Here is a 48,936-nt window from a genome sequence, read left to right on the forward strand (position 1 = left end):
CGTAGTATCAGGTATATTGATTACTGTTGCTCCACTTTTTATTACATTTTCACATACTTTTGCTAGAAATTCATTTTCTGTACGACCTGCATCTTCAGCATAAAATTCTACATCCTCTACAAATCTTTTTGCAAATTTTACAGAAAGATTAGCTATTTCTATTATTTTTTCCGGAGTACTATTAAATTTATAACGAATATGACAATTTGATGTCCCTATCCCTGTGTGAATTCTTGGTCTTTTAGCATTTTTTAATGCATTACCAGCTAATTCTATATCTTTTTCAACAGCTCTAGATAATGCACATACTATTGAATTTGATACTGATTTACTAATCTGTTCAACAGATTGATAATCTCCAGGACTTGAAGTTGGAAATCCAGCTTCTATAATATCAACACCTAAATCTTCTAATTTTTTAGCTATTTTTACTTTTTCTTTTGTATTTAATTTACAACCTGGAACTTGTTCACCATCTCTTAAGGTTGTATCGAAAATTTGTATTTTTTTATTTTCCATATACTATAACTGGATTATTTTATAATTCCAAAACAAAACTATTTTTTCCCAAAAAAAAATAGAAATACATTCTATCAACATTTACAATATCCAATAATTTAAATTATTGTATATTTTTCTATCTATCAATTCAAATACTATTATATTATTACAATGTCAAATTATTATAATAAATCGGATCATTTGTTTCTTCTCATTCAAACTTTATCTAAATCAGAAAAAATAAATTTTAATATTTATGTTAACCGTATCAAAAAAAATAAGAATTCAAAATTTATGAAACTATTTCATATTATGAGCAAAATGAATTTTTATAATGAAAAAAAAATATTAGAAAATACAATTATAAGTAAAGTACAATTTTCTAATATAAAAGCTCATTTATATAAACAAATATTGATAAGCTTGAAATTGCAAGAAACTAACAAAAAAAACCATGAAATTCAAATACGTGAATATTTAGATTTTGCTCAAATATTATATAATAAAGGTTTATATATACAAAGTTTAAAATTTTTAGAAAAAGCAAAAATTATTGCTAGATCTTTCGAATTCAATACTATTTTATTAGAATTGATTGAATTTGAAAAAATGATAGAATCTCAACATATTACTAGAAGTTTATGTTCAAGATCTGTAGAATTATCTGCAGAGTCTAAAGAATTAGTAGAAAGAGTTCAATGTAATAATGCATTATCAAATCTTTCTCTAGAATTGTATGGTTTATACCTAAAAGTAGGTTATGTAAGAAATGATAAAGATAAAATCTTTATAGAAACTTATTTTAGAACTAATCTTCCAAAATTTAATATCGAAAATATTAGTTTTTATGAAAAGTTATTTTTATACCAAGCACAAGTTTGGTATCATTTTATCAGACAAGATTTTATAATGTGTTATAGATCATCTTATAAATGGGTAGAATTATTTAAAAATAATAGAAAAGCGAAAAAAATAGCTCCTGTTAGTTATTTAAAAGGTTATCATTATTTACTAAATACCTTATTTTATTTGAATCATTATTATAAATTCACTGATATTTTTCAACAATTTGAAAATGAAGTAAAAAATGGAGAAATAATGATTAATGGAAATACGAGAATATTAATCTTTATGTATACATATTCCAATCGTATTAATAAACATTATATGGAGGGTAATTTTTCAGAAGGAGTAAAAAATATTATACCATCATTATTTTCAAATTTTAATAAGATTTATAATTATTTGGATTATCATTATATTATGGTTCTCTATTATAAAATAGCTTGTTTGTATTTTGGTAGCGGAGACAATGATAATGCTATTCGATACTTATTGAAAATAATGGCAAATAAAAAGAAAAATATCAGAAAAGATTTACAATGTTCTGCTCGTTTACTACATTTAATCGCCTGTTATGAAAGTGGATTAGACGAAAATATGGATCAAAAAATTAAATCTGCGTATAAATTTTTTATCCAAATGGATGATTGGTATATAGTACAAAAAAAAATAATTTTTTTCTTTAAAAATTTAGGTAATGTTTATCCTCACCAAATAAAAAATCAATTTAAAAAGTTAAAAGAAAAATTGATAAAATATTATGATCATCCTTATGAAAAAAGAACCTTTTTATATTTAGATATTATATCATGGATAAATTCTAAAATAGAAAATAAATCTATAGAATTAATCATCAAGGAAAAATTTATAAAAAATAAAATGAATGAAAATTGTAAATAATAATGTTCCATCATTTTGTAATGATAAACAAAACATTAAAAAACAAAATAATAAAATATGAAAATATGAAATTTATAAGGTAAATTTTTGCTGTATATGATATAGTTTGAATATGATCATTATTCAATAAATAAAAAAATAATAAAACGAAAATAAATAATTTAATAAAAGAATAATATATATATTTTATTATATACGTTTTTTTTGTATATATTTTTGTCCAGAAAAAAAATAAAAAAATAAAAATACTATTTATAGAAAATAAGTACATATATATTTTCAATATAAAATATTCTTTTCTAAGAATTCCAAAAATTATATGAATTAAACCAATAATACAAGTACAAATATAATATATTATATTATTTTTCGTCATAACAATAAATATTACACAATTAACATTTTAAATGCAAAAAAACATCATTAATGATCTTTTATGGAGAGGGTTAATACAAAATAAAGTTCCTGGTATTGAAAATCAAGTGAAAAAACCTACTACCATATATACAGGTTTTGATCCCACCTCAGATTCTTTACATTTGGGAAATTTACTTCCTATTATTGTGTTAATTCACTTTCAAAAAATGGGGCATCAATCGTTAATATTAATTGGTGAAGCTACAGGATTCATAGGAGATCCATCTGAAAAAGATGAAAGTAGAATTTTTCTTAAAAGAGAAAAACTGCATGATAACGCAAAATCTATAAAAAATCAAATAATAAGACTTATTAAGGATCATTCAGAAGGAATAGAATTATTGAATAATATCAATTGGATAAAAAATCTTTATTTCTTAGAATTTATTCGTGAAATAGGAAAATTTTTTACAGTTAATTATTTAATGTCTAAAGATTCTGTAAAAAAACGAATGAAAAATAATAAAAATGGAATTTCATTTACTGAATTTTCCTATTCTCTTATACAAGGATATGATTTTTTATATTTGAACGAAGTAAAAAATTGTCAGATTCAAATAGGAGGATCTGATCAATGGGGTAATATTACTACAGGTATAGAACTTATTAAAAGAAAAACTGGTAAAAAAGTATATGGTTTTACTTTTCCATTGATAACGAAACCTAATGGAGAAAAATTTGGAAAAAGTCATAATGGAAATAACATATGGTTAGACAAAAATAAAACATCTCCATATAAATTTTATCAATTTTTCATGAACGTTTCCGATGAAAATGTTGAGAGGTATATAAAAATATATACATTTTTATCTAAAGAAGTGATAGATAATTTGATTTTAAATCATAAAAAAGATCCAAGCAAAAGAATACTACAAAAAAAGTTGGCTTTTTATCTAACTGAATGGGTTCATGGATATGAATCATCCAAAACAATAATGAAAATATCAAACATTTTATTTAATGAAATCAACTTAGAACTATTAGATGAAAAATATTTCATGATGATATATGAAAATATTCCACATATGTTTTTATCTTATATAGAATTTAAAAAAGGAATCTTCATACTAGATATACTAAAACATTCAGGATTTTTTACTTCTAAAAGTGAATCTTATCGTGCAATGAAAGCAAATTCGATACTTTTAAATAAAAAAATTATAAAAGAAAATATAATACTTACAAAAAATAATATAATATGTAAAAAATATATTATATTTCAATTTGGTAAAAAAGAATTTTTCATTCTAAAAATAGATTAAAAAATAGATTTTAATAACCAAAATTCTTTAATTTATTGTAATCATATCGCCAATTTTTACAAATTTTTACATTCAAAAATAATTGGACTTTTTTTTTAAAAAAAGATTCTATATCCATAACAGAATAATATTCTAATTTTTTTATAGATTTTCCTTTTTCTCCAATTAATATTCCTTTTTGAGAATTTCTTTCTACATATATAGTGGATCTTATATAGATAAAATTATTATATTCTTTGAATAATTCTGTTTGTATTTCTGTACAATAAGGTATTTCTTTTCTGTAAAAAATAAATATATTTTCTCTTATGATTTCACTAACAAAAAAACGCTCTGATTTATTACTAAAAATATCATTGGGATAATAAGGTGGATGCTCAGATAAAAAAGTTATAATTTTATTGATTAATAAATCTTCATTTATTTTTTTTAATGCTGATATTGGTAGTATTTCTGACTTTGGAAATATTTTATTCCAGTATTCTATTGTGTCATACAATATGTTTTCTCTACATTTTATTCCTATTTTATCTATCTTATTAATTAAAATTATAATGGGTTTTTTTTGAAAAAATAAACATTTATTAATGTTAGGAGGAATAGTTTCTTTCCTGCCTATTTCTGTAGTAAATAATATAATATCTGCATCTTCTAAAGATTTTTTCACATATTGCATCATTATTTTTTGTATTAAACCTATAGGATGCATTATTATACCAGGCGTATCAGAAAATACAATTTGAATATATGGTTGATTGAATATACCTAATATTCTATGTCTAGTTGTCTGTGGTTTGTATGTTATTATAGATATTTTTTCACCAATAATGGAATTTATTAATGTAGATTTTCCTGAATTAGGGAACCCTATAATATTAACAAAACCAGATTTATAAGAAGAACTCATTATTTATTTTTTTTCTGATTTTATAAATACAATTCCTTGTTCTTTAAAAAAATCTATTAGAATATTATGATTTTTTTGAATACTTCCTTTAATAATCTCTTTAGATAAACTATTTAGAATGTCATGTTGAATTACTCTTTTTAATGGTCTAGCACCAAAATGTGGATCGTACCCTTTTTCCGATAAATATGCTATAGCTTCGTTGGTATACTCTATACTAATATTATTTCTGGATAATAACTTTTCAAGTTTTTTCATTTGTAATTTTACAATATCCATAATTTCTTTTCTAGAAAGAGGTTTAAATAATATTATTTCATCAATACGATTAATAAATTCAGGTCTTACTATATTTTTCAGTAAATCTATTAAAGTTTTTTTTATAGCATCTATTCTATTATAAGAAACTTCTTGATCTAAATTTTCCTGTATAATCTCTGAACCTACATTAGAAGTCATAATAATAATAGTATTTGTAAAATTAACAGTTCTTCCTTTATTATCAGTTAATCTTCCATCATCTAAAACTTGTAAAAGAACGTTAAAAACATCAGAATGAGCTTTTTCTATTTCATCCAAAAGAATAACGCTATACGGTCGTCTTCGTATAGATTCTGTTAATTGACCACTTTCATCATATCCGACGTATCCAGGAGGAGCGCCTATTAGTCTACTTATAGAATGACGTTCTTGATACTCACTCATATCTATTCTAACCATATTATTTTCATCATCAAATAAATATTCCGCTAATGTTTTAGCTAATTCTGTTTTTCCCACTCCTGTACTTCCCATAAAAAGAAAAGAACCTATAGGTTTTTTCTCATCTTGTAATCCAGCTTTAGAACGTCTTATTGTATTTGCTACAGATTGTATAGCATCATTTTGTCCTACTACTCTTTTATGCAATTCTTTTTCTAGAAATAATAATTTTTCTTTTTCACTTTGAAGCATTTTAGTAATCGGTATTCCTGTCCATTTAGATACTACTTGTGCAATTTCTTCTCTAGAAACTTCTTCTTGTATCATTCTTTTTCCTTTGTCACCTTGTTTTTTTAATTCGTTTTCTAGTAATTTAACTTTATTTTGTTCCTCTTTAATTTTTCCATATCTTAGTTCTGCTACTTTTCCATAATCTCCTAACCTTTCTGCTTGTTCTGCTTCAAACTTAAAATTTTCTATCTTATCTTTAGCTCGTTGTATTCCTTCTACTAAATCTTTTTCACTTTGCCACTGAGCTTGTAACTGTATTCTTTTCTCATTTAATTTATATAATTCCTTTTTTAATGGAACCAATTGTTGTTCATCATTCTCTCTTTTTAATGCTTCTATTTGTATTTCCATATGCATAATTTTTCTGTGTAAAACATCTAGTTCTTCCGGTTTAGAATTGATTTCCATCCTTAATTTAGAAGCAGCTTCATCTATTAAATCAATAGCTTTATCAGGTAAAAATCTTTCGTTAATATAACGTTTAGATAGTTCAACCGCTGCTATAATTGATTCATCTTTAATTCTTACTTTATGATGACTTTCATATTTATCTTTAATTCCACGTAAAATAGATATAGTATCATTTATAGATGGTTCATCAATATAAACTTGTTGAAACCTTCTTTCCAAAGCTTTATCTATTCTAAAATATTTTTGATATTCATTTAAAGTCGTAGCTCCTATTGCTCTAAGTTCACCTTTTGCTAATGCTGGTTTTAAAATATTTGCAGCATCCATAGCACCTTCACCACCCCCTGCTCCAACTAACGTATGTATTTCATCTATAAATAAAATAATTTCTCCATTTGATGATGAAACTTCCTTTACAACAGATTTAAGACGTTCTTCAAACTCTCCTTTATATTTAGCTCCTGCTATTAAAGCAGCCATGTCCAATGAAAATACTTTTTTATTTTTTAGATTATCTGGAATATCTCCACTAATAATACGGTGCGCAAGTCCTTCAGCAATAGCAGTTTTACCTACACCTGGTTCCCCAATTAATATGGGATTATTTTTCGTTCTTCTAGATAATATTTGTAATACTCTACGTATTTCTTCATCACGTCCAATTACTGGATCTAATTTACCATTAGATGCCCATTCATTAAGGTTTTTTGCATACTTTTCTAAAGCATTATAATTACTTTCTGCTGTAGAAGAAATAACGTTTCCACTTTTTTTTCTAAGATCATCAATAATTTCCTTTATTAATTTTTCTTTTATTCCTTGATCTTTTAACAATTTTGAAGTAGAATCATCACACATGAATATTCCATAAAAAATATGTTCTACAGAAATAAATTCATCTTTTAACGATTTAGCATATTTTTCTGCTATATTTAAAATTTTTGTAACGTTATAACTAATATGTTGAGTAAAAGTATTACTGATCACTTTTGGATAGGTAGATATTATTCTATTTAATCCAATTATTATGGATTCTCTAGAAACTTTTAACTTATTTAATATAAATGGTATTATATTATTTTCATTATATAATATTGATTTCAGAATATGCGCCGTATCAATAGCTTGTTGTTGATTTTCTAGTGCAATACGTTGTGCTTCTTGTATTATCTCTTGAGATTTTATAGTAAACTTTTTAGAATTCATATAAAATTTGTTTATTGAGAAATATATTATTTATTTATTTTGTGAAACTAATGACTACACTAAATTAAGGCATTATGATAAAAATGGAAGAAATTGAATCTATTTCAAACAGAATTCACAAAATACACGACATTTTAAATATAAATCAAATTAAACATAATTTATATCAAGAACAAAAAAAAATATCCGATCCAAATTTTTGGAATGAAAAAAATGATTCTCAAGAATTATTGAAAAGGATAAACGAAATGAAAAAATGTATTGAGAATTTTACAGAATTAGAAAATTCTTTAGAGGAATTAAAAATAATTTTTTCTCTTTCTCAAGAAGAAAATTTAGAAAAAGAATTTAAAATTCAATTACGTAAAACAAAAAAATTAGTTTCAAAAATAGAATTAATTAATCTTTTATCAGAAAAAGAAGATCATTTAAATGCTATATTACAAATATCTGCAGGTGCTGGAGGAACTGAAAGTTGTGATTGGGTTTCTATGTTAATGAGAATGTATATCATGTGGGCAGAAAAAAATAATTTTGGAATAAAAAAAATACATCATATATCTGGAGATATAGCAGGAACCAAATCTATAACTCTGGAAATTTTAGGAAAAAATGCTTTTGGATATCTAAAAGGAGAGAATGGAATACACAGGTTAATACGAATATCTCCATTTGATAGTAATTCTAAACGTCATACTTCATTTTCTTCAGTTTATGTTTATCCGATGATAAATGATGATATAAATATTAATATCAATAATTCAGAAATAAAATGGGAAACATTTCGTTCTAGTGGTGCTGGAGGGCAAAATGTAAATAAAGTAGAGACTGGAGTAAGATTACGTCATTTGCCTACGGGAATCAAAATAGAAAATACAGAAACACGTTCTCAAATACAAAATAGACAAAAAGCTTTACAAATTTTGAAATCTAGATTATTTGAAATAGAAATGATGAAAAAAAATGAAAAAAAGGAAAAAATACAATTAGAAAAAAAAAAAATAGAATGGGGAAATCAAATACGAAATTACATAATGCATCCTTATAAATTAATAAAAGATCTAAGAACTGGTTATGAAACTACAAAAATTCAATCTATAATGGATGGTGAAATAGAAATTTTTCTAAAAAAATTTTTAGTTTATAAAAAAAAAATTACTGAATAACTTTATTTATATATATGAAAATTCGTTATGCTGATCTTATAGATCAAACTTTTGATTTTCCTACTGAGGAATTTTCTATGAAAAATAATTTATTAGAATTTCATGGTATTCCACTAATGGATCTTATTCAAAGATATGGAACTCCATTAAAATTTACTTTTTTACCAAAAATATCTAATAACATAAAAAAAGCTAGAAAATGGTTTGAAAAAGCTATTCATATTAATAAATATAATAATAAATACACATATTGTTATTGTACAAAAAGTTCTCATTTTTCCTTTATTTTAGAAGAAGTTTTAAAAAATAATATCAGTATAGAAACTTCATATGCTTATGATATAGATATCGTTAAAAATCTATATCAAAAAGGAAAAACAAATAAAAATATTGAAGTTATTTGCAATGGATATAAAACTTTAAATTACATAAAAAAAATATCAGAACTTATTAACAATGGTTTTTCTAATACTATTCCTATATTAGATAATGATGATGAGTTAGAAAAACTTAGTTTATTTATTAATTATCCTTTTAAGTTAGGAATACGTATAGCTTCGGAAGAAGAACCAAAATTTGAATTTTATACTTCTAGATTAGGAATATGTTATAAAGATATTATTGTATTCTATCTAAACAAAATAAAAAATAACCCAAAAGTAGAATTAAGGATGTTGCATTTTTTCATTAATACTGGTATTAAAGATACTGCGTATTATTGGAATGAATTATTTAAATGTTTGCATATTTATGCAAAACTAAAAAAAATCGCCCCTGAATTAGATATTTTAAATATAGGTGGTGGATTTCCCATTAAAACTTCCATGTCTTTTACATATGACTATGAGTATATAACTAATGAAATTGTTTATCAAATAAAGAAATTTTGTCAAAAAGAAAATGTATCAGAACCACATATATATACAGAATTTGGAGCCTATACTGTAGGAGAAAGTGGAGGGGTTTTGTACAAAATATTATGCCAAAAACGTCAAAACGATAGAGAAAAGTGGAATATGATAGACAGTTCTTTTATGACTACTCTTCCTGATACATGGGCTATTAGCAGAAGATTTATCATGATGGCTATTAATCGTTGGAATGATTCTTATGAAAGGGTTTTTTTAGGAGGACTAACATGTGATAGTGATGATTACTATAATTCGGAACAACATATGAATGCAATATATCTCCCTTGTTTTCGAAAAAAAACTCCATTATATATTGGATTTTTTAATACTGGAGCTTATCAAGATACTATTAGTGGATATGGAGGTGTCCACCATTGTTTGATTCCACAACCTATTCACATATTAATAAATTATGATAATAAAAATAAATTAGTATACAAAATATTTCGTCATTCTCAAAGTCCAGAAGAAGTATTGAAAATATTAGGATATTAGATTAATTATAAAATTTCTTATGAAAAAAAAAAGTTTTGCTGGTATACCTAAAAAATATTCAATTATAGAAAATTCTAAAATAGTATTAATTTTAGTTCCATATGAATCTGATGCAACGTGGAAAAAAGGCTCTATAAGAGGACCAAAAGCTTTCTTAAATGCATCAAATTATATGGAATTATACGATATAGAAACTAATTCTGAAGTGTATAAAAAAGGAATTTTTATTATCGATTTTATTGATGATAAAAATTCCTTAAGTTCCCAACAAATGATTAAAAAAGTAAAAAATATCACCAATAAATTTATATCAAAAAATAAATTTATTACTTTAATAGGTGGGGACCATTCAATCTCAATAGGAAGTATAAAAGCCTTTGGAGAAAAATATAGTGATGATTTAAGTATTCTACATATGGATGCTCATGCGGATTTACGTCCTATATACAATGGAGATTATTATAATCATGCTTGTTCTATGTATGAAGCTTCAAAAAAATATCCATTAATTCAAATAGGAATTAGAAGTATGGATATCACGGAAATAAATAATATCCAAAAAGGAAATGTTTTTTATATGCACAAAATATATAAAAATGAATTATGGATGAATAATGCAATTAATAATTTATCAACAAAATATATATATATAAGTATAGATATTGATGTATTTGATCCAAGTATTGCACCTTCTACGGGAACACCAGAACCAGGAGGTTTATACTGGTATACTGCTATAAAATTTTTAAGAAAAGTTTTTGAAAAAAAAAAGGTCGTCGGATTTGATATAGTTGAACTTCTACCAAATGATAAAGAGCATTCTACTGATTTTTTATCAGCAAAACTTTATTATAAATTATTATCATACAAATATGAAACATAACAAAAAAAAAATTATCATAGCTATAGACGGTTTTTCTTCATCTGGAAAAAGTACTTTAGCAAAAGCTATTTCCAAAAAATTAAAGTATAAATATTTAGATACTGGAGGTATGTACAGAAGCATTGCTTTGCTAGCCATACGGGAAAAAATATTTAATAGTGATTTATGGAATCACCAAAATTTTCTACACTTATTAAAAAAAAAATATTTCAAATAAAATGGAATGAAAAAATAAATGAAACAGAATTTTTTTTGTATAAAAAAAATGTAAAATCTGAAATTAGATCAGTGGAAGTTTCAAAAAAAGTAAGTATTATATCTAAAATACCGGAAATTCGTCAGTTATTAATTTCTATGCAAAGAGATTTTGGAAAAAATAGAGGAATAGTAGTGGATGGAAGAGATATTGGAACTATAGTTTTTCCCAAATCAGAATTGAAAATTTTTCTCAAAGGATCAATAGAAATCAGATCCTATAGAAGATATAAAAATATTAAAACAGAAGAGAAAAAAAATATTTCTTACGAAGAAGTAAAAAAAGATTTAGTTTATAGAGATACAATGGATATAAATAGAAAATATTCACCATTAAAAAAGTCTATAAATGCAATAGAAATAGATAATACATTTCTTAATGCAGAAGAACAATTAAATATCATCAATCAATTGATAAATAAAATCAAATAAAATTTAATGAAATTATTAAGTGGAAAAGTTGCTATAGTAACAGGAGGTTCAGGTGATATAGGAAAAACTATAGTAAAGACTTTTGTTCAACATGGAGCAAATGTAATTTTTACATTTTTATCCTCAGAAAATGAAGCAAAAAAATTATCGATAAAATTTCCTGATTTTGTAGAACCATATAAAATTGATATTTCAGATTTTAATTCTTCAGAAAAAATGATAAAAAAAATTACAAAAAAATATGGTAGTATAGATATATTGGTTAATAATGCTGGAATAATAAAAGATAATTTATTACTTAAAACTTCGAAAAAAGATTGGGATATAGTGATAAAAACTAATCTATTTTCTGTTTTCAATTTAACAAAACATGTTATTTTTCCTATGATGAAGCAAAAAAAAGGAAGCATCATCAATATGAGTTCTATCATAGGGATAACTGGAAATATCGGTCAATCAAGTTATGCCGCATCTAAAGCTGGAATCATTGGATTTACAAAATCAATAGCACGAGAATTAGGTAGAAAAAATATCCGTTGTAATGCTATCGCCCCTGGATATATAGATACAAAAATGAATTTTAATTTACAATCTAAATTAAAAGAAAATTGGATAAAAAAAATTCCTTTAAAAAGAGCTGGTACTCCTCAAGATGTTGCAAATTGTAGTTTATTTCTTGCTTCTGATTTATCTAATTATATTACTGGCTCCATTTTAAATGTAAATGGAGGATTAATTTAAATTTTAAATGTATTCAAATAAAAAAATAGTACAAAGTTTAGGTGAAATTTTAATTTCGAAATATATTTTTAATATCATTATATCTCCAGGATCTAGAAACGCTCCTATTATAGTACATTTTACACAACATAAAAAATTCAATACTTATAGTATTGTAGATGAAAGATGTGCTGGATTTTTTGCTTTAGGAATGGCACAAAAAATAAGAAAACCAGTAGTTATGAGTTGTACATCTGGTTCAGCAGTTGTTAATTATTATCCTTCAATTACAGAAGCATTTTATCAAAAAATACCATTAATTGTTATTACTGCAGATCGTCCTAAAGAAATTATAGATGTTTATGATGGTCAATCAATTCATCAGGAGAATATATTTAATAATCATGTAGAAATGTCAATACAATTAACAGAAGATGAATCGGTGTTGGGATTATGGTATAATGAAAAATTAATTAATGAATCTATAAATAAATGTTTTTTAAGTAAAAGGCCTATACATATCAATATACCTTTCTCAGAACCACTTTATCAAACTACTAATCGTTTAAAAGTTAAACCTAAAATCATCGATTATATTCCTACAACAAATTATATAATAAAATCATCGATTTATAAGAAAGAAAAATATTTATTCCATAAATATAAAAAAAAAATGATTTTAATAGGATTATGTCATATTGATTATGATGATATAAAAAAATTTCTATTAAAATTTAGAGCAGATCCATCTGTGGTTATTTTTACAGAAACAACATCTAATATTATTAATGAAAAAATTTGTTTTTCTAATATAGATGAACTCATATTTAATATGAAAAATGAAGATTGGATAAAATTAAAACCTCATATTTTAATAACCATTGGTGTTAATATTATATCTAAAAAAATAAAATCCTTTTTGAGAAAATTCCCACCATTATATCATTGGCATATAGGAGGAGAAAACATGGAAAAATATCCTGATACTTATTATAAATTAAGTACATATTGGCCTATTTCGGAAAAATATTTTTTTCAAAATTTCTGTAGTAATTATCATATAAAAAACCATTCACTTTCAGATTATAGGTATCAGTGGGAAAAAATAAAAAAAAAAAAGATAAGTAAACAAGAATTTTTTATAAAAAAAGAAAAAAGTTTTTCAGATTTAAAAGCTTTATTTTTAGTATTTAAATCAGTTCCAGACAATTCCATACTTCAATTAGGAAATAGTATGGTGATAAGATATTATCAATTATTTCATGATAAAAAAAAATCTATTACATCCTATTGTAATCGTGGAACTTCAGGGATAGATGGTTGTGTTTCAACTGCTATAGGAATGGCTGTCAGCAGTAAAAAAATTGTAACATTGATTGTAGGGGATATTAGTTTTTTTTATGATAGTAATGCTTTATGGAATAATTATACACCAAAAAACTTTCGTATTATTCTTATTAACAATAGAGGAGGAAATATATTCAGGTTTATTTCAAAAATAAAAATTTCAGAAAAAATATCCAATTTTTTTGAAACAAAACACAAATTTTCCGCGAATACAATATGTAAAATGCACAAATTTAAATATGAAGGAGTTTCTAATTATTATTATTTAAAGAAAAAACTATCATATTTTTGGAATAATTTTAACAAACCATTTCTTTTAGAAATAAAAACTCATAGATACGACAATGCAAAAATATTAAAGAAATATCTTTTATTATCTTAAAAAGTAAGGATGATAGATACTTTTTTAAGATCGAAAAAATATCCCATAAAGCCTTAATTCTAGCAAAAATTTCTCTTAGTTGTGTTTTACTATCGTGAGATATATTTTTTGCATTAAAACCTACAACTTCCAGGCCTAAACAATTACCAATAAAAATGGCTCTTTCATTATGAAATTTTTGAGATATGATTGTAAATTTTTTTTGATGAAAAATCTTATATACCCTTAATACAGAAGATAATGTATTAACTCCATATAAATCTTCATAAATAAAATTAGAAGGAATTCCTTTTTTTATAAGTTCTTTTTTCATCATTTTTGGTTCATTATAGTTCTTTTCTCTATTATCTCCACTTACAATAATATATCTTATTTTTTTATGATGGAATAGACAACTTGCTGCGTCAATTCTATATTTAAAATAAACATTCAATCCTCCTCCCTGTAAATATTTAGAAGTACCTAAAACAACACCATATGTACTATATGGAATTATATTGATACTATCATAAGTTTTTCTCATAGACCAGAAACTTATTCCAATAGGACAAAAAATGAAAAACAAAATTATCAAAAAAAATATACGTTTTATTATTTACACAAAATCATTTTTATTCATTAATAAAAATCTTTTTCTATAATAACCCATTCCCCATTTTCTAAAAAAGATTCTACCTGTTTAAATTTAATTTTTTTAGTTACTCCTGTGATCAAATGTCGAATATTAACTTTATTATTTCTTCCTATTTTCTTTTTTTTTTCTTTTGTCATTATTAAAGAATTGTTGAATTCTAAATTATTATTTAATAATATATTACTTGTTATTATATATGATCTTAGAAGGAAAGAAATTATTTTTCTATTAATTTCATAAACTTTATCTTGAAATAAATTGAAAGCATTTTGTTTATAAACTACAAGAGGGTCTTTTTGTTCAAAAACAGCATTTTGTACTGAATGACGTAAATTATCCATTTCTCTTAAATGTTCTTTCCATTTATCATCCATGAAACATAATATAGCTTTTTTTTCAAGTATTGAAAATAATGATTTACCTTTGGTATCATATAATTCTTTCAAATTAGAAGTAATAATAATATTACTATGTCCATCTGTAAATATGGATTGTATTTGGTATATTTCTCTATTATTTTCAGAAATTTCTTTATCATTTAAAATAGGATTAATATTTTGATTAATTATTTTTTCTTTTCTATTATCATAAAATTCTATAATATAATCATGAAGTTTTTTAATACAATCAAATTCTTGGTATAAAAAAAATTTATTTTCTTGAAATGGTAGTTTTATGCCAAAAATATGAAAAAATTCATATTCCATATTTCTAAAATCATTTATAGATTTATTTATATTGATCATTATATCCAATAAAACGGATATCATATTGGATATGTCTAAACTCAATTCATTTTTACATAATGCATTTCTACGTTTTTTATAGACAAATTCTCTTTGTTTATTAATAACATCATCATAATCTAATAAACGTTTACGCATACTAAAATTATTATCTTCTATTTTCTTTTGTGCTTTTTCAATAGATTTTGTTAGTAAAGGATGTTGTATAATATCTCCTTCCTTATGTCCAAATCTATCCATTAATTTTGATAATTTTTCGGAATCAATAAATAAACGAATCAAATTATCTTCTAGAGATACATAAAATTGAGAACTTCCTGGATCTCCTTGTCTTCCTGATCTTCCTCTTAATTGATTATCTACTCTTCTAGAATCATGCCTTTCTGTACCTAAAACTGCTAAACCTCCATTTTGAATTACTTCTTTTGACAATTTAATATCAGTTCCACGTCCAGCCATATTTGTTGCTATAGTAACAGCACTAGGAAAACCTGCTTTTGCTATGATATCTGCTTCTTTTTCATGTAATTTTGCATTTAAAACATTATGTATAATTTTCCTGAATTTTAGTGCTCTACCTAAAAATTCAGAAATATCAACAGAAGTAGTTCCAACGAGAACTGGTCTTTTCTCCTTTTGTGATAAACTAATTATTTTATCTATAATAGCATTATATTTTTCTCGTTTTGTTTTAAAAACAAGATCTTGTAAATCTTTTCTTATTATAGGTTTATGTGTAGGAATAACTACTACATCTAATTTATAGATATCCCAAAACTCCCCAGATTCTGTTTCTGCAGTACCTGTCATTCCGGATATTTTATTATACATTCTAAAATAATTCTGTAAAGTTATTGTAGCAAGAGTTTGACTTGATGATTCTATCTTAACATTTTCTTTTGCTTCTATAGCTTGATGTAAACCATCAGAATAACGTCTTCCTTCCATGATACGACCAGTTTGTTCATCCACTATTTTTACTTTACCTCCTAATACAACATAATCGACATCTTTTTCAAATAAAGTAAATGCTTTAAGTAATTGATTAATAGTGTGTATTCTACGTGATTTTATAGAAAAATTTTTTAGAAGTTTTTCTTTTTCTTTTATTTCTATTTCTTTTGGAAAATTTTTATTTTCTAATTCATAAAGTTCTAGGTTTATATCTGGCAGTATAAAAAAACTTACATCCTCTACATTTTCGGATAAAAATTCAATTCCTTTATCTGTTAATTCAACTGTATTATTTTTTTCATCAATAACAAAATATAAATCTTTATCCACCTGATACATTTCTCTTCCTTGATCTTGTAAATATTTACTCTCTGTTTTTTGTAAAATAAAACGAATATTTTCTTCACTTAAAAATTTGATCAGAATTTTTTTCTTTGGTAAACCTCTATATGCTTGAAATAATTTAAAACCTCCTAATTTTTTATTTCCACTATTTATCAAATTTTTAGATTTTTGTAATAAATTATTAACTACTAAATTTTGTTTTTTGACAAGGATTTGTACTTTATTTTTTAATAATTCAAATTCGTTTTTATTGTCAATTTTAGAATCAACAGGTCCTGATATAACTAAAGGAGTACGTGCTTCATCTATTAAAACAGAATCTATTTCATCTATGATAGCATAATTTAATTCTCTTTGCACCAATTCATCCTTATAAAGAGCCATATTATCGCGAAGATAATCAAATCCAAATTCATTATTTGTTCCATAAGTTATATCTGCTTCATAAGCTTTTTTGCGCATTATAATATTGGATGAAGGATAATAATCAATACAATCGACTTTTAACTGATGAAATTCCATTAAAGGAGACATCCAATTTGTATCTCTTTTAGATAAATAATTATTAACAGTAACAATGTGTACTCCTTTTCCCAAAAGAGCATTTAAATAAGCAGTTAAAGTTGCTACAAAAGTTTTACCTTCTCCTGTTGCCATTTCTGCTATTTTACCTTGATGCAAAACAATTCCTCCCATTAACTGTACATCATAATGTACCATATCCCAAATTATTTTTTTACCACAAGCATTCCATTCGTTTTTCCAAATTGCATATTTACCATCTAGTAAAACATAAGATTTTACTTTTGATAATTCTTGATCAAAAAGAGTTTTTTTAACAATAAGTTTTTTCTTTTCTTTAAATCGTTTAGATGTTTCCTTAATGACTGCAAAAGCTTTCGGTAGAAGAAATGTAAGTATATCTTTTTCTATTTTAGAAATATGATTTTTTATTTTATCTATATAAGAATAAGTTTTTTCTATAAATTTAATAGAATAAGATTTTTTATCTTCTAATGTTTTTAGTAGTTTTTTTTCTTCTTGATAAAATTTATCTGTATGATTCTGTATAGTCTTTTTAAACTCCAGAGTTTTATTTCTCAATTCATCATCAGATAAAGAAAACATATTTTTCTCTTCTTCTTTAATTTGAAATAAAATTTTCTTTATCTCCTTTATATCTTTATCATTTTTATTTTCTAAAAATTTATTTAGTATTTTTTTAATAAAACTCATGACATCACAATAATAGTTAATTATTTACATTGTTATAAAAATTTAAAGTTCATATTCATCTCTATTCCAATAAAAATCTTCATCATCTTTTGGGTAATCTGCCCATATATCCTCTATGGATTCAAAAACCTCACCATCTCCATTTTCTAATTGCTGAAGATTTTCAACTACTTCAAGAGGAGCACCAGTACGAATAGCAAAATCTATCAATTCTTCCTTAGTTGCAGGCCAAGGAGCATCTTCTAAATGAGAAGCTAATTCTAAAGTCCAATACATATTTAATCAATATTTTTATAAAAAAATCAAAAAAAAATAATATTTTTATATATTTGATTTTCAAAAATCAATGAACTTTTTCATAATAAAAACCACAAGATATAATTAGTGAGTTTAAATTACAAATAAATTGTATGAAAAAGTTTCCAAAAATTGTATTTATAGGTTCTACTTCTTTTTCTTTACAATCTTTAAAAGAATTGTATATTAAAAAATATAATATTGTAGGAATTATAACAAGACCTGATAATATTTTTTCCAGAAAAAAAGAAAAAATTTTTTCACCTATAAAAAAATATGCTATAGAACATGAAATTCCATTATTACAACCGAAAAATCTTCTTGATTCTTTTTTTTTAAAAGAATTAAAAAAATGGAATCCTGATATACAAATAGTTGTTTCTTTCCGAATATTACCAAAAAAAGTATGGAATTTTCCTAAAATGGGATCATTAAATTTACATGCTTCTTTACTACCTCAATATAAAGGAGCTGCGCCTATTAATTGGGCTATTATTAATGGAGAAACTGAAACTGGAATAACTACTTTTTTCATAGAAAAAAATATAGATTCTGGAAAAATTTTATTACAAAAAAAAATGAAAATCGGAAAAAGAGAAACTGCAGGAGAACTTGAAAATAAATTAAAAAAATACAGTGGATCTTTAATTATAAAAACTTTAGAAGGAATTATAAATAACAAAATAACACCTATTATCCAAAAAATAGATATGAATTATTCATTAAAATTAGCACCTAAAATATATAAAAAAGACTGTAGAATTCAATGGAAAATTCATTCTATAGATTATATTTATAACAAAATAAGAGGATTGAGTCCATTTCCTACTGCATGGACGTTATTATTTATCAAAAATAAATTTTTTATATTTAAAATTTTTTTTGCTGAAAAAATAATAGAACAACATGATTTTACAATTGGATCAGTTTTTATTACGTTATATAAAATGAAAATATCAGTAAAAGAAGGATTTCTATCCGTTATAGAAGGACAAATAGAAGGAAAAAATAGAATGAACGTTAAAAATTTAATTAATGGATTAAAAAATAATAAAAATATTTTTGTTAAATAACAAATAATCGAATATTTTACGTTAATTATTTCATTGTTAGAATTAAACATTTAAAATTAAACATTTATATATATAAATTCATGAATAAAACAGAACTAGTTAATTCAATAGCAGAAAAAACTGGAATAACAAAAATAAAAGCTAAAAATGTTACAGATGCATTTATTGAAACTGTTATAGAATCTCTAAAAAAAGGAGATAAAGTAACTTTAGTAGGTTTTGGTACTTTTTCTGTTGTTGAAAGGAGTCCAAGAAATGGGGTAAACCCTAGAACTGGAAAAAAAATATATATTCCAGGAAAAAAAGTAGCTAAATTCAAAATAGGTGCAGAATTAACAAAATTGTAATAATAAAAAAAATAATAAGCTTATTTATTTTATTAGTAGTATTTTTTGATATTATTTTGTGATATGACAGGAGTAGTATAACATATACAAATAATGATAATTATTTAATAATATCTAATATATACTACTAATTATTTTGTTATTAAATTAATAATATGCTTTTTATTACTAACTTACTATTATATTATTATGGATATAATCTATATATTTTCCATTCATTTTCTTCTTCTACTACCAACCTTTTTTTTTCTAATGTTTGGTGATTATTAGTAGTAACAACATCATAAGTAGTAGTATAATATACTAATCTATCATGAAGCCTATTTTCTTGTCCTTCCCAGAATTCCATTCTATATGGTTTTATAATATAACCACCCCAACTAAAAGGACGTTTTACGGAATTATTTTTGAAAAACTCATTCCATTCGTTATATTGATTTAATAAATTTTCTCTAGAAGATATAATACTACTTTGTTTAGAAATCCAACTTCCTATTTGATGACCTTTAGGTCTTTTTTTAAAATATTTATCTGATTTTTCTTTTTTTACTTTTGATGCATTTCCCTTAATAATAATTTGTCTTTCTGTATTTTTCCAATAAAAGGAAATACAAGTTTTTGGAAATCTTTTAATAGACCTACCTTTAGAACTATAGTAATTTGTATAAAAAATAAATCCATTTTTAGAATATTCTTTTAGTAAAACAATTCTTGTTTCAGGAACTCCATCCTCTCCAATAGTAGAAATTGACATAGCATTAATTTCATCATTATCATTACAAAATTTTTTCTCTTGTTCAAACCATTTATGAAATAGTTCAAATGGATCTTCCGGAACTTTATCTTCCAATAAAACATGTTTTTTTTTATAATTTTTTCTGTAATCACTTAAATCAAGATTCATATATTATTATTAAATTATATAAATTTATTTCGTTTATGAATACTATTCAATAGTAAAATTATAAAAGAAGGCGTGATAGCTCAGTTGGTTAGAGCGTTGGATTCATAACCCAGAGGTCGGGGGTTCAAATCCCCCTCACGCTATTATGATCTAAATAAATAATTTAAACAACAAGACATGAAGATATGCATTTCTTTGTTTCTAGTCTTTACTTATTTAAAAAACTATGTTTACTATTAAATAATACAAATAACAATTCAAATACGGTATACTTTGTTTTCGAGATTAAAAATAATAAAAAGAAACTTACTATTACAAGTTTTTCTAATTTGGAAAAAAGTTACTATATAAATACGGATATACATATTTATATCAAAAAACATACGGAAAAAAAAATTATTATACATAGTAAATTTATTACAGATATACTTAGTACTCTTACCAAAGAAATTATTTGTATCAAAAAAGAAAAAAATGTATTAAATATTTTATCTTTTCAAGGGTCTTTTAAAATTCCTATTATTCAAAAAAAATTCAATATATCTAAAAAAAGTTTATTAAATAAGAATAATAAAATGTATATTTTATCGAATATACTTTTAAAAGTACTAAATAACATTCTTTCTTATGTAGAAAAGATCAAATTATTTCAAAATATTATAAGCGGAATATATTTTCATTTTTCCAAAAATGAATCCAACTTTTTTTTTACTAATAATTTTATATTAGTAAAATATACTGTAAAATATATAAAGTTTGAAGATGTAAAATTTTTTATTCCCAAAAATACTGTTAATATTCTTCATAATTTTTTAAAATATGATAAAAATCATTATAATATAAAAATTAAGTATAATAGTAAAACTATAATTTTTTTTCTAAAAAATTATAGTTTTACATCAAAATTATTGGATAATAAAAAATATAAAAATTACAACTTTTTTATTCCTAAGGTAAAATTTGATGTTTTATTTATTATTAATAGAATTTTATTTTTAAATACTATTAAAAGATTATTCATTTTATCAGATAAGAAAATAATAAAATTTTTTTATTTAAAAATTATGAATGGTAAATTAAGTATTTTAAACCAAAATAATTGTTGTAGTTTACAAATTAATTGTAAATATATTTTTTTTAATTCATTAAATAAAAAAATTAAAATGGGATTTAATTATCAATTTATAATTGATATATTATCTCATTTAAAAAATGATTTCATATATTTTGAATTATATAATTCAAATAAAATGGGAATATTAAAAACAAAACCTAATCAAAAAATAAAAGAATTCATTTCTATATTAATTATGTCAATAATGTAATAAATAATAAAATAAAATACTAAATTAGTAATGATAATATCATATAATTGGATTAAAGAATATATATCTACTGATTTTAATGTAAATCAAATATCTAATACACTGAGTGATATTGGTTTACCTGTAAAAAATATCAAAAAAATATTTCATAATGAAATGAAAGATTATATTCTAGATGTGGAAATCACACCCAATCGAACTGATGCAATGAGTCATTACGGAATAGCAAGAGATTTATATGCTGTTTTAAAATTTCGTGGAAATAAAGTTTTATTATCTAAACCTCCAATAATAAGTGATGATGAAAAAATATATAATAGTAATATTGATTACTTTAATATTAAAATTTTTGAAAAAAATAAATATTTTATAAAAAGATATTCTGGAATGTCTATTTTTCAAGTAAAAATAGATAATTCTCCAGATTGGTTAATTTTTCGATTAAAATCGATAGGAATAAAAACAATAAACAATATAATAGACATTACAAACTTTGTAAGTAATGAATTAGGATTGCCTATACATGTATTTGATTTAGATAAAATAAAAGGAAATAAAATTCTTATAAAGAATTCAAATAAAGATAATATTTTTCATTTAAAAGAAAATGTCAAAAAAAAATTAAATCTAGAAAATTTTTTTGTTATATATGATGAAAAAAAACCATTATCCATAGCAGGTATTATTCCTGACAATAGGTCTATTGTAAATAAAAATACAAAAAATATATTTTTAGGAATTGCTTGTTTTGATTTTTCTGTCAATCATTCTATTAAAAAATATTTAAACATTGATAAACAATCCCAAAACATATTTGAAAAAAGAAAAATAGAACCATATCAATCTCTTTTTGCATTAAATAGAACATCTTTTCTTATAAATCAGATAATAAATACAAAAAAAATTTTTTCCAAAATTATTGATTTTTATCCTACACCAAATAAACCATTAATAATTAAATTACGTTATAAAAGAATAAAAAATATATTAGGAAATAGTATATCAAAAAATAAAATAAAAAAAATACTTTCATTATTAGAAATAACTATTAAATCAGAAGATCATAAATGTTTATCAGTCATTGTTCCTATTTATAGAACAGATGTTCATAGAGAAATAGATTTAATAGAAGAAATATTACGTATTTATGGAGTAAATAAAATAAAAATACCTAATAAAGTAAAAATATCACCACTTCCTAATTTTTTTCATAAAACAGAATGGAATATACAAAAAATTTTAATTGGAAAATTAATTTCTTATGGATTTAAAGAAATTATATCTTCAACTATGAGAAATATGGATAAATATTCTTTATTGCTTAATTATTTTATGAAAATAAAAGAAATTAGTGTCATAAATCCTATTAATAAAAATTCTAAATTTTTGAGAAATAGTTTATTATTTGGAATGATAGATTCTGTATCATACAACTATGATAGAGGAATAAATAATATAAAATTTTTTGAAATAGGAAAAATATACTATAAAAAAAATGGAAAATTATTTGAAAAAAAAAAATTAGGTATTCTTATATCAAAAAAATATCATATTGAAAATGAAAATTTTTTCTATTTAAAAGGTATTATTGAACAAATATTTCAAAAAAGTGGAATTATAAATTATACACAAAAATATTCAAATCATCCATTATTAAAAAATGGTATATCTATATTATATAATAATAAAAATTTAGTAGAATTAGGAAAATTGAAAAAAATTATTGGAAAAAATAATCATATATTATTCTACGCAGAAATAGATTGGGAATATCTAATTTCTATTATTCAAGAAGTAAATGTTATTTTTTTTCCATTATCAATATATCCTTCTTCAAAAAGAGATTTATCTTTTATTGTCAATGACAAAATTTCTTTTGAAGAAATAAATCAATTAATAAAAAATCAAAAAGATAAATTGATAAAAAAAATACGGATATATGATTTTTATCAAGGAAAAAATATTCCTAATTCAAAAAAATCGTATACTATTAATTTTTTATTTGAAAGTGAAAAAAAAACATTATCTAATGAAGAAATTAGATCATCAATGAAAAAAATAGAAAATACTTTAATAGAAAAATTAGATGCTGAAATAAGAAATAAGTAGTTAATATAATTCTTTTAAAACTTGTTCAAATCCTGTTACTTTGTCTATTATATCAGGTATTTTTTTTATATGAATTCTTTTTTGTTTCATTGTATCTCTATATCTAACAGTTACTGTATTCGTTTCTACAGTTTTATAATCTACAGTAAAACATAAAGGTGTTCCTATTGCATCTTGTATTCTATATAATTTTCCTATAGATGCTTTTTGAGAATAAACTAATCTATAATTAATTTTTATTTTATTAAAAATTTTTTTTGCTATTTCCGGTAATCCATCTTTTTTAACTAATGGAAATATTGCTGCTTTTACAGGAGATAAAAATGATGGAAGTTTTAATACTGTACGTTCTGTTCCATTTTCTAATTTTTCTATTTCTAAGGAAGAAGAAAATATGGCTAAAAAAACACGATCTAATCCTAAAGAGGTTTCTATTACATAAGGAATGTAGTTATTTTTATTTGAATCAAATACTCTAAATTTTTTATTAGATAAAGATTCATGTTTTTTTAAATCAAAATCTCTACGGCAATGTATTCCTTCTATTTCTTTGAATCCAAATGGAAAATTGAATTCTATATCAGTACCTGCACTAGCGTAGTGGGCAAGATTTTTATGATAACTTAATTTATATTTATTATCTCCTAATTTTAACAATAAATGCCATTTAAAACGAATATTTTTCCAATATTCATACCATTTTTTTTCTTCATTTGGATGTATAAAAAATAACATTTCCATTTGTTCAAATTCACGTAATCTAAACAAAAATTGTCTTGCTATTATTTCGTTTCTAAATGATTTTCCTATTTGAGCTACTCCAAATGGTATTTTCATTCTACTAGATTTTTTAATGTTATTAAAATTAGAGAATATACCTTGAGATGTTTCTGGACGAAGAAATAAATCTTTTTCTATTTCTTCCTTAATTTTAAACATCATATTAAAATAACGAATTTTTGTCCAATTTTTTGTTCCAGAAACAGGATCACAAATATTTAATTCATCAATTAAAATTCTGATATCTGAATAATTTTTTTCTTTTAACGATTTAGATAAACGAAAAAATATTTCTTTTTTTCTTTTAGAACATTTTGAAAAATTATTTTCTACATATTTTTTAATTAGAATATCAGGACAATATCTTTTTTTAGAATCTTTATTATCTATTAATAACTCATTAAATTCATCAATATGTCCAGAAGCTTTCCAAATATTAGGATGCATCAGAATAGATGAATCTAATCCTACTATATTTTTATGAAGAAATACCATTGATCTCCACCAATATTCTTTAATATTATTTTTTAACTCAACACCATACTGACCATAATCATAAACAGCATTCAATCCTCCATAAATTTCGCTAGAAGAGAAAATGAATCCATTATTTTTTGCATGGGAAGCTAAAAAATGAATAAAATTTTTATTTTCTTGATTTTTAATCATCATGAAGATAAATACCTTTCTAAATCTAATGCAGCCATACATCCAGATCCAGCTGATGTTATAGCTTGCCTATAAATATAATCTTGAACATCTCCTGCAGCAAATATTCCTGGTTTATTTGTCATAGTTCTTCCTTTTTTTGTAATAATATATCCATTTTTATTTAATTCTAATTCATTTTTAAATATACTTGTATTAGGAATATGTCCTATTGCTATAAATAATCCGCTAATTGAAATTATATTTTTGGTTTTATTTTTATTATTAAGTATTTTGATTGATTCCAAAAAATCATTACCTATAATTTCTATAACATTAGAATTATACAAAATATATATATTTTTTTTACTAAAAATGCGATTCTGTAAAATTTTAGAAGCTCTTAAGTAATCTTTCCTAACTAATAAATATACTTTTCTACAAATATTAGATAAATAATTAGCTTCTTCTAAAGCACTATCCCCTCCACCTACTACTGCTATATCCTTATTCCTATGAAAAAATCCATCACAAGTAGCGCAAAAGGAAATTCCTAAACCTATCAATCTTTTTTCGTTATCTATTCCTAAAAATTTTGGGCTTGATCCTGTTGCTATAATTACTCCTATACTTTTTATTATAGATTCTTTATTTAAAAAAATATAATGTATTCCTTTTTTTTCAGTAGAAAAAGAAACTTTTGTAACAGATTTATTTATTATTTTAGTGTTAAAACGTTTTGCTTGTTTTCTACAATTATCCATAAAATCATTTCCACTAATTCCTTTTGGAAATCCAAGATAATTATCAATCATACTTGTAGTCGTTAATTGTCCACCTGGTTGAAAACCAGAAAATAAAATTGGATAAAGTCCTGCACGTGCAGCATAAATTGCCGATGAATAACCAGCAGGACCAGATCCAATAATTACACAATTATGTATTTTTTCCATATAAATTTTTTATATATTTTAATATTTTTACTATTTTATTTTAAAATAAAAAATAAAATGATATTTTTTAATATTTTTATAAAAAAGTTTTTATATATAAGTACAATAAAAAATAAAAATTTTGTATACTGTGTTATAAGAAAAAAATTTCTTATTTTTTCTCAGGAAGAATTAGTACGTCAATATGTAATCTTTTTATTAAAAAAAATAAAAAACTATAAAAATTCCAATATTATGGTGGAATTACCTATAAAAATAGGTAATCTATCCAAAAGGTTAGATATACTGGTATTATTAAATAATCAACCTCATATATTGGTTGAATGTAAATCACCTACTGTTCCTATAAACCAAAAAGTTTTTAATCAAATTGCTATATATAATAAAATCATACAGTCTCCTTATCTAATGATAAGTAATGGAATAAAAAATTTTGTTTATAAAGTAAATAAAATAAAAAAAAATTATTTTTTTATAAAATATATACCATAAATAATAAATATATAGATTTTCTATTATTTTTTTATAGAATGAATATATTCCACAATATCTATTAATTTATTAGAATAACCTACTTCATTATCATACCAAGAAATAACCTTTAAAAAATTTGGACTTAACATGATACTTGAATTTGCATCAAAAATGGAAATTCTTTTATCTCCTATAAAATCAGTTGATACTACAGCATCTTCCGTATAACCTAAAATTCCTTTTAAATAACCTTTAGAAGCTTTTTTTATACAATATTTAACAGATTTATAATCTGTACTATTTTTTAAATAAACTGTAAAATCTAACACAGAAACATCTGCAATAGGAACTCTAAAAGCCATACCAGTTAATTTTCCATTCAAATTTGGAATTATTTTTCCTACTGCATTTGCAGCTCCTGTGGAAGATGGTATAATATTAATTAATGAGGATCTTCCAGATCTCCAGTCTTTTTGTGAAATAGAATCTACTACTTTCTGAGTAGCAGTAGAGGCATGTATAGTAGTCATTAAACCTTCTAAAATTCCAAAATTATCATCCAATACTTTAACAATTGGAGATAAACAATTTGTAGTACAAGAAGCATTAGATATAATATGATGATTATTATTTATTTTTTTATGATTAACACCCATAACAAACATTGGAATATCATCATCTTTAGGAGGTGCTGATAATATCACTTTTTTAGCTCCTGAATTTAAATGTAAACTTGCTAAATTTTTTGTTAAGAAAAGTCCAGTAGATTCAATAACATATTCTACATTTAATTTTCCCCAAATTAATTTTGCTGGATCTTTTTCGCTAGTTACTCTTATCCGACTTCCATTTACAACTAAATAATTATCATTTTCTATATTAATATCCGCTTTAATATGACTATGAATAGAATCATATTTTAATATGTAAGCCAAATACTCTATGGGAATCAAATCATTTACAGATACAATTTCAATTTTTTTTCGATCCAAAGCGGATAGGAAAACTAGTTTTCCTATCCTGCCAATTCCATTTATTCCTATTTTAATAGACATAAAAAATTTTATTAATTTTTAACTTTTAGAAAAGTTATAAAAGTAGATGATGGTATTTCAACTTTTCCTATTTGACGCATTTTTTTCTTTCCTTTTTTTTGTTTATCTAAAAGCTTTTTTTTTCTAGAAATATCTCCACCATAACATTTATCTATTACGTTTTTTCTAAAAGATTTAATAGTTTCTCTTGCTATAATTTTTCCGGACATAGAAACTTGAATAGGTATAGAAAATTGATGTTTTGGTATTGATTCTGCTAATTTTTGACATACTTTTTTTGCTACAATAAAAGCTTCACTTTTATGAACCAATAAAGATAATGCCTCTATTTTTTCATGATTAACTAGTACGGTAATTTTTTTCAAATCTGATTCTTTATAACCGATGAAATTATAATCAAAAGAAGCATACCCTCTAGAAATGGTTTTTAATTTATCATAAAAATCAAATATAATTTCAGATAAAGGAATTTCAAAAGATATTTTTATTCTTCCAGACGTTAGATAATGCTGATTACCAATCATAGTTCCACGTTTATTAATACATAAAGATAATATATTTCCCATATATATATCTTTGGCAAATATTGTAACTGAAACATAAGGTTCTTCTATTTTTTTCAATTTTTCAGATTCTGGAAAATCTGAAGGATTATTAATAATTATTATTTCATTATTTTTAAAATAAACTTTATAAGAAACATTAGGAATAGTAATAATAACAGATACACCATATTCTCTTTCCAGTCTATCTCTAATAATTTCCATATGAAGCAACCCTAAAAAACCACAATGAAATCCAAATCCTAAAGCAGAAGAAGATTCAGATTTAAAAGTAAGAGAAGCATCGTTTAATTGCAATTTTTCTATTGAAGAACGTAATTCTTCATATTGATTAGAATCCACTGGATATAAACTAGCAAAAACCATAGGTTTTACTATGTCAAATTTTTCTATAGGTTCCAAAGCAGGATTATTTGCATCAGTTATTGTATCTCCTACTATAACCTCATGAGTATTTTTTATTCCAGAAATAATATATCCAACATCTCCTGTATTAATTTCATTTTTTGATATTCTTTTCAGTTGTAAAATTCCTATGTCATAAGCATAAAAAGTCTTTCCTGTAGACATGAATTTTAGTTTTTGCCCCTTTCGTATACAACCATTTTTTACTCTAAAAAAAACTTCTATTCCTGTAAAAGGATTATATAAAGAATCAAAAATAATAGCTTGTAATGGAGCTTTAGCATTTCCCTTTGGGCAAGGAATGCGTTTAACAATTTGATCTAATACATTTTTAATACCTAAACCTTTTTTAGCACTTACAGGAATAATATCTTCTTTTTTACATTCTACTAATTCTATTATTTCCTTCATTACTTCTTCTGAGGAATTGTATTCATATAAATCAATCTTATTTAAAATTGGTATTATAATAAGATTTTTTTTTAATGCTAAATAAAGGTTTGATATAGTTTGAGCTTGAACGCTTTTTGTACAGTCTATTACAAGTAAAGCTCCTTCACAAGCTGCAATAGAACGTGAAACTTCATAAGAAAAATCTACATGTCCAGGAGTATCTATTAAATTTAAAGTATATGTTTTATTTTGAAATACATATTTCATTTGTACTGCATGACTTTTTATTGTTATACCACGTTCTCTTTCTAACTCCATATCATCCAATAATTGATTTTTTTTTGCTTTAGATACTGTTTTTGTAAATTCTAATAAACGGTCTGCTAATGTACTTTTTCCATGATCTATATGTGCTATAATGCAAAAATTACGAATATTACGGATCATAATAATATGATAATTAAAAAATAACCTTGAAGGGGATCGAACCCATACCATAGAAATCGGAATTCTATATTCTATCCTATTAAACTACAAGGTCCATTATTTCATTCTTTATTTAATTTTATTATTAAATTTATTCATAGTATTTTGTAATCCATCTTTTACAAAAGACAATATTATTCTTGTTCCTAAATCTAATTTTGGGATAAGAAATTTTAATTCTTCATTTTTCCAATGACTTAATACATAATCTTCTATTTTTTTTTTAAAACTTTTTTTAATTCCAAAACGAAGTCTAGCATAATTTGAAGTTCCTATTTCTTTTTCTATGTTTTTCAATCCATTATGACCTCCATCACCTCCTTTTTCTCTTAAACGAAACATTCCAAAATCAAGATAAATATCATCTGAAATAACAAGTATTTTTTTTAAAAGAATTCTTTTTTTTATCATCCAATATTTTACTGATTTACCACTATAATTAATATAGGTAGAGGGTTTTAAAAAAAAAATAATTTTATTTTCATAATTTAATTTTGAAACTAATCCTAGTTTATCTTTTGAAAAAGAAAAAGAATGACTTTTAGAAAATTGATCTAATATCATAAATCCAATATTATGTCTTGTATTTTGGTAAATATTTCCAGGGTTACCTAATCCAATTATTAGAAATTTTTCCGATTTATTGATCATAATAATAAATTTTTTATACAGATTGTAATATATTATGAACTGTTATTCCTATATTCTCTGGAGACTTGACTATATGTACTCCATTCTTTTCTAATATATTCATTTTTACTTGTGCTGTTTCTATTTTTTTACCTACAATTGCTCCAGCATGCCCCATAGTTTTTCCTTCAGGAGCTGTTATACCTGCTATAAAAGCTATAATAGGTTTTTTATTTTTTTTCATTTTTATCCATTCAGATGCCTCAATTTCTAACTTTCCGCCTATTTCACCTATCATAACAATACATTCTGTTTCAGGATCTTCTAAAAATAATTTTAAAATATCTTTAACATTCATTCCAACAATAGTGTCTCCGCCAATACCTATTGCAGTAGAAATTCCATAACCCAATTTTACAATTTGATCTGCAGCTTCATATGTTAATGTTCCAGATCTAGAAATAATACCAATTTTACCTTTTTTATTAAAAATAGAATTAGGCATTATTCCTACTTTTGATTCTTTTGGAGAAATAATTCCAGGACAATTTGGACCAATTAATTTTGACTTATTTTCTTTTTTCAAAAATTCTTTTATTTTAATTATATCAGAAACTGGAATTCCTTCTGTAATACATACAATCAATTTAACATTGGCATATATAGATTCTATAATAGCATCTGCAGCAAAAAAATGAGGTACGAAAATAACGCTAACATCTGCTTTTGTTTTATTAATTGCTTCTTCTACAGTATTAAAAATGGGAATATTTAAACAAGTTGTTCCTCCTTTTCCTGGAGTGATCCCTCCAACAATAGAAGTTCCATAATTTATCATTTGTTCTGTATGAAATAATCCTTCTTTTCCAGTAAGTCCTTGTACAATGACTTTATTTTCTTTATTTATTAAAATACTCATGAAATTTTTTTTCTAAAAAATTTATCTTATTCTTTCTATATAAGATTCATTTTCTGTATTAATTTTTAATAGATCTCCTATATTAATAAAAGAAGGAACCAATAGTTTAGTTCCTGTTTCTAAAATAGCAATTTTATTTGTATTATTAATAGTATCTCCTTTTTTCATATTTTCTGTAAATTTAACTTTAAGAATGACAGTAGTAGGCATTTTTAAAAATAAAAAATCTTTTTTTTCATTATCTATTATGTGAAAAAAAAGACAAACTTTCGTGCCTTCTTTTAGAAATTTAATATTTTTTATCAATTTTTTTTCTATTTGTATTTGATCATAGGTATGATCATTCATAAAATAGAAAAAAAATTTATCTTTATATAAATACTTATAAAAATATGAATTTATTTTAGCTATTTTTAGTTGATGCTTCGATGAAAAATTATATTCCAATATATTTTCTGTAATAACATTTTTTAATTTAGTTCTTATGAATGGATATCCTTTTCCTGGTTTAACATGAAGAAAATCTATTACTTTATAAATATTTCCATTACATTGTATATAAATTCCTTTTTTAATATTGTTCATTTTTTTTAACTTTTACTATTTTTGCTATAACTTCTGCTTCAACTACAAGTTTTTTATTAACAAAACCTTTTCCTTTCATATGAACAATGCCTCTTTTTAAGGAATTTAACAAATGAACTTGAAAAATAATAATATCACCAGGAACTATTTTATGTTTAAATTTAACATTATCTATTTTAATAAAATATGTAGAATATAATTCTGGATTTTTAAATTTATTTAAAATAAGAATACCTCCAACTTGTGCTATAGCTTCTATTTGTAAAACTCCTGGCATTATCGGTTCATTAGGGAAATGACCTATAAAAAAAGATTCATTCATTGTAACATTTTTTACTCCTATTATATAATCGTTTTTTAAATCTATAATTTTATCTACTAATAAAAATGGAGGTTTATGTGGTAAAATATTCATAATATTCTTTATATCAAAAATAGGTTTTTTTTCTATGTTAAATTCAGGTATATACTTTATCTCATTTACTTTATTAATTTGATTTTTTAAATTATTTAATAATTGTAAAAAAATATAATTATCCGGATTATAAAAAATAAATTTTCCTTTTAATCTTAATCCTATTAATGATAGAAAACCTATAAAATCTAACAATAGACATTTAGCTATATCATTTTTTTCATTAGAAAAAATAGAAATAAAAGAAGACCTCATATTGTTTTTTATAATTTTTATTTTATTTTCTTTTTTCGATAAATAATCGATTCTTTTTATTACCGTTTTTTCTTTGAAATAGAAACAAAAATTACTTTTATTTTTTATTTTCTTTCCAAATCGATTCAAATATTTTGAAATAACATCCTGCACAAATAACTCTGAATCAGTAATAATCATTATTTCAAAATCATTACAAGGTAATGCAATAATCTCTCCTCCTGTTTTTTTATTCTCGTAATCAATTATTTCTTTTATAGAATAATACTTCCTTTTTGCATTTTGTTCTATAATACCTGCTTTTTCAATAACATCTACAAAAAATTTATAAGAATAATCCTCTATTATAGGTGGTTCTATATTATCTAACTCAATAATTACATTATCCAAATCCATACCTGTGAGAGCAGATAATACATGTTCAATTGCATATATTTTTAAACCATTTTTCTCTAAAATAATTCCTTTATCTATTTTTTCTTTCAATAAAAAAGAAAAATCTGCTTTTATACAATTTTTTCTTCCTATATCTGTTCTAATGAAAATAAAACCTGTATTTTCTGGAGCTGGTTTAAATGTTATTGTTATTTTCTTTTTAGTTTTTGTTCCAAATCCTTGTATCGAAATTTTTTCTGCAATAGTTTTTTGCTTTTCAAGCATAATATATTTTTATTTTATTTTTTTTACGAAAAACAGAATGTTTTATTCAAAATAAGTAGATTAATTCATAAAAAAATATAAAAACTTTATGTAATTTATTATAATATGATAAGACGTATCATTTTTTTTTTAACAGGATTTATTATTGGTATTTTAATATTATTTTTTATTTACCAAAAAATTTATATTTTAAAAATATAAAACTAAAAATATGATATATTATAACAACAAAAATAATTATTAATTATATTATATTAATTGTTCAATTTTTATGAAATATGAAAAGAACCTATCAACCTTCTAAAAGAAAAAAAGTAAACATCCATGGATTTATGAAACGAATGAATACAAAAAAAGGACGTATGATTATCTCTAGAAGGAGAAAAAAAGGTAGAAAAAGATTATCTGTTTACAACTATAAAAAATAATGAATTAGTAAATATGAAAATCTAAATGCTCTACATCTCCAATTTCTGGAATTTCTTTTCCTACTCCATGAAATTTTTTACCAGTGCTCATTAAGTTTTCATATGCAAAATGAAATGATAAATCTCCTATATCTACTATTTTTAATATTGAATTAATTTCCTTTTTTTGAAAATCTATTTTTTCAATAACATCCATCAAACCTATATCCACTGTAAATATATTCTTATCTTTATGAATTTGAACTTTTCTATATATTTTATATAAAATATTTTCTTTACTCTCTGGAATAGTAAAATAATATTTATAATTTTCCATAATATATTTATCTTTAATAGAATAAACTAATCCAGAAATAATAGATAAAGTATTATATTTTCTAATTATTTCTTTATGAAAGTCTTTTGGGACATTTCCAGCTTCTATAAGAATACAAGGATACCCTAACTTCTGCAAGTTATCTCCAGTAGCAGTAGGGTATATAATATCAGAAAATCTACTGATAGATCCAACGTTTGGTAAAATTTTATTAATTTCTTTTGCCATACAGTAAATAATTCCCATCGATATTTTTCTACTATTAGAAATTTTTTCTGTTCTAGAAGAGTTGTTGACAGATGGAGAAAGAAAAGATAAAATAGCAGGATTCAAAAATGAGTCACTTACATTATAAATGATTCTTTGATCATGTAAATTGAATAAAATATCCGGTTGATATTTTTCAATTTCGTTCAATAATATTTTTATTTCTGGAGATTGTAAAGAAATAACATCTCTATTTAAATCAATATTTATAGCGTTTCTTCTTTGAAATTTTTCTGCTCCATCTGGATTTAACATTGGAATAAATGAAATAGTTAAATTTTTTTTTAAAAATTTAACTATTTCATTATTTTCTTCTTTTGAAAAAAAATGAAGTAAATCAAATATAGATTTAGTACCTGTTGTTTCATTCCCATGCATTTGAGACCAAATAAGAATTTTTTTATTTCCATAACCCCACTTAATTCTAAAAATTTTTCTTTTTTCAACAGAAAAACCTATTTGAGAATACATATTCTCATAATTATTTAGTAATTCTAATAAATCATTATAGCTAAAAATTTTATAAAAACTGATTTTATCATCTTTAAAAAAAGAATCATAATCACGAAATAAAGATCTTATATCAAAAAAAAACATATATTATAATAAATAAAAATCAACCATTTTGCTTTTGCTAATTTTTATATTTCAAAATATATAAAATTTTTTATATAAGAAAGTTTTCATCAAAAATGTATTATGAATAAATACATATTACAATATGTAAATAGAAGTTGAATTTTTAGTTATGAAGAATTATTTTAAAATTAATTATATTGAATCTTTTTTAATAATAATAGCATTTACTGCTTTAAATTTTTTCAATGTAATTTTTAAGAAATTACTGATAATTATCAATTTACCAGATGGTATGGTATTTTCTATATCATATACTATTCCTTTTGTTTTATTATTCACATTTCTTTCTTATCAATGCCAAAAAAAAAGTATTGTCATAGATTTACCCATGAAACTTTCTCCATGGTACATATATATTATCATATTTTTCATGATGTTATCTATGATAATACTCAATGAGTATATTTCTTCTTTAGTTCCAAAAGAAGGTCCAATATTAGGTAATATGTATAAAGAAATTGAATTTTTTTTGAAAGAAGAAACTAAAAATCCAATTCCATTTTTTTCTACAACAGTATTACTGGCACCTATATGTGAAGAAGTTTTATTTAGAGGAATAATTTTAAACGGAATGTTAAAAAATAAAATACATCCAGTAAAAGCTATTTTGTTTTCATCTTTTTTATTTGGATTAACTCACATGAATCCATGGCAATTTGTTGGTGGACTTTTCGTTGGTAGTTTTATAGGATTTATATATTTTACAACATCATCTATTATTAACTGTATTTTATTGCATGTTTTCAATAATGCTTTTGCTTTATTTGCTATGTTTCTTTTCATGGAAAATGAAAAAATTGTTTCACAAGAAAAAAACATTAATTATTCATGGATAATTTTATTAATATCACTGATTATCATAACTATTGGTTCTTTTTTTCTTTTAAGAAAAAAAATGAAAAATCAAAATTTATAGAAGAAATTATTATTAAAAAATAATAATGAAAAAATCTTCACTAACCATTTTAGGATGTCATTCTTCAATTCCTACAAAAATATTTCATCCAACATCTCAAATATTAGAAATGAAAGGTCATTATTTTCTTATCGATTGTGGAGAAGGCACACAAGTTCAATTAAGAAGAACTAAAATAAAATTTAATAAGATTACAGATATATTTATATCTCATCTACATGGTGACCATTATTTTGGTTTAATAGGTTTATTATCTACATTTCATTTATTGGGTAGAGAAAAATCTATTCATATTTATGCACCTAAAGGTTTAAAAGAAATTATTGATATTCATTTTAAATGGTCTTACACAAAACTTAAATATTATATAAAATATATAGAATTAGGATCCAATAAGTTAGAAAAAATAATGGAAAATGACAATGTAGAAGTTTTTTCTATTCCTCTAAAACATAGAATATATACAAATGGATTTCTTTTCAAAGAAAAACCTAGTGATAGAAAATTAAATATAGAAGAAATTAAAAAAATACCTGATATACAAATTATTCATTATAAAAACCTAAAATTAGGTAAAGATTTTAAAACTAATGATGGAAAAATAATTTATAATAAGCAATTAACATTCAATTCACCTAAAATATTATCATATGCTTATTGTTCAGATACTGCATTTCACTTACCTATAATAGAAAGTATAAAATATGTAGATTTATTATACCATGAATCTACTTTCTTAAAAAAAGAAGAAAATAGAGCTATCAATACCGGTCATTCTACAGCAGATCAAGCTGCTCATATAGCAAAAGAAGCCAAAGTAAAAAAATTATTATTAGGACATTATTCCAATAGATTTCCTAATATAAAATCATTTGAAGAAGAAGCAAAAAAAATATTCTTTAATGTAGAAGCTACAGAAGCTCTAAAAAAATATTACTTATAATTTTTTATAAAAATTGTTCTTTCTGAAGAAAGAAAAGATAAAATTATTCCCATTGTTAAAATAGTACATGTTACTAAACATAAATCTCCTAATGTTAATTTTATTGGAAAAATAACATTTTCTGATATTTTAAATATTTTATATGTTTTTTGTAATATGTATATTACAAAAGATAATAAAATACCAATCAACCAACCAAATATTGTAATTATCAAACCTGTATATAAAAAAATATTTTTTATTTTAATAGCGCCAAAACTCCATAATAAAAAAATTTGTTTCTTTTTATCTAATTGAAGTATAAAAATAGCACTATATAAATTAAAACCAATAATTAATGATATCAAGCTAAATAATGAATAAATAAATATTCTTTCTATTTTTAATATTTTATGAAAATATTCCTCTTGATCTATTCTTGATTTTATATCAAATTTATTTCCCAATTTATTTTTTAAATTTTGTTTAACTTTAGTAATATCATTAGTATGATCAACTTTTATATCTATCGTTTGAAAATATTTTTCATTCATAAGATTCTGAATATTATGTATATCACAAAATATATATTTTGAATCATTCATTTTTTCAGAATAGAAAAATCCTTTTATAAATAGATTTTTCCGTATCAATAAAGGTTTATCATTTTTGTAGAAAAAAAAAAATAATTCCATCATTTGATGATGATTATTTGTTATTTTATTCCTAATATCATTATTATATAACATTTGTAAATCATGAAATAAGAAAGAAAAAGAATCTAATCCAATATAAACTGGAAAATCATCTATTTTTTGAAAAGAATTTATTGTATCTACTTTTTTAAAATTTTTTATAACATTTTCATATTTTGAATCTATTCCTTTTAAATAAAGAAAATATTTTTTATCATTATTATCTATATAATTTAACATAATCTTTATCTTTATAGTTTTAGAAAAATTTTCTATTCCTTTTACAGATTTCAATTTTTTTTCTATAATTAAAAAATTATTATCTTTCATTAATTCTTTTTTCTTGAGACAAGAAATCCTAATATCAGGATAATTTTTATCATAAAAATTTTTGCTTAAGTCTTCTAGTCCAGAAAAAATAAATAAAATTATAGATAAAGAAAATGCAGAAATACTGAGAGAAATAATAGATAAAATAACAATTATATTTACAATATTGATTCTTTTTTTAGAAAAAAGATAACGTATAGCTATTTGAAAATACATATTAAATATGTACTAATTATTGTAAATAACACGAAAATCTAATTTTGGCACTTTTTTTACACGATATCTAAGTCTTTTAGAAAGTAATTTTCTATAAAATCTAGATTTAGATCGAATAAAGTAAATAATTTCTTTGTCTAAGAATGGATAAATATTGATATACACTTTTATTCTATTCATATTAGAATTAATATTTACTTTCATTAAAGTAACTAAAAAATTTTTTTTTATATAACGAACTTCTTCATTTAGTATTTCTGCTATTTCTATAAATAGAATTGAAGATAATTTTTCATTTTTAATTTTTTTCATAAAACTAGAAAAGTTGAAAAAAAAACTATAAAAATTTGTAATGGGAAAAATAATGTTGTAAAATTGTATTATTTTATTAGGTCCCATAGCTCAGTTGGTTAGAGCACCTGACTCATAATCAGGGAGTCGCTGGTTCAAATCCGGCTGGGACCATTTATTCATGAACATTTTTGTAACCGGGGAGGGACTCGAACCCACAACTTACAGTTTAGGAAACTGTTGTTCTATCCTATTGAACTACCCAGTCCATTATTTATTATATCTATTGATTTTCATTTAAAACAATAGATACTACAGATTTATTATTTTTTGTTTTTTTAAAACAAACATATCCAGATTTTATTGCATATAGAGTATGATCTTTTCCGATGCCTACATTGATACCAGGATGATATTTAGTTCCACGCTGACGAATTATTATACTTCCAGAACTAGCATATTGATTTCCATATATTTTAACTCCTAATCTTCTTCCTATTGAATCTCTTCCATTTCTAGAACTACCTGAACCTTTTTTATGAGCCATATTAAATTTTTTTAATGAATGAAATTACTTTTATTTTTGTAAAATAAGGCCTAAATCCTTTTTTAACTTTATACCCTTTTCTTCTTTTTTTTTTGAAAATAACAATTTTTTTTCCTTTTAAATGTTCTAAAACCTCTATTTCTACAGTTACATTATTTAAAAATGGGTTTCCTAAAAAAATTTCTTTTTCTCTTACAAATAAAAAAACTTTATCTAATGATATTTTATCTCCTAATTTTTCAGAAAGTCTAGGAACATAAAAATATTTATTTTCAAAAAGTTTAAATTGTATTCCTTGTATATTAACGATAGCATAATTCATAAATTATATTTATTAATAATATTTCTAGCTTTTATAATAGATTCAAATAAGTAATCTATTTCTTCAAAAGTATTATAAATAGAAAAACTAGCACGAATCATTCCTGTTACTCTAAAAAAATCCATTAATGGTTGAGCACATAAATGACCAGTACGAACTGCAATCCCTAAACGATCTAAAATACTTCCTATATCAAATGGATGAAAATCTTTTAAATTAAACGAAATAATACTAGATTTTTTATTATCATTTCCATATAATTTTATTCCATCTATAGATTCCAAACGTTTTGTAGCATATTTTACTAATTTATCTTTATAACACTGAATATTTGATACTCCTATTTCTGTTACAAAATCTATAGCAGCATCCCAAACAATAACACCTTCTATATTTGGAGTACCTGCTTCAAATTTAAATGGTAACTTTGAATAAGTTGTATTTTTTTTAAAACTCACATTTTCAATCATTTCTCCACCAGATTGGTAAGGATCAAAATTTTCTAATATTTCTTTTTTTCCATATAAAACTCCAATTCCAGTTGGACCATACATTTTATGAGCAGAAAAAACGTAAAAATCAACATTTAAATCCTGCATATCTATATTAAAATTAGAAATTGCTTGTGCACCATCTATTAAAACTAATGCTCCATATTTATGAGATAAATCAATAATCTGTTTAATGGGATTAATGATACCTAAAACATTGGATATATGACTAATAGAAACTAATTTTGTTTTTTCTGAAATTATTGATTTAAAATTTTTTAAATCTAATAATCCATTTTCATTTATTTGTACTACTTTTAAAATAATTCCTATTTTATTAGATAATATTTGCCATGGAACAATATTAGAATGATGCTCTATGCAGGAAAGAATAATTTCATCTTTTTTATTCAGTAATGGGCCAATACATGATGCTACTAAGTTAATAGATTCTGTAGTACCTTTTGTAAAAATAATTTCTGAATAATGTTTTGCATGAATAAATTTTTGTATTTTTTCCCTTACATTTTCAAATTGATGAGTTGCTCTTTGACTTAAAAAATGAACCCCTCTATGAATATTAGAATTTATTGAAGAATAATATTTTTTAGATGCTTCAATTACTTGCGAAGGTTTTTGAGTAGTTGCTGCATTATCTATATAAACTAAAGGATTAGAATATACTTTTTTATTTAATATTGGAAATTTTTTTCTTATTTCTAAAATATCTTCTTCTAACAACATATATTATAATACATTTAATTTATTCAGTTTTTTTTCTATACTATCATTAATTATCCTTTTTAAAGGAAGAATATGAATATATTTTAATATTTCTTCTAAAAAAGATAGTAATAATAAAATTTTTGCTTCTTTTTCAGGAATACCTCTAGATTGAAGATAAAATAATTCAGATTCTTGAATATTTCCAACTGTACATCCATGTGAACATTTTACATTTTCAGAATAAATTTCTAGTTGAGGTTTTGTATAAATATCTGATTCATCAGAAAGTAATATATTATTATTTTTTTGAAATGCATTTATTCCTTTTAAAAATTTATTTATGAATATTTTTCCATTAAATCTACCCTTAGATTTTTCCCATAAAATACTCTTATAAAGTTGATAACTATAAGTATTTGAAAACAAATGTTTTACACATACATTTTGATCAATTATTTGATTCTTTGATAAAAGAGATATTCCATATAAATAAGAATATGCATTCTCTCCATAAGAATTTAACTTTAAATTATTCAAAATCGTTTCTCCTTGAAAAGAAAAAGTATATATAGAAAATACACTATTATTTTTTTGTTCAATAAAAGTATTATCTATAACAAATGAATCTTTTAATCTATCTTGTATCTTATAAAAAGAGACTTTACTATTATCTAATGCATAAATTTCATTTACAATATTTATCAATGATGATGAATTATTTTTTAAACATTTATGATGTTCTATAATTTTAACATTAGCCCCTTTTCCCACTATGATTAAATTTCTTATATTTATCATTAACTTTCGTTTCATACCTGTGGTAATGTATAATATTTCTATAGGTTTTTTTAAATAAACATCATTTTGAATATGAATAAATGCTCCATCTTTTGAAAAGATAGTATTAATCGCATTAAAAGGTTCATATTTATATGATAATTTCCCGTAGAAATCCTTAATCATATTTGTTTCTTGTAAAAAAACATTTGATAATGTAACATCATCAATATCATTATAATATTTTCGTATTGGATAATAAACTCCATCTATAAAAACAAATAAAAAATAATTATCATCTTTTAATAATATTTCTTCTTTTATTATATTTTTCTTATATTTTTTTCTATTTTTTATTTCTATATCTTCCAATAAAATATCATAATCTTTATTAATAACTTTATTAATAGAAGAATATATAGATTTTTTATTGAACAAGTTATCATCATAAATAAGAAATCCTTCTTTTTTGAAAGAATTAATATTCCGTTCTTGTAAAGAACGGATATGCGAATTTTTTTGGTAGGAAAAATTTTTTAATAAAAAAATTATTTTTTCTTTTAATTGCATTAATTTTCGAATTACAAATCAGTTTTCCTTTAGTTGATTTTTTTTATCCAATCATATCCTTCTTTTTCCAGTTTTTTGGCCAATTTTTTATTTCCGGACTTAACAATTTTACCATTATATAAAATATGCATTATATAGTCTGAATCTATGCTATCTAATAATCTATTGTAATGAGTTATAATTAAAGTAGAATTCATGTTTTTTTTTAAATGATCAATTACTTTTGCTACTATACGAATAGCATCTATATCTAAACCAGAATCTACTTCATCTAAAATAGAAAATAATGGATTTAACATCATCATTTGAAATATTTCAATACGTTTTTTTTCTCCACCTGAAAATCCATCATTTAAAGAACGATAAATAAAATCCTTTTCTAAATTTAGAAAAGAAGATTTATTTTTTGCCTTTGTAAGAATATCTTTAGCTAACATATGATCCATTCCTTTAGCTTTTCGAATAGCATTAATAGATGTTTTGATAAAATTGATAATAGGCATTCCTCGTATTTCTATAGGATTTTGAAAAGAAAGAAAAATACCTAGATGAGAACGTTCTTCCGGAGAAAGATTCATTAAGTTCTTATTTAAGAAATAAATACTTCCTCCAGTAACTTTACATTCTTTTTTTCCTGCAATAACAGAAGCAAGAGTACTTTTACCAGAACCATTAGGACCCATAATTACATGAATTTCTCCAGGAGATATTTTTAAATTAATTCCATTAATAACTTTTTTTTCTCCTATAGAAACGTATAATTCTTTTATGATTAGCATATTAATTTTTATTAACCAACAGATCCTTCTAAAGAAATTTCTAATAATTTTTGTGCTTCTACAGCAAATTCCATAGGAAGTTTTTTTATAATTTCATTGCTAAATCCATGAACGATCAAAGAAATAGCTTTATCTGTATCAATACCTCTTTGATTACAATAAAAAATTTGGTCTTCCCCTATTTTTGATGTAGTTGCTTCATGTTCTACTTGAGAGTTTTTATTATATACATGAATATATGGAAAAGTATGAGCTCCACAATAATCACCTATTAATAAAGAATCACATTGTGAAAAATTTCTTGAATTAATTGCTTTTTTTGTTATTTTTACTAATCCCCTATAATTGTTTTGCGCATGCCCAGAAGATATTCCTTTTGAAATAATAACACTTTTACTATTTTTTCCTATATGTATCATTTTTGTTCCAGTATCTGCCTGTTGAAAATCTTTAGTTAAAGCTAAAGAATAAAATTCACCTATAGAAAAATCTCCTTTCAAAATACAAGAAGGATATTTCCAAGTAATTGAAGACCCTGTTTCTACTTGTATCCAAGATATTTTAGCGTTTTCTTCACACAAACCACGTTTTGTGACAAAGTTAAATATACCTCCTTCTCCATTTTTGTTTCCAGGATACCAATTTTGTACAGTAGAATATTTTATTTTAGAATTTTTTAATGCTATAATTTCCACTACTGCTGCATGTAATTGATTTTCTTTTCTTTCAGGAGCTGTACATCCTTCTAGATAACTCATTTGAGAATCTTCATCCGCAATAATTAAAGTTCTCTCAAATTGACCAGTTTTATCTTCATTAATACGAAAATATGTCGATAATTCCATAGGACACTGAACTCCTTTTGGAATATAACAAAAAGAACCATCAGAAAATACAGCAGAATTAAGAGCGGCATAAAAATTATCTTTTTTCGAAACGACAGATCCTAAATATTTTTTTATCATATCTGGACATTTTCTTAATGCATCATTAATAGAGCAAAATATAATACCTTTTTCTTCTAATTTTTTTTGAAATGTAGTAGTTAAAGAAACGGAATCTAGTACAATATCTGTTGCTATATTTGAAATAGCATTTTTTTCTTCTCTATTTTCTATATTTACTCCTAGTTTTTTAAATGTATCTATTAATTCTGGATCAATATTATATGATTTGTTAAAATCTATTTTTTTTTTAGGAGATGAATAATAACTAATATTTTGAAAATTAGGAACTGTATATTTTATATTTGCCCATCTTGGTGGTTTCATTTTTTTCCATATCTTGAATGATTCAAGCCTCCAATCTAACATCCATTTAGGTTCATTTTTTTTCTCCGTTATTTTATGAATAATTGTTTCATTTAATCCTACTGGAATTTTATCCGATTTTATAGGAGTATAGAATCCATATTTATATTCAGAATTTTTAACTATATCTAGTATATTATTATTTTTTTTCATGTTTCTAAGAACAAGAATATTTTTTATAAAGAAAAACTTTTTCCACAACCACAAGTATGTTTAGCGTTAGGATTTTTAAAATAAAAACCTTTTCCATTGAGTCCATCTGAATATTCTAATGTTATTCCTTCCAAATACATAAAACTATTTTCATCTATTAATATTTTTATTTTTTCTTTTTGAAAAAATTTATCTTCTTTTCTTTTTTGTTTGTCAAAAGTAATTTCGTAAGATAATCCAGAACATCCTTCATTTTTAACTCCAAGTCTAACAAAAGAAACATCCTTTGATAAACCTTCTTTTTTCATAAGAGAAAGAAGTTTATTTTCAGCTTTTTCAGATATAAAAATCATAATAATTATAATTAATTTATTTTAATATTATTTTTTGTTTGTCAAAACTAAATTTATTTTAAATCCTTCTTTTATTTTCCATTTTTCTACCATTCCAGCATTAATTTCTAAAATATATTTTATTGTTGAAGGAAGCAAATTTATATCTATTTCATTTATTGGATTAACATTTTTATTTATATAAATAATAGTATTATATTCATCAATATAAATAATATCTAAAAACTTTCTAATACCTTGAGTATTTATTTTTTTATATTCTTCTTGATTTTTTAATAAAAAAATTATTCCTCTATCTTCTTCCATAGAAGATCTAAATTTTAATCCATTTATTTTATCAGTATACTCTTTAGCTATTTCTATTTCAATTTTTTTTACAATAACAGAATTATTATTTATTAAATATAAATCTCCATGTTTAATAAATTCAATATTTAATGAATTACATATATCCGAAAAAAAATTGTTATTTGATATATTATTTACCCTTTCAGAAGAAAATATTAGAAGAAATAAAATTATTACAGATAATAAAATATATAATTTACTCATGATAAAAAAATAATTTTTTTATCCTTGATAACCTTGATAAAATAATAAGAATTATTCCAAAAATAATGAAAGGAATACTAAGAATCTGTCCAGTATTCAAGAATAATAAACTAAAAAATTCATTATTATTTTGTGGTTCTTTCATAAATTCTAATAAAAAACGTACAGACCATAAAGAAATAAAGAAAATTCCAGATAAAAATCCATCATTAATATTATTTTTTTTATGATATAATAACCAAAGTAATATAAAAATTAATAAATAACTAATAGATTCGTATATTTGCGTAGGATGTCTTGGAATTATTTCTCCATAATTTGGGTCCATTTGAATAAATTTAACGGCCCAAGGTAATTGATCATTGCATGGTTTTCCCACTATTTCAGAATTAAAAAAATTCCCTATTCGTATAAAAACAGCAGATAATGTTGCTATTATACAAAGTCTATCACATAACCAAATAAATGATTTTTTATTATTAAGTATATTTTTGATATAAAAAAGGTTAGAAATAATAATTCCTATAGTAGCTCCATGGCTAGATAATCCTCTGTATCCTACAAATTCATATCCTTTTATAAAACCTAATAACAAACTTTCGTTATTTTCTTTAATCGGCAAAAAAGCCTCTATTAAGTGATCTGCAAAATATGAAAAATCATAAAATATAATCTGCCCTAATCTAGCACCTATAATAGTTCCTAAAAAAGTATAAGTAAATAAAGGATCTAAATATTTTTTATCTACATGATCTTTTTGATAGAAATACTTCATAATATACCAACCTAATATAAAAGAAATGATAAACATTAGACTATAAACATGAATAGAAAAATTCCATAAAGTAAACTTATGGATAGGATTCCAGTTAATATACATTTTCAATATCTTTTTTCAAATAGAGTTATAATCTGATTTTCCCCAAGGATTACATTGAATAATTCTTTTCAAACTAAAAAAAATAGCTTTAAAAAAATGGAATTTTTTGAGAGAAATAATCATATATTCTGAACAAGTAGTAATATATCTACAATTTTTACCTATTGAAGGAGATATTCCTAATTGGTAGAACTTAATAAGTTCTATAAAAAGTTTATTGATAATTTTCATATGATCAAAAATTGTTATCAAAATTTAATAAATAAATCATCAACTAACTTAGTTGATTACTAATTTTTTTTATACAAAAAAATGAATAAATTTCAATTATTGATTAATTATATTGTTATGAATAATTTTGGTTAACCTATTTTTTTAAAAAAAAGTCAACTTCTTCATAAAAAGACAATGGATTATCTATATGAATCCAATGATTTGATTTTTTTATTGTTACAAATATTGATTTAGGAAATAATTTTATAATGGAATCATATTCTTTAGGAAGAAGATAATTTGAATATTCTCCTCGTAAAAACAAAGTTGGACCATTGTATACTCCTCCTTTTATATCCTCTTGTATTAAAGATTTATAATTTTTTTCTATTCCAGTTAAAAAAAAACGAAAAGACAATTTTCCATTTTTATTTCTATAAGTACATTTAGAGAAAAATGATCTTATTTTCTTGTCTAGAATCCATTTTTTTAAAAATAAAACAAGATCATTTCTTGTTTTGATGCAATGAAAATCAACATTTTTTAATGCACAAATTATATTTTCATTTTCTGTATTCTTGTATGCATTAGGACTTATATCCACAATGATAATTTTTTTGGGTATTAGAGGGTATTTCATAGAAAACTTCATAACAGCTCTACCACCCATAGAATGACCTAGTAATATTGGATGATCCAATTTATAATAACAAATATATTCAAGTATATCTTCTGATATAATATCATAATTCATTTTTTCTGAATGAAAACTGTTTCCATGATTTCTAATATCTAATAAATGAATTTCATAATATTTTGAAAATTTTTCAGCAAAAGAAGTCCAATTATCACCATTTCCAAATAAACCATGAAGTACTAAAATAGTAATTCCTTTTCCAAAAATTTTAGAATGTAATATCATTTATATATTTTTTTTATCCTTTTTAGATAACTCTGTATTGTGTTTTCTAATCCTAAATACAAGGATTCACTAATCAAAGCATGTCCTATAGAAATTTCCATAAGAAATGGAATATTTTCAATTAAAAAAGATAAATTTTCTAAATTTAAATCATGACCAGCATTAACAAATAGTTTGTTAGAATTAGCTATTTTTGCCGTGTTAATATAAGAATGAATACAATCGAATTTTTTTTTCATAAATCCAAAAGAATAATATCCTGTATATAATTCAATTCCATCTGCACCTATCTTTTTTACATATGGTACCATTTCTGGAATAGGATCTAAAAATATAGAACTTCGTATTCCTTTTCTTTTTAATTGATTAACCTTATCAGTTAATAAATTTTGATGAAGAATAGTATCCCAACCACGATTAGATGTTATCGCATGATCTGAATCTGGAACTAAAGTAACTTGATCCGGTTTTATATCCAAAACTAATTTCATAAATCTTTCATTGGGATATCCTTCTATATTAAATTCTTTTTTCACTACTTTACTAAGATCGTATACATCTTTGTAAGTAATATGTCTTTCATCAGGCCTAGGATGCACAGTTATACCTTGACCTCCAAATATTTGGATGTCTTTTGCTACTTGTAAAAGATTAGGAATATTTCCTCCTCTTGCATTCCTCAATGTTGCAATTTTATTAATATTTACACTTAATTTTACCATTTTTAATGAAATTCTTTTTTAGTAACTTGTGTAATTTCCAAATTAAATTCCTTAGCAATAGTTAACAAATGATCAAAAAGATTTGCTTGTATTTTTTCATATTTAATAGATTCTGATGTTTTTGTAAAACAATATAATTCAATAGGTAATCCGTAATGATTAGGAGCTAAATGCCTCACCATTATAGTTTCCGATTGAGATATTTTTGAATGTTGATGTAAATATTCTAATGCATATTGTTGAAACAAACCAATATTAGTTAATCTTTTATCATTTAAATCTACACTTATATTTTTTACTTTTTTTTCTTTATCTATTTCTTTTTGTACTCTATTAATGTAATTTTTTATTAAATCAACGTTTTTAAATTTTTTTAATTTTTCTGAGTTACAAAAATGAAAGGATTGTATATTGAATAGTATAGATCTTTTAATTCTACGTATATTTCTTTGTCGCATAATTTCAAAATTAGTAACAGCAGTAGAAATTAAATCATAAGTAGGGACACTTGTTATCGTTTTATCAAAATTTTCTATTTTTGCAGAAGTTAAATTGATTTCAATAACTGTTCCTTCTATATTGTATTTTGGAATTCCAATCCAATCACCTACTTTGATCATTTTCGTGGACGCCATTTGTACTCCTGAAACGAATCCTAATATTGTATCTCGAAAAACTAATATTACAATAGCTGTTATGGCACCTAAACTAGTTAAAACAGTTATAATATCATTTTTTGTAAGAATTGCAACAATAACTAAAAAACAAAATATAATAGATATTATTTTTAATAATTGCGAAAATGATCTAACGGCTATTGTCTGATGATTATTTTCGCTAGTAGCTATTCTCATAATAGAGTTGATAACTCTAATCATAAATTGTAATACAATGAGAACAAATAATATATCAAATACTTTTTCTAAATATACTATTATTGTATAATGTTGTTTAAAAATAGGTTCAATTAAAATAAAACCAATAGATAATGGGAAAAAATAAGCTAAACTATCAAATACTCTGTTTTCATATAATATGTTATCCCAAACAAAATGAGTAGAATTTACTATTCTCCTTACTACAAAACGAACACTTTTATTAAAAAGAAACCCTATAACTAATATCAATATTGAAAAAGATAACATTTTACTAATGATAATGAGGGAAATACTACTCCATTTTTTTAAATCTAAATTGTGAGTAAATTCATAACATATTTCTTGAATTTGAAAAATTAACAACATTTTCATATTATTAAAAAAAGATTATAATATATAATGATTTTGGTAGGTTGACTGTCTTCATAGTTTTCAATAACTTTACTACTTTTCATATGAAAGATAAAAATTTTTGATTTAATTTTTAAAAATAAAATTT

Annotated in this window: 48 protein-coding genes and 4 tRNA genes (1 of these 52 running past the window's edge); 19 read left to right on the forward strand and 33 right to left on the reverse strand. The window is 23.1% G+C overall.

Translation table 11 applies throughout. The features are described 5' to 3' along the window. Positions 1-519, reverse strand: partial view of a 2-isopropylmalate synthase gene (locus H0H49_RS02770; protein ID WP_185864427.1) — the 5' portion only. 681 nt of this gene lie to the left of the window's left edge; 519 of the gene's 1,200 nt are visible here — the first part of the coding sequence; its start codon is at positions 517-519; the stop codon falls past the left edge of the window. Positions 520-672: 153 nt separating this feature from the next. On the opposite strand from H0H49_RS02770, the gene H0H49_RS02775 reads away from it, so the two are divergent. Together H0H49_RS02775 and tyrS are read left to right on the forward strand one after the other, a co-directional pair. Beyond that, entirely contained in the window at positions 673-2,244 is a 1,572-nt protein-coding gene (locus tag H0H49_RS02775) for a hypothetical protein (protein WP_185864428.1), read from the forward strand. Between the two features lie 407 nt (positions 2,245-2,651). Next, entirely contained in the window at positions 2,652-3,923 is a 1,272-nt protein-coding gene (gene tyrS / locus H0H49_RS02780) for a tyrosine--tRNA ligase (RefSeq protein WP_185864429.1), read from the forward strand. 10 nt (positions 3,924-3,933) lie between these two features. Here tyrS and era read toward each other — a convergent pair whose 3' ends face one another. Together era and clpB are read right to left on the reverse strand one after the other, a co-directional pair. Continuing rightward, on the reverse strand, positions 3,934-4,830 hold the full coding sequence (era, locus tag H0H49_RS02785) for a GTPase Era (RefSeq protein WP_185864430.1): 897 nt from the start codon (positions 4,828-4,830) through the stop codon (positions 3,934-3,936). A gap of 3 nt (positions 4,831-4,833) precedes the next feature. Then, positions 4,834-7,440, reverse strand: coding sequence for an ATP-dependent chaperone ClpB (clpB, locus tag H0H49_RS02790; protein WP_185864431.1), 2,607 nt, complete (start codon positions 7,438-7,440; stop codon positions 4,834-4,836). 74 nt (positions 7,441-7,514) lie between these two features. On the opposite strand from clpB, the gene prfB reads away from it, so the two are divergent. From prfB to menD, 7 genes are read left to right on the forward strand one after another with little or no spacing between them, the layout of a single operon-like run. Further along, positions 7,515-8,606, forward strand: a complete 1,092-nt coding sequence (gene prfB, locus H0H49_RS02795; protein WP_185864432.1) for a peptide chain release factor 2 — start codon at positions 7,515-7,517, stop codon at positions 8,604-8,606. Positions 8,607-8,620: 14 nt separating this feature from the next. Next, complete coding sequence (locus H0H49_RS02800) at positions 8,621-10,012, forward strand: type III PLP-dependent enzyme domain-containing protein (RefSeq protein ID WP_185864433.1); 1,392 nt, start codon at positions 8,621-8,623, stop codon at positions 10,010-10,012. A gap of 19 nt (positions 10,013-10,031) precedes the next feature. Further along, positions 10,032-10,895 carry an agmatinase gene (speB, locus tag H0H49_RS02805; protein WP_185864434.1) on the forward strand — a complete coding sequence of 288 codons (864 nt, stop codon included), beginning with the start codon at positions 10,032-10,034 and terminating at the stop codon, positions 10,893-10,895. Then, complete coding sequence (locus H0H49_RS03080; protein WP_262887205.1) at positions 10,885-11,112, forward strand: (d)CMP kinase; 228 nt, start codon at positions 10,885-10,887, stop codon at positions 11,110-11,112. Before speB ends, H0H49_RS03080 begins: the two co-directional genes overlap by 11 nt. Then, entirely contained in the window at positions 11,061-11,582 is a 522-nt protein-coding gene (cmk, locus tag H0H49_RS02810; protein ID WP_262887206.1) for a (d)CMP kinase, read from the forward strand. Before H0H49_RS03080 ends, cmk begins: the two co-directional genes overlap by 52 nt. 6 nt (positions 11,583-11,588) lie before the next feature. Further along, positions 11,589-12,323: a 3-oxoacyl-[acyl-carrier-protein] reductase gene (fabG, locus tag H0H49_RS02815; RefSeq protein WP_185864435.1), complete on the forward strand. Its 735-nt coding sequence runs from the start codon at positions 11,589-11,591 to the stop codon at positions 12,321-12,323. A gap of 7 nt (positions 12,324-12,330) precedes the next feature. Next, entirely contained in the window at positions 12,331-14,031 is a 1,701-nt protein-coding gene (gene menD, locus H0H49_RS02820; protein ID WP_185864436.1) for a 2-succinyl-5-enolpyruvyl-6-hydroxy-3-cyclohexene-1-carboxylic-acid synthase, read from the forward strand. On the opposite strand, the gene H0H49_RS02825 is transcribed toward menD, so the two are convergent. The 3 genes from H0H49_RS02825 to H0H49_RS02835 form a co-directional block, all read right to left on the reverse strand. Then, on the reverse strand, positions 13,949-14,554 hold the full coding sequence (locus H0H49_RS02825; RefSeq protein WP_238784944.1) for a SanA/YdcF family protein: 606 nt from the start codon (positions 14,552-14,554) through the stop codon (positions 13,949-13,951). The genes menD and H0H49_RS02825 overlap by 83 nt on opposite strands. Positions 14,555-14,649: 95 nt before the next feature. Beyond that, a complete protein-coding gene (gene secA / locus H0H49_RS02830) occupies positions 14,650-17,946 on the reverse strand; it encodes a preprotein translocase subunit SecA (RefSeq protein WP_185864437.1) in 3,297 nt (1,098 codons plus the stop codon). Between the two features lie 42 nt (positions 17,947-17,988). Then, on the reverse strand, positions 17,989-18,222 hold the full coding sequence (locus H0H49_RS02835; protein WP_185864438.1) for a DUF2795 domain-containing protein: 234 nt from the start codon (positions 18,220-18,222) through the stop codon (positions 17,989-17,991). A 134-nt stretch (positions 18,223-18,356) separates the two neighbouring features. Between H0H49_RS02835 and fmt the strand changes: the two genes are divergently transcribed. Beyond that, the gene (gene fmt / locus H0H49_RS02840) at positions 18,357-19,316 is read left to right on the forward strand and encodes a methionyl-tRNA formyltransferase (RefSeq protein WP_185864439.1); all 960 of its coding nucleotides are present in this window, start codon (positions 18,357-18,359) and stop codon (positions 19,314-19,316) included. 80 nt (positions 19,317-19,396) lie between these two features. Further along, on the forward strand, positions 19,397-19,663 hold the full coding sequence (locus tag H0H49_RS02845; protein ID WP_185864440.1) for an HU family DNA-binding protein: 267 nt from the start codon (positions 19,397-19,399) through the stop codon (positions 19,661-19,663). Positions 19,664-19,850: 187 nt separating this feature from the next. Here H0H49_RS02845 and pdxH read toward each other — a convergent pair whose 3' ends face one another. Next, complete coding sequence (gene pdxH / locus H0H49_RS02850) at positions 19,851-20,567, reverse strand: pyridoxamine 5'-phosphate oxidase (RefSeq protein ID WP_185864441.1); 717 nt, start codon at positions 20,565-20,567, stop codon at positions 19,851-19,853. A 69-nt stretch (positions 20,568-20,636) separates the two neighbouring features. Here pdxH and H0H49_RS02855 point away from each other — a divergent pair. The 3 genes from H0H49_RS02855 to pheT all read left to right on the forward strand — a co-directional run bounded on the left by H0H49_RS02855 (position 20,637) and on the right by pheT (position 24,001). After that, positions 20,637-20,710 (forward strand) — tRNA-Met (locus H0H49_RS02855). Between the two features lie 42 nt (positions 20,711-20,752). After that, positions 20,753-21,892: a DNA polymerase III subunit beta family protein gene (locus H0H49_RS02860; RefSeq protein WP_185864442.1), complete on the forward strand. Its 1,140-nt coding sequence runs from the start codon at positions 20,753-20,755 to the stop codon at positions 21,890-21,892. 30 nt (positions 21,893-21,922) lie between these two features. After that, positions 21,923-24,001 (forward strand): phenylalanine--tRNA ligase subunit beta, encoded by a 2,079-nt coding sequence (gene pheT, locus H0H49_RS02865; RefSeq protein WP_185864443.1) that lies wholly within the window; start codon positions 21,923-21,925, stop codon positions 23,999-24,001. Here the strand turns inward: pheT and H0H49_RS02870 are convergent, their stop codons facing one another. Together H0H49_RS02870 and trxB are read right to left on the reverse strand one after the other, a co-directional pair. Then, the gene (locus H0H49_RS02870) at positions 24,002-25,450 is read right to left on the reverse strand and encodes a glycine--tRNA ligase (protein ID WP_185864771.1); all 1,449 of its coding nucleotides are present in this window, start codon (positions 25,448-25,450) and stop codon (positions 24,002-24,004) included. It lies immediately after the preceding gene. After that, on the reverse strand, positions 25,450-26,382 hold the full coding sequence (trxB, locus tag H0H49_RS02875; RefSeq protein WP_185864444.1) for a thioredoxin-disulfide reductase: 933 nt from the start codon (positions 26,380-26,382) through the stop codon (positions 25,450-25,452). Before trxB ends, H0H49_RS02870 begins: the two co-directional genes overlap by 1 nt. Positions 26,383-26,439: 57 nt before the next feature. Between trxB and H0H49_RS02880 the strand changes: the two genes are divergently transcribed. Next, a complete protein-coding gene (locus H0H49_RS02880; RefSeq protein ID WP_185864445.1) occupies positions 26,440-26,874 on the forward strand; it encodes a type I restriction enzyme HsdR N-terminal domain-containing protein in 435 nt (144 codons plus the stop codon). Positions 26,875-26,897: 23 nt separating this feature from the next. On the opposite strand, the gene gap is transcribed toward H0H49_RS02880, so the two are convergent. The 7 genes from gap to H0H49_RS02915 all read right to left on the reverse strand — a co-directional run bounded on the left by gap (position 26,898) and on the right by H0H49_RS02915 (position 33,222). Continuing rightward, positions 26,898-27,911 carry a type I glyceraldehyde-3-phosphate dehydrogenase gene (gap, locus tag H0H49_RS02885; protein ID WP_185864446.1) on the reverse strand — a complete coding sequence of 338 codons (1,014 nt, stop codon included), beginning with the start codon at positions 27,909-27,911 and terminating at the stop codon, positions 26,898-26,900. Positions 27,912-27,922: 11 nt separating this feature from the next. After that, positions 27,923-29,719 carry a translation elongation factor 4 gene (gene lepA, locus H0H49_RS02890; protein WP_185864447.1) on the reverse strand — a complete coding sequence of 599 codons (1,797 nt, stop codon included), beginning with the start codon at positions 29,717-29,719 and terminating at the stop codon, positions 27,923-27,925. 21 nt (positions 29,720-29,740) lie between these two features. Beyond that, positions 29,741-29,813 (reverse strand) — tRNA-Arg (locus tag H0H49_RS02895). Positions 29,814-29,827: 14 nt separating this feature from the next. After that, complete coding sequence (pth, locus tag H0H49_RS02900; protein WP_185864448.1) at positions 29,828-30,409, reverse strand: aminoacyl-tRNA hydrolase; 582 nt, start codon at positions 30,407-30,409, stop codon at positions 29,828-29,830. A gap of 13 nt (positions 30,410-30,422) precedes the next feature. Next, positions 30,423-31,307, reverse strand: a complete 885-nt coding sequence (gene sucD / locus H0H49_RS02905) for a succinate--CoA ligase subunit alpha (protein ID WP_185864449.1) — start codon at positions 31,305-31,307, stop codon at positions 30,423-30,425. Positions 31,308-31,328: 21 nt separating this feature from the next. Next, positions 31,329-31,892, reverse strand: coding sequence for an elongation factor P (locus tag H0H49_RS02910; protein WP_185864450.1), 564 nt, complete (start codon positions 31,890-31,892; stop codon positions 31,329-31,331). Continuing rightward, a complete protein-coding gene (locus tag H0H49_RS02915) occupies positions 31,879-33,222 on the reverse strand; it encodes a bifunctional UDP-3-O-[3-hydroxymyristoyl] N-acetylglucosamine deacetylase/3-hydroxyacyl-ACP dehydratase (RefSeq protein WP_185864451.1) in 1,344 nt (447 codons plus the stop codon). The genes H0H49_RS02910 and H0H49_RS02915 overlap by 14 nt, the downstream gene beginning before the upstream one ends. Before the next feature lie 278 nt (positions 33,223-33,500). Between H0H49_RS02915 and rpmH the strand changes: the two genes are divergently transcribed. Beyond that, entirely contained in the window at positions 33,501-33,650 is a 150-nt protein-coding gene (gene rpmH, locus H0H49_RS02920; RefSeq protein WP_185864452.1) for a 50S ribosomal protein L34, read from the forward strand. Positions 33,651-33,654: 4 nt separating this feature from the next. Here the strand turns inward: rpmH and H0H49_RS02925 are convergent, their stop codons facing one another. Continuing rightward, the gene (locus tag H0H49_RS02925; protein WP_185864453.1) at positions 33,655-34,830 is read right to left on the reverse strand and encodes a M14 family zinc carboxypeptidase; all 1,176 of its coding nucleotides are present in this window, start codon (positions 34,828-34,830) and stop codon (positions 33,655-33,657) included. Positions 34,831-34,981: 151 nt separating this feature from the next. On the opposite strand from H0H49_RS02925, the gene H0H49_RS02930 reads away from it, so the two are divergent. Both H0H49_RS02930 and H0H49_RS02935 read left to right on the forward strand, forming a co-directional pair. Continuing rightward, on the forward strand, positions 34,982-35,788 hold the full coding sequence (locus H0H49_RS02930) for a type II CAAX endopeptidase family protein (protein WP_185864454.1): 807 nt from the start codon (positions 34,982-34,984) through the stop codon (positions 35,786-35,788). A gap of 25 nt (positions 35,789-35,813) precedes the next feature. Then, complete coding sequence (locus tag H0H49_RS02935) at positions 35,814-36,731, forward strand: ribonuclease Z (protein WP_185864455.1); 918 nt, start codon at positions 35,814-35,816, stop codon at positions 36,729-36,731. Here the strand turns inward: H0H49_RS02935 and H0H49_RS02940 are convergent. Together H0H49_RS02940 and H0H49_RS02945 are read right to left on the reverse strand one after the other, a co-directional pair. After that, complete coding sequence (locus H0H49_RS02940) at positions 36,722-37,951, reverse strand: ABC transporter permease (RefSeq protein WP_185864456.1); 1,230 nt, start codon at positions 37,949-37,951, stop codon at positions 36,722-36,724. The two genes, H0H49_RS02935 and H0H49_RS02940, sit on opposite strands and share 10 nt — an antisense overlap. Before the next feature lie 12 nt (positions 37,952-37,963). Beyond that, entirely contained in the window at positions 37,964-38,263 is a 300-nt protein-coding gene (locus H0H49_RS02945; protein ID WP_185864457.1) for a ribosome-binding factor A, read from the reverse strand. 79 nt (positions 38,264-38,342) lie between these two features. Here H0H49_RS02945 and H0H49_RS02950 point away from each other — a divergent pair. Continuing rightward, a tRNA-Ile gene (locus H0H49_RS02950) sits at positions 38,343-38,416 on the forward strand. 20 nt (positions 38,417-38,436) lie between these two features. Here the strand turns inward: H0H49_RS02950 and H0H49_RS02955 are convergent. The 14 genes from H0H49_RS02955 to H0H49_RS03020 form a co-directional block, all read right to left on the reverse strand. Continuing rightward, positions 38,437-38,510: transfer RNA gene (locus H0H49_RS02955), tRNA-Arg, on the reverse strand. 15 nt (positions 38,511-38,525) lie between these two features. Next, positions 38,526-38,789 carry a 50S ribosomal protein L27 gene (gene rpmA, locus H0H49_RS02960; protein ID WP_185864458.1) on the reverse strand — a complete coding sequence of 88 codons (264 nt, stop codon included), beginning with the start codon at positions 38,787-38,789 and terminating at the stop codon, positions 38,526-38,528. Position 38,790: 1 nt separating this feature from the next. Further along, positions 38,791-39,111, reverse strand: coding sequence for a 50S ribosomal protein L21 (rplU, locus tag H0H49_RS02965; protein WP_185864459.1), 321 nt, complete (start codon positions 39,109-39,111; stop codon positions 38,791-38,793). Next, entirely contained in the window at positions 39,108-40,346 is a 1,239-nt protein-coding gene (locus H0H49_RS02970) for an aminotransferase class V-fold PLP-dependent enzyme (protein WP_185864460.1), read from the reverse strand. The genes rplU and H0H49_RS02970 overlap by 4 nt, the downstream gene beginning before the upstream one ends. 3 nt (positions 40,347-40,349) lie before the next feature. After that, positions 40,350-41,675, reverse strand: a complete 1,326-nt coding sequence (sufD, locus tag H0H49_RS02975; RefSeq protein ID WP_185864461.1) for a Fe-S cluster assembly protein SufD — start codon at positions 41,673-41,675, stop codon at positions 40,350-40,352. A gap of 29 nt (positions 41,676-41,704) precedes the next feature. Then, complete coding sequence (gene sufC / locus H0H49_RS02980) at positions 41,705-42,454, reverse strand: Fe-S cluster assembly ATPase SufC (RefSeq protein ID WP_185864462.1); 750 nt, start codon at positions 42,452-42,454, stop codon at positions 41,705-41,707. 11 nt (positions 42,455-42,465) lie between these two features. Then, positions 42,466-43,917, reverse strand: a complete 1,452-nt coding sequence (sufB, locus tag H0H49_RS02985; RefSeq protein ID WP_185864463.1) for a Fe-S cluster assembly protein SufB — start codon at positions 43,915-43,917, stop codon at positions 42,466-42,468. A 23-nt stretch (positions 43,918-43,940) separates the two neighbouring features. Continuing rightward, on the reverse strand, positions 43,941-44,270 hold the full coding sequence (locus H0H49_RS02990; RefSeq protein ID WP_185864464.1) for a HesB/IscA family protein: 330 nt from the start codon (positions 44,268-44,270) through the stop codon (positions 43,941-43,943). Positions 44,271-44,297: 27 nt separating this feature from the next. Continuing rightward, positions 44,298-44,822 carry a DUF192 domain-containing protein gene (locus H0H49_RS02995; RefSeq protein WP_185864465.1) on the reverse strand — a complete coding sequence of 175 codons (525 nt, stop codon included), beginning with the start codon at positions 44,820-44,822 and terminating at the stop codon, positions 44,298-44,300. After that, the gene (lgt, locus tag H0H49_RS03000) at positions 44,815-45,702 is read right to left on the reverse strand and encodes a prolipoprotein diacylglyceryl transferase (protein ID WP_185864466.1); all 888 of its coding nucleotides are present in this window, start codon (positions 45,700-45,702) and stop codon (positions 44,815-44,817) included. The genes H0H49_RS02995 and lgt overlap by 8 nt, the downstream gene beginning before the upstream one ends. Before the next feature lie 15 nt (positions 45,703-45,717). Beyond that, a complete protein-coding gene (gene yidD, locus H0H49_RS03005) occupies positions 45,718-45,933 on the reverse strand; it encodes a membrane protein insertion efficiency factor YidD (RefSeq protein ID WP_185864467.1) in 216 nt (71 codons plus the stop codon). Between the two features lie 136 nt (positions 45,934-46,069). After that, the gene (locus tag H0H49_RS03010) at positions 46,070-46,837 is read right to left on the reverse strand and encodes an alpha/beta fold hydrolase (RefSeq protein ID WP_185864468.1); all 768 of its coding nucleotides are present in this window, start codon (positions 46,835-46,837) and stop codon (positions 46,070-46,072) included. Then, on the reverse strand, positions 46,834-47,559 hold the full coding sequence (locus tag H0H49_RS03015) for a pyridoxine 5'-phosphate synthase (RefSeq protein WP_185864469.1): 726 nt from the start codon (positions 47,557-47,559) through the stop codon (positions 46,834-46,836). The genes H0H49_RS03010 and H0H49_RS03015 overlap by 4 nt, the downstream gene beginning before the upstream one ends. A gap of 2 nt (positions 47,560-47,561) precedes the next feature. Then, positions 47,562-48,809, reverse strand: coding sequence for a mechanosensitive ion channel family protein (locus H0H49_RS03020; protein WP_185864470.1), 1,248 nt, complete (start codon positions 48,807-48,809; stop codon positions 47,562-47,564). Between the last annotated feature and the right edge of the window lie 127 nt (positions 48,810-48,936).

This window comes from Blattabacterium cuenoti (assembly GCF_014252035.1).
In the GTDB taxonomy this organism is placed as follows: Bacteria; Bacteroidota; Bacteroidia; order Flavobacteriales; family Blattabacteriaceae; genus Blattabacterium; species Blattabacterium cuenoti_Z.

Bases quoted from the DNA above. Each gene is read 5' to 3' on its own strand.
- gap (WP_185864446.1), bottom strand. From the start codon at position 27,911: ATGTCTATTAAAATAGGAATAAATGGAATTGGCAGGATAGGAAAACTA.
- sucD (WP_185864449.1), bottom strand. From the start codon at position 31,307: ATGAGTATTTTAATAAATAAAGAAAATAAAGTCATTGTACAAGGACTT.
- fabG (WP_185864435.1), top strand. From the start codon at position 11,589: ATGAAATTATTAAGTGGAAAAGTTGCTATAGTAACAGGAGGTTCAGGT.
- pdxH (WP_185864441.1), bottom strand. From the start codon at position 20,567: ATGAATCTTGATTTAAGTGATTACAGAAAAAATTATAAAAAAAAACAT.
- cmk (WP_262887206.1), top strand. From the start codon at position 11,061: ATGGAATCACCAAAATTTTCTACACTTATTAAAAAAAAAATATTTCAA.
- H0H49_RS02945 (WP_185864457.1), bottom strand. From the start codon at position 38,263: ATGAAAAAAATTAAAAATGAAAAATTATCTTCAATTCTATTTATAGAA.
- H0H49_RS02935 (WP_185864455.1), top strand. From the start codon at position 35,814: ATGAAAAAATCTTCACTAACCATTTTAGGATGTCATTCTTCAATTCCT.
- lepA (WP_185864447.1), bottom strand. From the start codon at position 29,719: ATGATCCGTAATATTCGTAATTTTTGCATTATAGCACATATAGATCAT.
- H0H49_RS02995 (WP_185864465.1), bottom strand. From the start codon at position 44,822: ATGAGTAAATTATATATTTTATTATCTGTAATAATTTTATTTCTTCTA.
- H0H49_RS02825 (WP_238784944.1), bottom strand. From the start codon at position 14,554: ATGAGAAAAACTTATGATAGTATCAATATAATTCCATATAGTACATAT.
- pth (WP_185864448.1), bottom strand. From the start codon at position 30,409: ATGATCAATAAATCGGAAAAATTTCTAATAATTGGATTAGGTAACCCT.
- H0H49_RS02835 (WP_185864438.1), bottom strand. From the start codon at position 18,222: ATGTATTGGACTTTAGAATTAGCTTCTCATTTAGAAGATGCTCCTTGG.
- sufC (WP_185864462.1), bottom strand. From the start codon at position 42,454: ATGCTAATCATAAAAGAATTATACGTTTCTATAGGAGAAAAAAAAGTT.
- pheT (WP_185864443.1), top strand. From the start codon at position 21,923: ATGATAATATCATATAATTGGATTAAAGAATATATATCTACTGATTTT.
- H0H49_RS02930 (WP_185864454.1), top strand. From the start codon at position 34,982: ATGAAGAATTATTTTAAAATTAATTATATTGAATCTTTTTTAATAATA.
- H0H49_RS03015 (WP_185864469.1), bottom strand. From the start codon at position 47,559: ATGGTAAAATTAAGTGTAAATATTAATAAAATTGCAACATTGAGGAAT.
- H0H49_RS02910 (WP_185864450.1), bottom strand. From the start codon at position 31,892: ATGAACAATATTAAAAAAGGAATTTATATACAATGTAATGGAAATATT.
- H0H49_RS02845 (WP_185864440.1), top strand. From the start codon at position 19,397: ATGAATAAAACAGAACTAGTTAATTCAATAGCAGAAAAAACTGGAATA.
- H0H49_RS03020 (WP_185864470.1), bottom strand. From the start codon at position 48,809: ATGAAAATGTTGTTAATTTTTCAAATTCAAGAAATATGTTATGAATTT.
- clpB (WP_185864431.1), bottom strand. From the start codon at position 7,440: ATGAATTCTAAAAAGTTTACTATAAAATCTCAAGAGATAATACAAGAA.
- trxB (WP_185864444.1), bottom strand. From the start codon at position 26,382: ATGGAAAAAATACATAATTGTGTAATTATTGGATCTGGTCCTGCTGGT.
- sufD (WP_185864461.1), bottom strand. From the start codon at position 41,675: ATGCAATTAAAAGAAAAAATAATTTTTTTATTAAAAAATTTTTCCTAC.
- H0H49_RS02775 (WP_185864428.1), top strand. From the start codon at position 673: ATGTCAAATTATTATAATAAATCGGATCATTTGTTTCTTCTCATTCAA.
- H0H49_RS02880 (WP_185864445.1), top strand. From the start codon at position 26,440: ATGATATTTTTTAATATTTTTATAAAAAAGTTTTTATATATAAGTACA.
- prfB (WP_185864432.1), top strand. From the start codon at position 7,515: ATGATAAAAATGGAAGAAATTGAATCTATTTCAAACAGAATTCACAAA.
- rpmH (WP_185864452.1), top strand. From the start codon at position 33,501: ATGAAAAGAACCTATCAACCTTCTAAAAGAAAAAAAGTAAACATCCAT.
- rpmA (WP_185864458.1), bottom strand. From the start codon at position 38,789: ATGGCTCATAAAAAAGGTTCAGGTAGTTCTAGAAATGGAAGAGATTCA.
- rplU (WP_185864459.1), bottom strand. From the start codon at position 39,111: ATGAATTATGCTATCGTTAATATACAAGGAATACAATTTAAACTTTTT.
- H0H49_RS03080 (WP_262887205.1), top strand. From the start codon at position 10,885: ATGAAACATAACAAAAAAAAAATTATCATAGCTATAGACGGTTTTTCT.
- menD (WP_185864436.1), top strand. From the start codon at position 12,331: ATGTATTCAAATAAAAAAATAGTACAAAGTTTAGGTGAAATTTTAATT.
- secA (WP_185864437.1), bottom strand. From the start codon at position 17,946: ATGAGTTTTATTAAAAAAATACTAAATAAATTTTTAGAAAATAAAAAT.
- H0H49_RS02915 (WP_185864451.1), bottom strand. From the start codon at position 33,222: ATGCTTGAAAAGCAAAAAACTATTGCAGAAAAAATTTCGATACAAGGA.
- H0H49_RS03010 (WP_185864468.1), bottom strand. From the start codon at position 46,837: ATGATATTACATTCTAAAATTTTTGGAAAAGGAATTACTATTTTAGTA.
- H0H49_RS02990 (WP_185864464.1), bottom strand. From the start codon at position 44,270: ATGATTTTTATATCTGAAAAAGCTGAAAATAAACTTCTTTCTCTTATG.
- fmt (WP_185864439.1), top strand. From the start codon at position 18,357: ATGAAAAAGTTTCCAAAAATTGTATTTATAGGTTCTACTTCTTTTTCT.
- lgt (WP_185864466.1), bottom strand. From the start codon at position 45,702: ATGTATATTAACTGGAATCCTATCCATAAGTTTACTTTATGGAATTTT.
- H0H49_RS02925 (WP_185864453.1), bottom strand. From the start codon at position 34,830: ATGTTTTTTTTTGATATAAGATCTTTATTTCGTGATTATGATTCTTTT.
- H0H49_RS02870 (WP_185864771.1), bottom strand. From the start codon at position 25,450: ATGATTAAAAATCAAGAAAATAAAAATTTTATTCATTTTTTAGCTTCC.
- era (WP_185864430.1), bottom strand. From the start codon at position 4,830: ATGAGTTCTTCTTATAAATCTGGTTTTGTTAATATTATAGGGTTCCCT.
- H0H49_RS02970 (WP_185864460.1), bottom strand. From the start codon at position 40,346: ATGTTGTTAGAAGAAGATATTTTAGAAATAAGAAAAAAATTTCCAATA.
- sufB (WP_185864463.1), bottom strand. From the start codon at position 43,917: ATGAAAAAAAATAATAATATACTAGATATAGTTAAAAATTCTGAATAT.
- H0H49_RS02940 (WP_185864456.1), bottom strand. From the start codon at position 37,951: ATGTATTTTCAAATAGCTATACGTTATCTTTTTTCTAAAAAAAGAATC.
- H0H49_RS02800 (WP_185864433.1), top strand. From the start codon at position 8,621: ATGAAAATTCGTTATGCTGATCTTATAGATCAAACTTTTGATTTTCCT.
- yidD (WP_185864467.1), bottom strand. From the start codon at position 45,933: ATGAAAATTATCAATAAACTTTTTATAGAACTTATTAAGTTCTACCAA.
- H0H49_RS02860 (WP_185864442.1), top strand. From the start codon at position 20,753: ATGCATTTCTTTGTTTCTAGTCTTTACTTATTTAAAAAACTATGTTTA.
- tyrS (WP_185864429.1), top strand. From the start codon at position 2,652: ATGCAAAAAAACATCATTAATGATCTTTTATGGAGAGGGTTAATACAA.
- speB (WP_185864434.1), top strand. From the start codon at position 10,032: ATGAAAAAAAAAAGTTTTGCTGGTATACCTAAAAAATATTCAATTATA.